This is a genomic window from Geodermatophilus sp. SYSU D00965, from assembly GCF_054050075.1.
Genome location: NZ_JBJGYQ010000001.1, coordinates 115,344 through 170,677, shown reverse-complemented (window position 1 = coordinate 170,677; position 55,334 = coordinate 115,344). Strand labels below are relative to the sequence as shown.

The 55,334-nt window shown below is 75.7% G+C and carries 62 protein-coding genes, 1 tRNA gene and 1 pseudogene (2 of these 64 cut by a window edge); 21 read left to right on the top strand and 43 right to left on the bottom strand.

Translation table 11 applies throughout. The features are described 5' to 3' along the window. Both ACI789_RS00830 and dusB read right to left on the bottom strand, forming a co-directional pair. A protein-coding gene (locus tag ACI789_RS00830) for a hypothetical protein (RefSeq protein ID WP_457006245.1) crosses the window boundary here: on the bottom strand, positions 1–179 show its start. The gene continues 277 nt to the left of window position 1, outside the view; 179 of the gene's 456 nt are visible here — the first part of the coding sequence; its start codon is at positions 177–179; the stop codon falls past the left edge of the window. Beyond that, positions 176–1,348: a tRNA dihydrouridine synthase DusB gene (dusB, locus tag ACI789_RS00825; RefSeq protein ID WP_457006244.1), complete on the bottom strand. Its 1,173-nt coding sequence runs from the start codon at positions 1,346–1,348 to the stop codon at positions 176–178. The genes ACI789_RS00830 and dusB overlap by 4 nt, the downstream gene beginning before the upstream one ends. A gap of 120 nt (positions 1,349–1,468) precedes the next feature. Here dusB and ACI789_RS00820 point away from each other — a divergent pair, with 120 nt between their 5' ends. Beyond that, the gene (locus ACI789_RS00820; protein WP_457006243.1) at positions 1,469–2,041 is read left to right on the top strand and encodes a DinB family protein; all 573 of its coding nucleotides are present in this window, start codon (positions 1,469–1,471) and stop codon (positions 2,039–2,041) included. Between the two features lie 72 nt (positions 2,042–2,113). Here the strand turns inward: ACI789_RS00820 and ACI789_RS00815 are convergent, their stop codons facing one another. The 5 genes from ACI789_RS00815 to era all read right to left on the bottom strand — a co-directional run bounded on the left by ACI789_RS00815 (position 2,114) and on the right by era (position 6,418). Beyond that, entirely contained in the window at positions 2,114–3,517 is a 1,404-nt protein-coding gene (locus ACI789_RS00815) for a glycine--tRNA ligase (protein WP_457006242.1), read from the bottom strand. A gap of 123 nt (positions 3,518–3,640) precedes the next feature. After that, the gene (locus tag ACI789_RS00810; RefSeq protein ID WP_457006241.1) at positions 3,641–3,928 is read right to left on the bottom strand and encodes an antibiotic biosynthesis monooxygenase family protein; all 288 of its coding nucleotides are present in this window, start codon (positions 3,926–3,928) and stop codon (positions 3,641–3,643) included. 17 nt (positions 3,929–3,945) lie between these two features. Next, a complete protein-coding gene (locus tag ACI789_RS00805; RefSeq protein ID WP_457006240.1) occupies positions 3,946–4,725 on the bottom strand; it encodes an isoprenyl transferase in 780 nt (259 codons plus the stop codon). Further along, the gene (gene recO, locus ACI789_RS00800; RefSeq protein WP_457006239.1) at positions 4,722–5,504 is read right to left on the bottom strand and encodes a DNA repair protein RecO; all 783 of its coding nucleotides are present in this window, start codon (positions 5,502–5,504) and stop codon (positions 4,722–4,724) included. The genes ACI789_RS00805 and recO overlap by 4 nt, the downstream gene beginning before the upstream one ends. Further along, positions 5,504–6,418: a GTPase Era gene (gene era, locus ACI789_RS00795; RefSeq protein WP_457006238.1), complete on the bottom strand. Its 915-nt coding sequence runs from the start codon at positions 6,416–6,418 to the stop codon at positions 5,504–5,506. Before era ends, recO begins: the two co-directional genes overlap by 1 nt. Before the next feature lie 117 nt (positions 6,419–6,535). Here era and ACI789_RS00790 point away from each other — a divergent pair, with 117 nt between their 5' ends. Beyond that, positions 6,536–7,090, top strand: a complete 555-nt coding sequence (locus tag ACI789_RS00790; RefSeq protein ID WP_457006237.1) for a hypothetical protein — start codon at positions 6,536–6,538, stop codon at positions 7,088–7,090. A 68-nt stretch (positions 7,091–7,158) separates the two neighbouring features. On the opposite strand, the gene ACI789_RS00785 is transcribed toward ACI789_RS00790, so the two are convergent. The 7 genes from ACI789_RS00785 to ACI789_RS00755 all read right to left on the bottom strand — a co-directional run bounded on the left by ACI789_RS00785 (position 7,159) and on the right by ACI789_RS00755 (position 13,314). Next, positions 7,159–7,503, bottom strand: coding sequence for a cytidine deaminase (locus ACI789_RS00785; RefSeq protein WP_457006236.1), 345 nt, complete (start codon positions 7,501–7,503; stop codon positions 7,159–7,161). Positions 7,504–7,509: 6 nt separating this feature from the next. Beyond that, positions 7,510–8,850: a hemolysin family protein gene (locus ACI789_RS00780; protein ID WP_456919098.1), complete on the bottom strand. Its 1,341-nt coding sequence runs from the start codon at positions 8,848–8,850 to the stop codon at positions 7,510–7,512. Then, complete coding sequence (gene ybeY, locus ACI789_RS00775; RefSeq protein WP_456919097.1) at positions 8,847–9,350, bottom strand: rRNA maturation RNase YbeY; 504 nt, start codon at positions 9,348–9,350, stop codon at positions 8,847–8,849. Before ybeY ends, ACI789_RS00780 begins: the two co-directional genes overlap by 4 nt. A 5-nt stretch (positions 9,351–9,355) precedes the next feature. Then, a complete protein-coding gene (locus ACI789_RS00770; protein WP_457006235.1) occupies positions 9,356–10,516 on the bottom strand; it encodes a PhoH family protein in 1,161 nt (386 codons plus the stop codon). A gap of 91 nt (positions 10,517–10,607) precedes the next feature. Then, the gene (locus ACI789_RS00765; protein WP_457006234.1) at positions 10,608–11,420 is read right to left on the bottom strand and encodes an enoyl-CoA hydratase/isomerase family protein; all 813 of its coding nucleotides are present in this window, start codon (positions 11,418–11,420) and stop codon (positions 10,608–10,610) included. Between the two features lie 85 nt (positions 11,421–11,505). Continuing rightward, the gene (locus ACI789_RS00760; protein ID WP_457006233.1) at positions 11,506–12,882 is read right to left on the bottom strand and encodes a diguanylate cyclase domain-containing protein; all 1,377 of its coding nucleotides are present in this window, start codon (positions 12,880–12,882) and stop codon (positions 11,506–11,508) included. A 75-nt stretch (positions 12,883–12,957) separates the two neighbouring features. Beyond that, positions 12,958–13,314 carry a histidine triad nucleotide-binding protein gene (locus tag ACI789_RS00755; protein ID WP_457006232.1) on the bottom strand — a complete coding sequence of 119 codons (357 nt, stop codon included), beginning with the start codon at positions 13,312–13,314 and terminating at the stop codon, positions 12,958–12,960. Between the two features lie 112 nt (positions 13,315–13,426). Between ACI789_RS00755 and ACI789_RS00750 the strand changes: the two genes are divergently transcribed. From ACI789_RS00750 to ACI789_RS00740, 3 genes are read left to right on the top strand one after another with little or no spacing between them, the layout of a single operon-like run. Continuing rightward, positions 13,427–14,389, top strand: coding sequence for a putative selenate ABC transporter substrate-binding protein (locus ACI789_RS00750; protein WP_457006231.1), 963 nt, complete (start codon positions 13,427–13,429; stop codon positions 14,387–14,389). Continuing rightward, complete coding sequence (locus ACI789_RS00745; RefSeq protein WP_457006404.1) at positions 14,386–15,132, top strand: phosphonate ABC transporter ATP-binding protein; 747 nt, start codon at positions 14,386–14,388, stop codon at positions 15,130–15,132. Before ACI789_RS00750 ends, ACI789_RS00745 begins: the two co-directional genes overlap by 4 nt. Next, on the top strand, positions 15,129–16,742 hold the full coding sequence (locus ACI789_RS00740) for a PhnE/PtxC family ABC transporter permease (RefSeq protein ID WP_457006230.1): 1,614 nt from the start codon (positions 15,129–15,131) through the stop codon (positions 16,740–16,742). Before ACI789_RS00745 ends, ACI789_RS00740 begins: the two co-directional genes overlap by 4 nt. A gap of 135 nt (positions 16,743–16,877) precedes the next feature. Here the strand turns inward: ACI789_RS00740 and ACI789_RS00735 are convergent, their stop codons facing one another. The 3 genes from ACI789_RS00735 to hrcA form a co-directional block, all read right to left on the bottom strand. Continuing rightward, positions 16,878–17,642 (bottom strand): 16S rRNA (uracil(1498)-N(3))-methyltransferase, encoded by a 765-nt coding sequence (locus ACI789_RS00735; RefSeq protein ID WP_457006229.1) that lies wholly within the window; start codon positions 17,640–17,642, stop codon positions 16,878–16,880. Positions 17,643–17,715: 73 nt separating this feature from the next. Further along, entirely contained in the window at positions 17,716–18,852 is a 1,137-nt protein-coding gene (gene dnaJ, locus ACI789_RS00730) for a molecular chaperone DnaJ (protein WP_457006228.1), read from the bottom strand. 15 nt (positions 18,853–18,867) lie between these two features. Beyond that, complete coding sequence (gene hrcA, locus ACI789_RS00725; protein WP_457006227.1) at positions 18,868–19,890, bottom strand: heat-inducible transcriptional repressor HrcA; 1,023 nt, start codon at positions 19,888–19,890, stop codon at positions 18,868–18,870. Positions 19,891–20,110: 220 nt separating this feature from the next. Between hrcA and ACI789_RS00720 the strand changes: the two genes are divergently transcribed. Beyond that, positions 20,111–20,518, top strand: a complete 408-nt coding sequence (locus ACI789_RS00720) for a type II toxin-antitoxin system VapB family antitoxin (RefSeq protein WP_456919090.1) — start codon at positions 20,111–20,113, stop codon at positions 20,516–20,518. A gap of 106 nt (positions 20,519–20,624) precedes the next feature. Here the strand turns inward: ACI789_RS00720 and ACI789_RS00715 are convergent, their stop codons facing one another. The 6 genes from ACI789_RS00715 to hemW form a co-directional block, all read right to left on the bottom strand. After that, a complete protein-coding gene (locus ACI789_RS00715; RefSeq protein WP_457006226.1) occupies positions 20,625–21,230 on the bottom strand; it encodes a response regulator in 606 nt (201 codons plus the stop codon). After that, positions 21,227–22,336, bottom strand: coding sequence for a sensor histidine kinase (locus ACI789_RS00710; protein ID WP_457006225.1), 1,110 nt, complete (start codon positions 22,334–22,336; stop codon positions 21,227–21,229). The genes ACI789_RS00715 and ACI789_RS00710 overlap by 4 nt, the downstream gene beginning before the upstream one ends. 20 nt (positions 22,337–22,356) lie before the next feature. Beyond that, complete coding sequence (locus ACI789_RS00705) at positions 22,357–23,103, bottom strand: ABC transporter permease (RefSeq protein ID WP_457006224.1); 747 nt, start codon at positions 23,101–23,103, stop codon at positions 22,357–22,359. Continuing rightward, positions 23,100–24,005, bottom strand: coding sequence for an ATP-binding cassette domain-containing protein (locus tag ACI789_RS00700; RefSeq protein ID WP_457006223.1), 906 nt, complete (start codon positions 24,003–24,005; stop codon positions 23,100–23,102). Before ACI789_RS00700 ends, ACI789_RS00705 begins: the two co-directional genes overlap by 4 nt. Positions 24,006–24,073: 68 nt before the next feature. After that, positions 24,074–24,403 (bottom strand): TraR/DksA family transcriptional regulator, encoded by a 330-nt coding sequence (locus tag ACI789_RS00695; protein WP_456919085.1) that lies wholly within the window; start codon positions 24,401–24,403, stop codon positions 24,074–24,076. A gap of 95 nt (positions 24,404–24,498) precedes the next feature. Then, entirely contained in the window at positions 24,499–25,719 is a 1,221-nt protein-coding gene (hemW, locus tag ACI789_RS00690; RefSeq protein WP_457006222.1) for a radical SAM family heme chaperone HemW, read from the bottom strand. A 251-nt stretch (positions 25,720–25,970) separates the two neighbouring features. On the opposite strand from hemW, the gene ACI789_RS00685 reads away from it, so the two are divergent. Continuing rightward, complete coding sequence (locus tag ACI789_RS00685; protein ID WP_457006220.1) at positions 25,971–26,120, top strand: hypothetical protein; 150 nt, start codon at positions 25,971–25,973, stop codon at positions 26,118–26,120. Positions 26,121–26,130: 10 nt separating this feature from the next. On the opposite strand, the gene selB is transcribed toward ACI789_RS00685, so the two are convergent. From selB to ACI789_RS00670, 3 genes are all read right to left on the bottom strand, one after another. Further along, positions 26,131–27,888: a selenocysteine-specific translation elongation factor gene (selB, locus tag ACI789_RS00680; protein WP_457006219.1), complete on the bottom strand. Its 1,758-nt coding sequence runs from the start codon at positions 27,886–27,888 to the stop codon at positions 26,131–26,133. Further along, a complete protein-coding gene (gene selA, locus ACI789_RS00675; protein ID WP_457006218.1) occupies positions 27,879–29,189 on the bottom strand; it encodes an L-seryl-tRNA(Sec) selenium transferase in 1,311 nt (436 codons plus the stop codon). The genes selB and selA overlap by 10 nt, the downstream gene beginning before the upstream one ends. Positions 29,190–29,242: 53 nt before the next feature. Then, positions 29,243–29,338: transfer RNA gene (locus ACI789_RS00670), tRNA-OTHER, on the bottom strand. A gap of 72 nt (positions 29,339–29,410) precedes the next feature. Between ACI789_RS00670 and ACI789_RS00665 the strand changes: the two genes are divergently transcribed. The 8 genes from ACI789_RS00665 (at position 29,411) to ACI789_RS00630 (ending at position 34,133) form a co-directional block, all read left to right on the top strand. Beyond that, on the top strand, positions 29,411–29,989 hold the full coding sequence (locus ACI789_RS00665; RefSeq protein ID WP_457006217.1) for a helix-turn-helix transcriptional regulator: 579 nt from the start codon (positions 29,411–29,413) through the stop codon (positions 29,987–29,989). A gap of 10 nt (positions 29,990–29,999) precedes the next feature. Continuing rightward, positions 30,000–31,007, top strand: coding sequence for a selenide, water dikinase SelD (selD, locus tag ACI789_RS00660; RefSeq protein ID WP_457006216.1), 1,008 nt, complete (start codon positions 30,000–30,002; stop codon positions 31,005–31,007). An 85-nt stretch (positions 31,008–31,092) separates the two neighbouring features. Further along, positions 31,093–32,061 carry a zinc-binding dehydrogenase gene (locus ACI789_RS00655; protein ID WP_457006215.1) on the top strand — a complete coding sequence of 323 codons (969 nt, stop codon included), beginning with the start codon at positions 31,093–31,095 and terminating at the stop codon, positions 32,059–32,061. Continuing rightward, a complete protein-coding gene (locus tag ACI789_RS00650) occupies positions 32,058–32,519 on the top strand; it encodes a YbaK/EbsC family protein (protein WP_457006214.1) in 462 nt (153 codons plus the stop codon). The genes ACI789_RS00655 and ACI789_RS00650 overlap by 4 nt, the downstream gene beginning before the upstream one ends. 14 nt (positions 32,520–32,533) lie before the next feature. Next, entirely contained in the window at positions 32,534–32,842 is a 309-nt protein-coding gene (locus ACI789_RS00645) for a hypothetical protein (protein WP_457006213.1), read from the top strand. A gap of 61 nt (positions 32,843–32,903) precedes the next feature. Beyond that, positions 32,904–33,137, top strand: a complete 234-nt coding sequence (locus ACI789_RS00640) for a helix-turn-helix domain-containing protein (protein WP_456909829.1) — start codon at positions 32,904–32,906, stop codon at positions 33,135–33,137. Between the two features lie 2 nt (positions 33,138–33,139). Then, the gene (locus tag ACI789_RS00635; protein ID WP_457006212.1) at positions 33,140–33,682 is read left to right on the top strand and encodes a Clp protease N-terminal domain-containing protein; all 543 of its coding nucleotides are present in this window, start codon (positions 33,140–33,142) and stop codon (positions 33,680–33,682) included. Between the two features lie 40 nt (positions 33,683–33,722). Further along, positions 33,723–34,133 (top strand): VOC family protein, encoded by a 411-nt coding sequence (locus tag ACI789_RS00630; RefSeq protein WP_457006211.1) that lies wholly within the window; start codon positions 33,723–33,725, stop codon positions 34,131–34,133. Positions 34,134–34,145: 12 nt separating this feature from the next. Here the strand turns inward: ACI789_RS00630 and ACI789_RS00625 are convergent, their stop codons facing one another. Both ACI789_RS00625 and lepA read right to left on the bottom strand, forming a co-directional pair. Beyond that, positions 34,146–34,802 (bottom strand): MOSC domain-containing protein, encoded by a 657-nt coding sequence (locus ACI789_RS00625; RefSeq protein WP_457006210.1) that lies wholly within the window; start codon positions 34,800–34,802, stop codon positions 34,146–34,148. Further along, positions 34,799–36,643, bottom strand: a complete 1,845-nt coding sequence (gene lepA, locus ACI789_RS00620; protein ID WP_457006209.1) for a translation elongation factor 4 — start codon at positions 36,641–36,643, stop codon at positions 34,799–34,801. The genes ACI789_RS00625 and lepA overlap by 4 nt, the downstream gene beginning before the upstream one ends. Positions 36,644–36,829: 186 nt before the next feature. Here lepA and rpsT point away from each other — a divergent pair, with 186 nt between their 5' ends. Next, complete coding sequence (gene rpsT / locus ACI789_RS00615) at positions 36,830–37,090, top strand: 30S ribosomal protein S20 (protein ID WP_456909819.1); 261 nt, start codon at positions 36,830–36,832, stop codon at positions 37,088–37,090. A gap of 271 nt (positions 37,091–37,361) precedes the next feature. On the opposite strand, the gene holA is transcribed toward rpsT, so the two are convergent. The 10 genes and pseudogenes from holA to ACI789_RS00565 all read right to left on the bottom strand — a co-directional run bounded on the left by holA (position 37,362) and on the right by ACI789_RS00565 (position 48,646). Beyond that, positions 37,362–38,351 (bottom strand): DNA polymerase III subunit delta, encoded by a 990-nt coding sequence (gene holA, locus ACI789_RS00610; RefSeq protein WP_457006208.1) that lies wholly within the window; start codon positions 38,349–38,351, stop codon positions 37,362–37,364. A 436-nt stretch (positions 38,352–38,787) separates the two neighbouring features. Then, positions 38,788–40,161 (bottom strand): annotated as a pseudogene (locus ACI789_RS00605) (ComEC/Rec2 family competence protein); the annotation flags it as partial. A gap of 689 nt (positions 40,162–40,850) precedes the next feature. Then, positions 40,851–41,711: a helix-hairpin-helix domain-containing protein gene (locus ACI789_RS00600; protein ID WP_457006207.1), complete on the bottom strand. Its 861-nt coding sequence runs from the start codon at positions 41,709–41,711 to the stop codon at positions 40,851–40,853. A 137-nt stretch (positions 41,712–41,848) separates the two neighbouring features. Further along, a complete protein-coding gene (locus ACI789_RS00595) occupies positions 41,849–42,733 on the bottom strand; it encodes a DegV family protein (protein ID WP_457006206.1) in 885 nt (294 codons plus the stop codon). A 71-nt stretch (positions 42,734–42,804) separates the two neighbouring features. Beyond that, the gene (locus ACI789_RS00590) at positions 42,805–43,548 is read right to left on the bottom strand and encodes a histidine phosphatase family protein (RefSeq protein WP_457006205.1); all 744 of its coding nucleotides are present in this window, start codon (positions 43,546–43,548) and stop codon (positions 42,805–42,807) included. Continuing rightward, positions 43,545–44,084: a ribosome silencing factor gene (rsfS, locus tag ACI789_RS00585; protein ID WP_457006204.1), complete on the bottom strand. Its 540-nt coding sequence runs from the start codon at positions 44,082–44,084 to the stop codon at positions 43,545–43,547. Before rsfS ends, ACI789_RS00590 begins: the two co-directional genes overlap by 4 nt. Beyond that, entirely contained in the window at positions 44,081–44,827 is a 747-nt protein-coding gene (gene nadD, locus ACI789_RS00580) for a nicotinate-nucleotide adenylyltransferase (RefSeq protein WP_457006203.1), read from the bottom strand. Before nadD ends, rsfS begins: the two co-directional genes overlap by 4 nt. A 171-nt stretch (positions 44,828–44,998) precedes the next feature. Beyond that, complete coding sequence (locus tag ACI789_RS00575; protein WP_457006202.1) at positions 44,999–46,423, bottom strand: vWA domain-containing protein; 1,425 nt, start codon at positions 46,421–46,423, stop codon at positions 44,999–45,001. 26 nt (positions 46,424–46,449) lie between these two features. Continuing rightward, entirely contained in the window at positions 46,450–47,337 is an 888-nt protein-coding gene (locus ACI789_RS00570; RefSeq protein ID WP_457006201.1) for an AAA family ATPase, read from the bottom strand. Positions 47,338–47,389: 52 nt separating this feature from the next. After that, on the bottom strand, positions 47,390–48,646 hold the full coding sequence (locus ACI789_RS00565) for a glutamate-5-semialdehyde dehydrogenase (protein ID WP_457006200.1): 1,257 nt from the start codon (positions 48,644–48,646) through the stop codon (positions 47,390–47,392). 75 nt (positions 48,647–48,721) lie between these two features. Between ACI789_RS00565 and ACI789_RS00560 the strand changes: the two genes are divergently transcribed. The 4 genes from ACI789_RS00560 to ACI789_RS00545 are packed head-to-tail and all read left to right on the top strand — an operon-like array spanning position 48,722 to position 51,901. After that, entirely contained in the window at positions 48,722–49,675 is a 954-nt protein-coding gene (locus ACI789_RS00560; RefSeq protein ID WP_457006199.1) for a metal ABC transporter substrate-binding protein, read from the top strand. Continuing rightward, positions 49,672–50,457 carry a metal ABC transporter ATP-binding protein gene (locus tag ACI789_RS00555; RefSeq protein WP_457006198.1) on the top strand — a complete coding sequence of 262 codons (786 nt, stop codon included), beginning with the start codon at positions 49,672–49,674 and terminating at the stop codon, positions 50,455–50,457. The genes ACI789_RS00560 and ACI789_RS00555 overlap by 4 nt, the downstream gene beginning before the upstream one ends. Before the next feature lie 2 nt (positions 50,458–50,459). Continuing rightward, positions 50,460–51,473, top strand: coding sequence for a metal ABC transporter permease (locus ACI789_RS00550; protein WP_457006197.1), 1,014 nt, complete (start codon positions 50,460–50,462; stop codon positions 51,471–51,473). Beyond that, positions 51,470–51,901: a Fur family transcriptional regulator gene (locus ACI789_RS00545; protein WP_456919058.1), complete on the top strand. Its 432-nt coding sequence runs from the start codon at positions 51,470–51,472 to the stop codon at positions 51,899–51,901. The genes ACI789_RS00550 and ACI789_RS00545 overlap by 4 nt, the downstream gene beginning before the upstream one ends. Here ACI789_RS00545 and ACI789_RS00540 read toward each other — a convergent pair. Next, the gene (locus tag ACI789_RS00540) at positions 51,876–52,319 is read right to left on the bottom strand and encodes a MarR family winged helix-turn-helix transcriptional regulator (protein WP_457006196.1); all 444 of its coding nucleotides are present in this window, start codon (positions 52,317–52,319) and stop codon (positions 51,876–51,878) included. The two genes, ACI789_RS00545 and ACI789_RS00540, sit on opposite strands and share 26 nt — an antisense overlap. Before the next feature lie 69 nt (positions 52,320–52,388). On the opposite strand from ACI789_RS00540, the gene ACI789_RS00535 reads away from it, so the two are divergent. Continuing rightward, positions 52,389–53,045 (top strand): maleylpyruvate isomerase family mycothiol-dependent enzyme, encoded by a 657-nt coding sequence (locus tag ACI789_RS00535; RefSeq protein ID WP_457006195.1) that lies wholly within the window; start codon positions 52,389–52,391, stop codon positions 53,043–53,045. Positions 53,046–53,056: 11 nt separating this feature from the next. On the opposite strand, the gene ACI789_RS00530 is transcribed toward ACI789_RS00535, so the two are convergent. The 4 genes in view from ACI789_RS00530 to proB are tightly spaced (at most 19 nt apart) and all read right to left on the bottom strand, a layout consistent with a single transcriptional unit that may run on beyond the window. Then, positions 53,057–53,839, bottom strand: coding sequence for an isocitrate lyase/PEP mutase family protein (locus ACI789_RS00530; protein ID WP_457006194.1), 783 nt, complete (start codon positions 53,837–53,839; stop codon positions 53,057–53,059). A 19-nt stretch (positions 53,840–53,858) separates the two neighbouring features. Then, the gene (locus ACI789_RS00525; RefSeq protein ID WP_457006193.1) at positions 53,859–54,461 is read right to left on the bottom strand and encodes a GNAT family N-acetyltransferase; all 603 of its coding nucleotides are present in this window, start codon (positions 54,459–54,461) and stop codon (positions 53,859–53,861) included. Further along, positions 54,458–54,940 (bottom strand): peptide deformylase, encoded by a 483-nt coding sequence (gene def, locus ACI789_RS00520; protein ID WP_457006192.1) that lies wholly within the window; start codon positions 54,938–54,940, stop codon positions 54,458–54,460. The genes ACI789_RS00525 and def overlap by 4 nt, the downstream gene beginning before the upstream one ends. Before the next feature lie 13 nt (positions 54,941–54,953). Further along, positions 54,954–55,334, bottom strand: the 3' end of a protein-coding gene (proB, locus tag ACI789_RS00515) for a glutamate 5-kinase (RefSeq protein WP_457006191.1). The gene runs 741 nt beyond the window's last position; 381 of the gene's 1,122 nt are visible here — the last part of the coding sequence; its start codon lies off the right edge, out of view; its stop codon occupies positions 54,954–54,956.

Below are 55,334 nucleotides of genomic sequence, written 5' to 3'. Positions count from 1 at the left end.
CGCGCCTGCTCCTCCGGGCTGCCCTTGACCAGCGGCAGCCCCAGCGCCATCGCCACCGCGACCAGCACGGTGCCGCCGAGGATCGCCAGGATCAGGCCGCGCGCCGACCGCGGGGTGCCGGTGTGCAGCGGCGCCGGGTCGTCGTCGTACAGGTAGGGGCCCTCTGTCACGGCGCTCACCCGCCGCTCACGCCGAGCTCGGCCCCCGCCGGCGGCCGGGGGTCGTCGCGGTCGTCGAGCCACCCCTGCGGCAGCGCGACCGGACGCGGCGGGCTGGTGCGCCCGCGCGGACCGCCGAGCACCGCCGTCGGGTAGGGCTGGTCGGGGATGCCGGCCAGCAGCCCGCCCAGCTCGTCGAGGGAGCTCACCATCGCCAGCGCCCGGCGGACGTCGGAGCCGACGGAGAAGCCCTTGAGGTACCAGGCGACGTGCTTGCGGAAGTCGGTGCAGCCGTGCAGCTCACCCTGCTCCTCGGACAGCAGCTCGGCGTGCCGGACCATGACCGCGGCGACCTCGCGGAGGGTCGGCAGCGAGCGCCGGGACTGCCCCGCGAAGGCCGCGGCCAGGTCGCCGAACAGCCACGGTCGGCCCAGGCACCCCCGGCCGATGACCACCCCGGCGCACCCGGTCTCGGCGACCATGCGCAGCGCGTCGTCTGCCTCCCAGATGTCGCCGTTGCCGAGCACCGGGATGTCGACGGCCTCGACCAGCCGGGCGATGGGCGCCCAGTCGGCGGTGCCGCTGTAGAGCTGGTCGGCGGTGCGCCCGTGCAGGGTGATCGCCGCGGCGCCCTCGTCCTGGGCGATCCGCCCGGCGTCGAGGTAGGTGACGTGGTCGGCGTCGATGCCGATGCGCGTCTTGACGGTGACCGGCACGTCGCCGGCCGCCCGGACGGCGGCCCGCACGATGTCGCGGAAGAGCACCCGCCGCCACGGCAGCGCCGACCCGCCGCCCTTGCGGGTCACCTTGGGCACCGGGCAGCCGAAGTTGAGGTCGACGTGCGCGGGACGGGTGCCGGCCACGCCCTCGTCGACGAGCATCTCGACCGCGCGGCCGACGGTCGCCGGGTCGACGCCGTAGAGCTGCACGGAGAAGGCGTCCTTCTCGTCGGGAGTCGCCCGGACCATCTGCAGCGTCTTCTCGTTGCGCTCCACCAGCGCCCGCGTCGTGATCATCTCGCAGACGTAGAGCCCGGCCCCGAACTCGCGGCACAGCGTGCGGAACGCCGGGTTGGTGATGCCGGCCATCGGCGCGAGCACGACGGCGGGGTCGACGGTGAGGGTGCCCAGCTGCAGCGGAGCCGGGGCCGTCCCGGTGGACGGACCCCGCTCGAGGACGCTGCTGCTCACCCCACCAGGGTAGGCGGCGACCCGCGTCACCCCGGCGGTCAGCCACTCTGCCGGGGGTTCGGGGCGGCCGGGCCGAGGATGCGGACAGGATCTGACCGCATCCGCCCCTAGCGTGCGGCCATGGACGTGACACGGACGACGGCGGTGGACTGGACGCACGAGCTGCTCGAGCAGCTGGACTGGCACTGGCGCACCCAGCTGCGGCCGCGGCTGGACGGGCTGACCGACGACGAGTACCGCTGGGAGCCGGTCCGGGGCGCGTGGAACGTGCGGCCGCGCGGCACGTCACCCGCGCCGATCGCCGCCGGCCGGGGTGACTTCACCATCGACTTCGCGTTCCCCGAGCCCGACCCTGCCCCGGTCACCACGATCGCGTGGCGGCTCGGGCACGTGGTGGTCGGCGTGCTGGGCATGCGGGCGGCCGCGCACTTCGGCGCGCCGCCGACGGACTACGAGAGCCACGAGTACCCGGGCGACGCGGCCACGGCGCTCGCCCAGTTGGACGCGGCCTACGCCGCGTGGACGACGGGCGTCCGGGAGCTGGGCGAGGAGGGGCTGCACCGGCCGTGCGGACCGGCCGAGGGCCCCTACGCCGACGCGCCGATGGCCACGCTCGTGCTGCACATCAACAGGGAGGTGCTGCACCACGGCGCCGAGATCGCGCTGCTCCGCGACCTGTACCGCTGGCGCTGATCGCGGGCGCCGTGCACCTCCGCGGCCCCTTCCGTCGGTTTCCACGGGGACCGACGGAAGGGGGTGACGGCGTCAGCAGACGGGGAGGCGCTGCTTGAGGTAGCCCTCGACCTGGCCGAGGGGGATCCGCTCCTGGCTCATCGAGTCCCGCTCGCGGACGGTCACTGCGTCGTCCTCGAGGGTGTCGAAGTCGACGGTGAGGCAGAACGGCGTCCCGATCTCGTCCTGCCGGCGGTACCGGCGTCCGATGGCGCCGGCGTCGTCGAAGTCGACGTTCCAGCTCTGCCGGAGCGTGGCCGCCAGGTCCCGCGCCTTCGGCGAGAGGTCGGCGTTGCGCGACAGCGGCAGGACGGCGGCCTTGACCGGCGCCAGCCGCGGGTCCAGCCGCAGCACCGTGCGGGTGTCGACGCCGCCCTTGGCGTTGGGCGCCTCGTCCTCGGTGTAGGCCTCGATGAGGAAGGCCATCAGCGAGCGGGTCAGCCCGGCCGCGGGCTCGATGACGTACGGCGTCCAGCGGGTGTTCGTGCCCTGGTCGAAGTACGTGAGGTCGGCGCCGGAGTGCTCCGAGTGCGTCTTCAGGTCGAAGTCGGTGCGGTTGGCGATGCCCTCCAGCTCACCCCACTCCGAGCCCTGGAAGCCGAAGCGGTACTCGATGTCGACGGTGCGGGTCGAGTAGTGCGACAGCTTCTCCTTCGGGTGCTCGTAGTGCCGCAGGTTGTCGCGGGCGATGCCGAGGTCGGTGTACCAGCGGGTGCGCTCGTCGATCCAGTACTGGTGCCACTGCTCGTCGGTGCCCGGCTCGACGAAGAACTCCATCTCCATCTGCTCGAACTCGCGGGTGCGGAAGATGAAGTTGCCCGGGGTAATCTCGTTGCGGAACGACTTGCCGATCTGGCCGATGCCGAACGGCGGCTTCTTCCGCGCCGCGCCCATCACGTTGGCGAAGTTGACGAAGATGCCCTGCGCGGTCTCCGGGCGCAGGTAGTGCAGGCCGGACTCGTCCTCGACCGGGCCGAGGTAGGTCTTGAGCATCATGTTGAAGTCGCGCGGCTCGGTCCACGCGCCCTTCGTGCCGCAGTTCGGGCAGGTGATGTCGGCCAGGCCGTTCTCCGGCGCCCGGCCCTTGCGCGCCTCGAACTCTTCCTCCAGGTGGTCGGCGCGGAACCGCTTGTGGCAGTTCTGGCACTCGGTCAGCGGGTCGGTGAAGACGCCGACGTGACCGGAGGCGACCCAGGTCTGGCGGGGCAGGATGACCGAGGAGTCCAGGCCGACGATGTCGTCGCGGCTCTGGACGACGGTGCGCCACCACTGCCGCTTGATGTTCTCCTTGAGCTCGACGCCCAGGGGCCCGTAGTCCCAGGCGGAGCGGGTGCCGCCGTAGATCTCACCCGACGGGAAGACGAAGCCCCGTCGCTTGCAGAGGTTCACCACCTTGTCGAGGCGGGCGGGGTCGTGCTTGGCGGTGCTCTCGCTCACGGCGGGGGGCTCCATCCGGCTGGCGGTCGGCGGGTTGACCCGTCCACGGTAGTTGCCGGCTCCGGGCGGTCCGGTGGCGCACCGGCGGCGCCTCCCCACGTGGGGGTGCTCGGGCCGGTCGCCTCAGGCCGGGGAGGCGGCGTCCCCGTCCGGCAGGTAGACCCCGGGCTCGTCGAGGGCGTGCACCCACACCGGGGCACCAGCGATCTTCACCTCGGCCGCCGACAGCGCCCGACGGTAGGAACCGACGCCGTCCCAGCGGGTCACCAGCGCCCACAGCCCCGGGTCGTCGGCGGACCGGCCGAGCTCGCCGTCCCGGAAGCCGGGCCGCGCGGCGAGGGCGGCCAGCAGCACCTCGACGTCGGCGGCCAGGGCGCCGGCATCGCCTCCCGACACCCGCAGGCGGGTCACCGCGAACACGTCGCCGCCTACGCGGACCCGAAGCGGCGCTGCCGCGAGGCGTACTCCTCGCACGCGGCCCACAGGTGCCGGCGATCGAAGTCCGGCCAGAGCGTGTCGAGGAAGACGAACTCGGCGTAGGCCGACTGCCACAGCAGGAAGTTGCTGGTGCGGTTCTCGCCGGAGCTGCGGACGAACAGGTCGACGTCGGGCATGTCGGGCTCGTCGAGGAAGCGGGCGACGGTCGCCTCGTCCACCTTGTCGGGGTCCAGCCGGCCGGCGGCGACCTCGCGGGCGATCGCGGCGGCCGCGTCGGCGATCTCGGCGCGGCCTCCGTAGTTGACGCACATGGTGAGCGTGAGGACGTCGTTGTCCTTCGTCAGCTCCTCGGCGACCTCCAGCTCCTTGATGACGCTGCGCCACAGCCGCGGACGGCGGCCGGCCCAGCGCACCCGGACGCCCAGCTCGTGCATCTCGTCGCGGCGGCGGCGGATGACGTCGCGGTTGAAGCCCATCAGGAAGCGGACCTCGTCGGGGCTGCGCCGCCAGTTCTCCGTGGAGAAGGCGTAGGCGCTGATCGCGCCGATGCCCAGCTCGATGGCGCCCTCGACGCAGTCGAACAGCGAGGACTCCCCCGCCTCGTGGCCGGCGGTGCGCGGCAGCCCGCGCTGCTTGGCCCAGCGGCCGTTGCCGTCCATCACGATCGCGACGTGCCGGGGCACCTTGTCGGCCGGCAGCTCCGGCGGGCGGGCCCCGGACGGGTGCGGGTTCGGGGCCTTGACCTCACGACGCACGACCTCACGCCTCACAGCCCCAGGCTCACTTCCCGGCGGGGCGCCGACTCGCTCCGGTCCACCAGCGGCAGCGAGCGCAGCCCGCGCTCGAGGTGCCACTGCAGCAGCGCGGCGACCAGGCCGCTGCCCTCGCGGCGGTTGGTGCCCTGGCTGGCCTCGGCGGTCGTCCAGTCCCCGGTCAGCAGGGCGTCGAGCAGCTCGATGGTCGCCGCGTTCGGCATCGCCGACCCCGCGGGCCGGCAGGGCGGGCAGACCATGCCCCCGGCGGGCACCGAGAAGTGCCGGTGCGGGCCCTCCTCGCCGCAGCGGGCGCAGCCGTCCAGCGCCGGCTCCCAGCCGGCCACGGACATGGCGCGCAGCAGGAAGGCGTCGAGCACCAGCCCGGCGGGGTGGGCGCGCTCGGCCAGGGACCGCAGTGCGCCGATGACCAGCAGGAACAGCCGCAGCGAGGGCTCCTTCTCCTCGGCGGTGAGCCGGTCGGCGGTCTCCAGCACCGCAGTGCCGGCGGTGTACGCGGGGTAGTCGCCGGCGATCGGCTGGCCGTAGGAGCGGATCGTCTCGGCCTGGCTGACGATGTCGAGGTTCCGCCCGGTGTAGAGCTGCAGGTCCACGTGGGTGAACGGCTCCAGCCGGGCACCGAACTTGCTCTTGGTGCGGCGCACGCCCTTGGCCACCGCCCGCACCTTGCCGTGCCGGCGGGTGAGCACCGTGACGATCCGGTCGGCCTCGCCCAGCTTCTGGGTGCGCAGGACGACGCCCTCGTCGCGGTAGAGCGCCTTGGGGGTGGTGGACATCAGTAGCCCAACCGGTTGAGCTTCTTCGGGTCGTCCTGCCACTCGCCGAGCACGGTCACGTGCAGGTCGAGGTGCACCCGGGCTCCGAGCAGCGTCTCGATCCCGTGCCGCGCCTCGGTGCCGATCGCCTTGATGACCTCCCCGCCGCGGCCGAGCAGCATCGGCTTCTGGCTGGGCCGCTCGCAGTGCAGCAGCGCGTGCACCTCGACCAGCTCGCCGTCCTGGCGCTTGGGATCGGGCCGGCGGGTCATCTCCTCCACCGTGACGGCGAGGGAGTGCGGCACCTCCTGGAAGACCTTCTCCAGCGCGGCCTCGCGGACCAGCTCGGCGATCTGCCGCTCGACGTTCTCGTCGGTGGTCTGCTCCTCCGGGTAGAGCGGCGGGCCCTCGGGCAGCAGGCCGACCAGCAGGTCCTCCAGCAGCTCGACCTGGTCGCCCGCGACCGCGCTGACCGGGACGACCTCGGCGGCGTCGACGAGCGCGCTGGCGGCCACCAGCTGCTCGGCGACCTGCTTCTTCGAGGCGGCGTCGGTCTTGGTGACCACCACGACGACCGGGGCCGCCACCTCGCGCAGCTGCCGGGCGATGAACCGGTCCCCGTTGCCGACGGGCTGGTCGGCCGGCACGCAGAAGACCACGACGTCGACCTCGGACAGCGTGTCGCGGACGACGTCGTTGAGCCGGCGGCCGAGCAGGCTCTTGGGCTTGTGCAGGCCGGGGGTGTCGACCAACACGAGCTGCCCGCCCGGCCGGTGGACGACGCCGCGGATGGCGTGCCGCGTGGTCTGCGGGCGGTTGCTGACGATGCCGACCTTCTCGCCGACCAGCGCGTTGGTGAGCGTGGTCTTGCCGGCGTTGGGGCGGCCCACCAGGCAGGCGAAGCCGCTGCGGTACGGCTGGTCCGGCGAGGTCACCCGTCCAGTCTCCCACCGCCGGACGACAGCCCCGGCCTGGCGTGGCCGACCTCGCGCGCCTGGGAGGATGCCCGTGTGGCGGGTCGGCGGAGACGGGAGCAGGACGAGCCGCCGGCGGTGCGGATCGGTCGGGAGCGCCAGCGGCACGCGTCGCAGGTCGCCGCGTACGGCTTCTTCCCCGGGCGTGGCGCGCGCCGCTCGGCCACGGTCGTCCCGGCGCCGCTGCGCTACTGGCAGTACTCCCCGGCCCGGCTGTGGCTCGTGGGAGCGGTGGTCCTCGGGCTGGGCCTCTGGCTGGGGCTCGCCGCGTGGAGCGGTGGCGCCGCGGCGCTCGCCGGCGAGGTGCCGCTGGCCGTCGTCCTGGGGCTGGCCGTGCTGGTGCTGTCCACGACCCGGCTGACCGTCTCCGACGCCGGGCTCTCCTCCGACGTCGCGGGGCTGCGAGCCACGTCGGTCCTGCACGTGGTCGCCCGCAGCGCCGTGCGGGAGGCCCGCCGCGGCGCCCCGCCGGCCGGCTGGCCCCGGGCGAAGCGCCGGGGCGGCTGGTGGCCGGGGCGCACGCGGGTCGCCGTCCGGCACCTCGCGGCCGACGGCGCGACGGAGCAGGCCTTCACCGTGTGGGTGCGCGACCCCGAGGCGTTCGCCGCGGCCCTGGACGTGCCGCTGCGCTAGACCGTGGTGCGGAGCTGGACCGTGGTGCGGAGCTGGACCGTGGTGCGGAGCTGGACGGGGGTGCGCAGCTAGACCGTGGTGCGGACCGCGCCGTCCGGGCCGGCGAGGAACACCGGGGCCGACGGCGTGAGGTCGTGGACGGCGGCCAGCCCGGCGGACTCGACGGCATCGGCAGCCGAGACGACCGCCGCGGCCTCGAGCCCCTCGACCCCGCTGGAGACGGCGGCGGCGACGGCGGCCTGCAGTGCGGAGAGCTCGAGCGACGGGAGCGCGACGCTGGCCGCGACGTAGGTGCGCCCGTCGGTGTCGCGCACGGCCGCGCCCTCGGCGGCACCGGTGCGGCCCCGGGCGGAGCGGGCGAGGGTGACGAGCTTGGCGTCCTCGGGCTGCAGGGGTGCGGAGGGCTGACTCACGAGGGGTCAGCTTTCCACGGCCGCCGGCACGTCCGCCCGGGTGGCCCCCGACTCCTCGGTCTCCTCGGCCTCCGGCTCGGGCGCGCGGCAGACCAGGATCGTGTCGATCCGGTTGCGCCGTCCGCCGGTGCTCTCGGCCACCAGCCGCAGCCCGGCGACCTCCGCCTCCGAGCCCTCGATCGGCACCCGGCCGAGCTCGCGGGCGAGCAGGCCGCCGACGGTCTCCACGTCGTCGTCCCGGGGCAGCTCGACGTGGAACAGCTCGGCGAGGTCCTCGACCGGCAGCCGCGCGGTGATCCGCACCGCCCCGTCGTCGAGCTGCTCGACCGGCGGCCGCTGGAACGCGTCGTGCTCGTCGGCGATCTCGCCGACGATCTCCTCCAGGATGTCCTCGATCGTGACCAGGCCGGCGAAGCCGCCGTACTCGTCGACGACGATCGCGATGTGGATGCGCTGGGCCTGCATGTCCCGCAGCAGCTCGTCCACCGGCTTGGACTCGGGCACGAACGTCGGCGGCCGCATGATCTCGTCGACCCGCGTGCCGTTCTTCGGGTCGTGGTGGCCCTGCGTCCGGCGGATGAGGTCCTTGAGGTAGACGACGCCGACGACGTCATCGACGTTCTCGCCGATGACCGGCAGGCGGCTGAAGCCGCTGCGCATGGCCAGCGCGAGCGCCTGCCGGACGGTCTTGGTGCGCTCGATCCAGACCACGTCGGTGCGCGGCACCATGACCTCGCGGGCGATGGTGTCGCCCAGCTCGAACACCGAGTGGATCATGTTGCGCTCGCCGGACTCCACGACGCCGCGCTCCTCGGCCATGTCGACCAGTTCGCGCAGCTCGACCTCGGAGGAGAACGGCCCGTCCCGGTAGCCGCGGCCGGGGGTGATCATGTTGCCGACGAGGATCAGCAGGGTCGCCACCGGCCCGAGCACCCGGCCCAGCAGCCGGACGACCCCGGCGCTGGCCAGGGCGACGCCGTAGGCGTGCTGGCGGCCGAGGGTGCGCGGCCCGACGCCGACGAGCACGTAGCTGACGACGGTCATGACGCCGGCCGCGGTGAGCACCGTCTGCCAGCCGCCGCCCCACAGCCGGTACAGCACGACGGTGCCCAGCACCGCGGCGACCATCTCGCAGGCGATCCGCAGCAGGAGCAGCAGCGCCACGTGGCGGGCCCGCTCGTCGACGACGTCGGCCAGCACCGCGGCCCGCTTGACGCCGTCGCGCCGCATCTCGTCGACGCGCGCCTTGGAGACCCGCTGCAGGGCGGCGTCGAGCGCGCCGAAGGTGCCCGCGAGCGGGATCAGGCAGACGGCGATCACCAGGAGGGTGATCTCGCCGGAGGTCATCGCTGGTCCGGCCCCCGGTCGACCGGGTCCCCGGTCACGGGCTCCCGGGGCGCGGAGCGCCAGCCCTCCAGCAGCTTGGACTGCAGGCCGAACATCTCCTTCTCCTCCTCGGGCTCCATGTGGTCGTAGCCCAGGATGTGGAGCACGCCGTGGGTGGCCAGCAGGATCAACTCGTCGTCCATCGTGTGGCCGGCGGCGCGGGCCTGACGGACGGCGACCTCGGGGCAGAGCACGACGTCCCCGAGCAGCGCCGGGCCCGGCTCGGGCTCGTCGGGACGGCCGGTGTCGAGCTCGTCCATGGGGAAGGCGAGGACGTCGGTCGGCCCCTTCTCCCCCATCCAGCGCTCGTGCAGCGTGCTCATGTAGTCGGTGTCGACGCACAGCACCGACAGCTCGGCCATGGGGTTGACCCCCATCTCGGCGAGCACGTAGGTGCAGATCGCGGCCAGCGAGGACTCGTCGACGGCGATCTCGGACTCGTTGGCGACCTCGACGGGCATGCCGGTCAGCTCCCCTGCCGGCGCGGCCGCGACGGGCGCACCGCCGGCTGCCCCGGGCCGGCCGGCGCGCTGCGCTTCTGGGCGGCGTCCCAGCGCTCGTAGGCGTCGACGATGTCGCCCACCAGCCGGTGCCGGACGACGTCGGAGCTGGTCAGGTTGGCGAAGTGGACGTCCTCGATGTTGTCGAGGATCTCCCGCACGATCTTCAGCCCGCTGGGCGCGCCGCCGGGGAGGTCGATCTGGGTGATGTCCCCGGTGACGACGATCTTGGAGCCGAAGCCGAGCCGGGTGAGGAACATCTTCATCTGCTCGGCGGTGGTGTTCTGCGCCTCGTCGAGGATGACGAACGCGTCGTTGAGCGTGCGGCCGCGCATGTAGGCCAGCGGCGCCACCTCGATGGTGCCCGACTGCATCAGCCGCGGGATCGACTCGGGGTCGACCATGTCGTGCAGCGCGTCGTACAGCGGCCGCAGGTACGGGTCGATCTTCTCGCTCAGCGTGCCGGGCAGGTAGCCCAGCCGCTCGCCGGCCTCGACCGCCGGGCGGGTGAGGATGATCCGGTTGACCTGCTTGGTCTGCAGCGCCTGCACCGCCTTGGCCATCGCCAGGTACGTCTTGCCGGTACCGGCCGGGCCGATGCCGAAGACGATGGTGTGCGCGTCGATGGCGTCGACGTAGCGCTTCTGGTTCAGCGTCTTGGGCCGGATCGTGCGGCCCCGCCGGCTGATGATGTCGAGGCTGAGGACGTCGGCCGGCCGCTCGGACCCCCCGGCGCGGAGCATGCCGATGACCCGGCGCACCGAGTCCGGGCGCAGCGCCTGGCCGGTGCCGATCAGGGCGATGAGCTCGTCGAAGACGGCGACGGCGAAGGCGTTGTCGGCCGGCTGCCCGGTGACGGCGATCTCGTTGCCGCGCACGTGGACGTCGGTGTCGACCTCGTTCTCGACCAGCCGGAGCAGCTCGTCGCCGGTGCCGAGGAGGGCGACCATGGGGACCGAGTCGGGGACGGTGATGGTGGTCCGGACCGCGGCCGGGACGACGTCCTCCAGGCCGGGAACGGACGGGGCGGGCGAGCCGAGGTGGCCGTCCGCCGCTGCGGCCTGCGCCGATGCCTCACGGGACGTGGGTGCACCCGGCACGGGGACGTTCGGGGAGGAGTCGGGCAAGAACCCTCGACCCTGCCTTCCTGCTACGGCGATGCGGACCTCCCGAGTCTACCCGCGCGCCGACCCCCGGAACCCCGCGTCGAGCAGCCGGTCACCGTCCGGAGTACGTCGCCTTCCCCGGGCCCTCGGCGAGGAAGGACGCGACGGCGCCGCGCAGGTCCTCGGTGCCGAACAGCGCGCCGGAGACCTCCGGGACCAGGTCGTCGGCGGCCCGCGCGCCCTGACGGACGGCGGTGGTCACGAGCGTCTTCGTGGCCGCGTGCGCGACGGTCGGCCCGGCGGCGACGCGGCGGGCGTAGCCGCGGGCGGCCTCGGCGAAGCCGTCGTCGGGCAGGACGCGGTTGACCACGTCCCACCGCTCGAGCACCGCGGCCGGGTATCGCTCGCCGGTGAAGACCAGTTCCTTGGCGCGCGCCGGGCCGGCCCGCTCGGCCAGCCGCTGCGGACCGCCCATCGACGGGGTCAGGCCGACGACGATCTCGACCAGCCCGAAGCTCGCGCTCTCCGCCGCGAGCAGCACGTCGCAGGCCAGCGCCAGCTCGAAGGCGGCGGTGAGGGTCAGCCCGTGCGCGGCGAAGACGGTGGGCACCGGCAGGTCCTCGAACGCCTGGGCGACGCGCAGCAGCCGCCGCCACAGCCGGGCTCCTTCCCCGGTGGGGTCGGGGCCCTCGGCGATGTCGCGGAAGAAGGTGACGTCGACCCCGCCGGAGACGACCTTGCCCCGGGCCTCGACCAGCACCGCGCGGGCGCGGCCGGCGTCGGCCGGGTCGGTGATCGCCCCCAGATCGTCGGCGACCCGCTCGATCACGTCGAACACCGGGGCGTCGAAGAGGTTCAGCGGCGGGTTGTCCAGGACGACGACGGCGACGTCGCCGTCCCGCTCGATGCGCACGGGCTCGGTCATGCGAGGAGCCTGGCAGCTCGGGGGGCGGACGGCGGGGTGAGCGGGACCAGGCCGCTCCGGGAGGCGAGGGCGGTCGGCGGGCGCGTCAGCCGACGTGGGCGTGGTGGTCGCGCTTCACCCGGTACATGGCGACGTCCGCGCGCGTCAGCAGGGTCTCGGGGGCGTCCCCGGGGCGGGACAGCGCGGCGCCGACACTGACCCCGACGGCCACCTGCACCTCTCCCGCGGGGCCGCGGTCCACCGTCAGCGGGGCGGTGACCGCTCGCTCGACGCGCTCGACCACCACGGCGGCGGCCTCGGCGGTCGGCACGTCGGGGCAGACGACGACGAACTCGTCACCGCCCAGCCGGCCCACCGTGTCGCCGGGACGGAGCACCGTGTGCAGCCGCCGGGCGGTCTCTCGCAGGACCGCGTCACCGGCCGCGTGACCCCACGCGTCGTTGACCGCCTTGAAGCCGTCGAGGTCGCAGAAGAGGACGGCGACCGGGACGCCGGACCGCGCCGAACCCTGCAGGGCGTGACGGACCCGGTCGACCAGCAGTCCCCGGTGCGGCAGGCCGGTCAGCGTGTCGTGCAGCGCCTCCGCCCGGAGCTGGTCCTCCAACTCCCGCTGGCGGGTGACGTCGGCCATCGCAATGACGCCGCCGAGCGGCTGGCCGTGCGGGCCGTGGATGGGGGCACCCGTCACCGAGAGGCGGCGGGCGGCCCCGCTCCCCGCCGCGACGACGACCTCCACGTCGCGGACCGCCTCCCCCCGCAGCACCTTGGACAGCGGCAGGTCCTCGTCCGGCAGCGGGGTCGTCGCGTCGGGCCCGTACAGGCCGAGCTCCCGGGCCAGATCCGAACCCAGGACGGCGTCGGGCCCCAGGTCGCCGAGCCATGCCCGGCCGACGCCGTTGAACACCTGCACCCGCCCCTCGGCGTCGGCCGCCACCACCCCGACCGGGAGGGCGTCCAGCAGCGCCCGGTCGAACGCCCGCGCGCGGGTCAGCTCGGCCGCCAGCTCACCGACCAGCCGGCTCTGCCGGCACCGTTCCAGCAGGGCCACGACGACGTCGGCGAGGTCGGCCAGCCGCTGCCGGTCCGGCTCGGTGAACTCGTGCGGCTCGGGGTCGAAGACGCACAGCGTGCCGATCACGACGCCGTCCAGCCGCAGCGGCGCGCTCGCGTACCCGCGGACGCGTCCGTACCGCCCGTCCACCCACGGGCTGTCCGCGAAGCGCGGGTCGGTGCGCAGGTCCGCGCTGGCGAAGACGCCGTCGGTGAGCGCACGGGTCCGGTGGCAGAGAGACTCCGTGCGCGGCGAGGTGCCGCCGGGAAAGCCGTGCGTGGCGAGCTGGCGCTGGTGCTCGGCCTCGAGGATGTTGACCGTCGCGCAGGGAGTTCCCAGCAGTGCCGCGGCCAGCCGCACGATCGTGCGCAGCTCGGCGTCCGCCAGGAGCCCCGGGTCGTCATGGGTCACAGCAGGGGCATCGGAACGCACCTGTCCGGGGTCCAGCCGCCGCCCGCCGCCGTCCCCCGCACGGGTGACCGGCTCTCAGCCCGGCGGCCAGTTCAGGTGCCGGCCGCCCAGGACGTGCAGGTGCACGTGGTGCACCGTCTGCCCGGCCGCCGGACCGGTGTTGGTCACCACCCGGTAGCCGGGCTCGACGTCGTACTCCGTCGCCAGCCCCTCCTGCACCGCCACCTCGTGCGCCGCGCGGACGACGGTGGCGAGCAGGTCGGGGTCGGCGGCGGCGAGCGAGGCCACCGTGGGGTGGTGGTCCTTCGGGACCACCAGCACGTGCGTCGGGGCCTGCGGGTTGATGTCCCGGAAGGCGAGCGTGCGGTCGGTCTCGTGCACCACGGTGGCCGGGACCTCGCCGGCGACCATGCGGCAGAAGAGGCATTCCACGTCCCGGACGATAGGGGGCAGGTCACACCGGCGTGGACCAGGATGGCCGGGACCCGTCCCCTCTCCGCCGGAGGTGTCCCGTGCCCGCCCTCTCCCCCCGCTCGAGGACGTAGTGAGCACCCGTCGCGTCGCCCGGTCGGGTGGCCCCGGAAGCCCGCTCCCCCCGCTGTCCCGCCGCACCCTGCTGGCCGGCGCCGGCGTCGCCCTCGCCGCCGCGGTCACCGGCTGCGGCCGCTCCTCCCCCGTCTCCTCCTCGGCCTCCGGCCCGTCGGGCCCGCTGCGCATCGGCGCCATCCCCGACCAGGACCCCGAGGTCCTCCAGCGCCTCTACGGCACCGTCGCCGACTCGATGGCGACCGCGCTCGACCTGGAGGTGGAGTACCGCCCGGTCACCGACTACGGCGCCGCGGTCTCCCTCTTCCGCACCGGCGACCTCGACCTCGTCTGGTTCGGCGGGCTCACCGGCGTCCAGGCCCGCCTGCAGACCCCCGGCGCCGAGCCGGTCGCCCAGCGCGACATCGACGAGCGGTTCACCTCGGTGTTCGTCGTCAACGCCGGCACCGGCCTGGCGCCGGCCGACGACCTGACCGCCCTGGCGCCGCTGCGGTTCACCTACGGCAGCGAGACGTCGACCTCCGGGCGGCTCATGCCGGCGTACTTCCTCCGCGAGGCCGGCGTCGACCCGCAGGGGTTCCCCGGCGGGCCGGGCTTCTCCGGCTCCCACGACGCCACGCTCGCGCTGGTCGCGTCGAGCAGCTACCAGGCCGGCGTGCTCAACAGCCAGGTCTGGACGTCGCGGTCGGCGGAGGGCGCGATCGACCCGGCCGTCGTCCGGTACGCCGAGACGCCGACCTACCACGACTACCACTGGCTGCTCGGCCCGCGGGCCGCCGAGCGGCTCGGGGTCGACGACCTGCCCGCCCGGCTGCGCGGCTACTTCACCGGTCTGTCGGCCGACGACCCGGACGACGCCGAGGTCCTCGACCTGTTCGGCGCCGGCTCCTTCATCCCGACCGAGGTCGCCAACTACGGCCAGATCGAGCAGATCGGCCGCGACCTGGGGCTGGTCAGCTGACCCCCGTCCTGCGGCTCTCCGGCGTCGAGGTCCGGTTCGGCGGGACGACGGCGCTGGCCGGGGTCGACCTCGCGGTCGGCCCCGGCGAGCGGGTCGCCCTCGTCGGGGCCTCCGGCGCGGGGAAGTCGACGCTGCTCGGCCTGGCCAACGGGTCGGTGACACCCACGGCCGGGTCGGTCCGCGTGCTGGACACCGACCCGGCTGCGCTGCGCGGTCGCGCGCTGCGCCGGCTGCGCGCCCGGGTGGGCACGGTGCACCAGCACCTGGAGCTGGTCGGCCCGCTGCGCGTGGTGCACAACGTCAACGCCGGCCGGCTGGCGGGCTGGCCGGCCGCGCGGGCGGCGTGGTCGCTGCTGCGGCCGCAGGGCGTGCCCGACGTGGTGGCCGCGCTCGACCGGGTGGCCCTCGCCGACCGGGCGTTCGAGCGCACCGAGCGGCTCTCCGGCGGCCAGCGCCAGCGGGTGGCGATCGCCCGGCTGCTGGTCCAGCGCCCGGAGCTCGTGCTCGCCGACGAGCCGGCCTCCGCGCTGGACCCGGCCCTGGCCGACCGCGCCCTGGACCTGCTCGGCGAGCTCGCCGCGGCGCGCGGCGGGGCGCTGGTCGCCGCGCTGCACGACCCCGGGCTGGTGCTGCGGCACTGCGACCGGGTGGTCGGGCTCGCCGACGGCCGCGTGGTGCTCGACTCCCCGGTCGCCGCGCTGTCGGCCGCGGACCTGGCGGCGTTCTACGGGGCGCCGGCGTGACCGCGGTGCTCCAGCGGCCGGTGGCCCGGCCGTCGCCCCGTCTGCGGCGGGACCGCCGGCGCTGGGCCTGGGGACTCGGCGCGGCCGGCGTCCTGCTGTGGTCGCTGGCCGGGACGGGCCTGTTCACCGGCGCGGTGGTCAACCCCGGCGGGACGGCGCAGTTCGGCCGGTTCGCCGCGGCCGCCCTGTCGCCGGCCCGGGACCCGGACTTCCTCGGCGTCCTGGCCGGCTCGGCCCTGGTCACGGTCGCCTACGCCGCGCTCGGCACCGCGCTCGCGCTCGTCCTCGGCGCGCTCGGGGCGGTGCTGGTCTCCCGGACCACCTGGGGACGGCGCCGGCTCGGCTGGCTCACCGCGCGGGGGGTGCTCGCCGTCCCGCGGGGGCTGCACGAGGCGGTGTGGGGGCTGCTGCTGGTCAACGTGCTGGGCCTGGACCCGTGGGTGGGCGTGCTGGCCATCGGGCTGCCCTACGGCGCGGTCACCGCCAAGGTCTTCGCCGACCTCGTCGACGAGGTGCCCCGCGGCGGGTACGAGGCGCTGCTGGCGGCCGGCGCCGGGCGCACCGGCGCGGCGCTCTACGGGCTGCTGCCACCGGCCGCGGGCGGGCTGCTCTCGTACTCGTTCTACCGGCTGGAGTGCGCGGTCCGGTCGGCCGTCGTCCTCGGGATGGTCGGCGCCGGCGGCCTGGGCTACCAGCTGTCGCTGTCGTTCGCCTCGCTGCGGTGGGACCAGGTGTGGAGCGCGGTCTACGCGCTGGCGCTGCTCTGCCTGCTCGCCGACGTCGCGGGGCGGGCGGTGCGCCGGCGGCTGGCCACCTCGCCGGCCGGGCTGCGGCGGGACCGGGTGCTGACCGCGGCGGGAGCCGGCACCGTCGTCCTCGTCGCCTGGTCGTGGTGGTACCTGGCGATCACGCCGGCGACGCTGGCGTCCGGCCGGGTCCGCGAGCAGCTGGCGTACGTCCTCGGGGCGGCCTGGCCGCCCTCCACCGACGGCGACCTGCTGCGCTCGATCGCGTCGCTGGCGGTGGACACCGTGCAGATGTCGGTCGTCGCGATCGCCGTCGCCACGCTGGGCGCGGTGCTGGTGGCCGGCGTCGCGGCCCGCCCGGCGCGGCGGCCGGGGCCGGGACGGCGGGCGGCCGGCGTCCTGGTGCGCACCGGGCTGCTCCTGCTCCGCGCGGTGCCGCCGCCGGTGTGGGCCCTCGTGCTGCTGTTCGTGCTCCTGCCGGGGGTGCTGCCCGGCGCGCTCGCACTCGGCGTCTACACGCTGGGGGTGCTGGGCCGGCTGGCCGCGGAGGTGACCGAGGAGCTCGACCCGCGCCCGTCGGCGGCGCTGGCCGCGCTGGGCGCCCGCCCGGCGGGTGCCTGGCTGTACGGCGTGCTACCGCGGGCGGTGGGGCCGGTGCTGGCCTACGCGCTCTACCGGTGGGAGGTCGTCGTCCGCGACACGGTGCTGGTCGGGCTGCTCGGCGCGGGCGGGCTGGGCGCGCTGCTGGCGACGGAGATGGCCGCGTTCGACTGGGCGTCGGTCACCACGGTGCTGGCCGCGGTCGTCGTCCTCACGCTGGCGGTCGACCTGGTCAGCGACCGCGCCCGCGCCGTCCTGCGGTGAGGAGTGGGGGCGATGACACTGCGGTCCTCCGGCCCGCACCACGGCCAGGTGCCGTCCCCCGGCCGCCCTGAGTGCATCCGCGAACCGTGCCGGGAGGCCTCCGGCCCCCACGTCACGGCCCGCACGCGGTCCGTCCTATCCCCAGCGGGTGCGGACCGACAGGGCGGCCAGGGCCGCGGCGCCCGCGGTGGAGGTGCGCAGCACCTCGGGGCCCAGCCGCACCGGGCGGGCACCCGCGGCGGCCAGGGCGACGACCTCGCCGTCCGAGAGCCCGCCCTCGGGGCCGACGACCACCGCGACGGTGCCCTCCGACGGCAGCTCCAGCCGGGCCAACGGGTGGCGGGCCTGCTCGTGCAGCACGATCGCCAGGTCGACGTCGGCGAGCACCCCGCACACCTGCCGGGTGGTCATCAGGTCGGTGACCTCGGGCACCCGCGGACGGCGGGACTGCTTGCTGGCCGCACGCGCGGCGGCCCGCCACTTGGCCACGCCCTTGGCGGCGCGGTCCTCGCGCCAGCGGGTGACGCAGCGCGACGCCGCCCACGGCACGATCCGGTCGACGCCGAGCTCGGTGGCCAGCTCCACGGCCAGCGGGCCGCGCTCGCCCTTGGGCAGCGCCTGCACCAGGACCAGCTCCAGCGCCGGTGGGGGCACCTCGTGCCGCGTGGAGACCGCCACCCGCAGCCCCTCGGGCCCTGCGGAGAGCACCGCCCCCTCGGCGACGGTCCCCCGGCCGTCCCCGACGCGCACCTTCTCCCCGGGGGTGAGCCGCAGGACGTCGACGGCGTGCCGGCCCTCGGCGCCGTCGACGAGCAGCTCCTCGGCGTCGGGCAGCTCGTCGAGCAGGAACAGCGGCGCCCCGTCCAGCTCGGGCACGCGGTCGTCGGTCACGACGGTCACGCGGCCTCCTCGCCGGCGCTCGTCGGCCGCGGTCCCGGCGGTGCCGTGTCCACCGGTGTGCTCGCGAGCCCGCTCACTTGAACGCGTCCCGCACGCGGGAGAACAGCCCACCCTGCGCCCCGGAGGGGGACGCCGCCGGGTGGTCCTCGCCGCGCAGGGCGGCGAGCTCGCGCAGCAGCTTCTCCTGCTCGGCGTCCAGGCGGGTGGGCGTCTCGACCTCGACGTGCACGTACAGGTTGCCGCGCCCGGTGGCCCGCAGCCGCGGCGCGCCCTTGGCACGCAGGGTCAGCACGCTGGCCGGTTGCGTGCCCGGCCGGATGTCGACCTCCTCCTCCCCGTCGAGCGTCTCGAGGGTGAGGGTGGTGCCCAGCGCGGCGGCGGTCATCGGCAGGGTGACCCGGCAGTGCAGGTCCTCGCCGTCGCGGGTGAAGACCGGGTGCGGCAGCTCGTTGATCTCGACGTAGAGGTCGCCGGCCGGGCCGCCGCCGGGGCCGACCTCGCCGTGGCCGGTCAGCCGGATGCGCATGCCGTCCTCGACGCCGGCGGGCACCTTGACCGGGATGGTGCGCCGGGCACGGACCCGCCCGTCGCCGCCGCACTTGGGGCACGGCTCGGGGATGACCTGGCCGGTGCCGGCGCAGGTCGGGCAGGCGCGGGAGGAGACCACCTGGCCGAGGAAGGAGCGCTGCACGCTCTGCACCTCGCCGCGGCCGGCGCAGGTGGTGCAGGTGGTCGGGTGGGTGCCGGGCGCGGTGCCGGCGCCGGTGCACGCGTCGCAGAGGACCGCGGTGTCGACCGTGATCTCCCGCGTCGTGCCGAAGACCGTCTCGTCGAGGTCGAGGTCGATCCGGATGAGCGCGTCACCGCCGGCCCGGACGCGGCTGCGCGGGCCGCGCGTGGTGGCCCCACCGCCGAAGAAGGCGTCCATGATGTCGCCGAGGCCACCGAACCCGGCACCCGCGAACGGCCCGCCCGCACCCGCGCCGGCGCCGTTGTCGAACGGGTCGCCACCGAGGTCGACGATCCGGCGCTTGTCCGGGTCGGTCAGCGCCTGGTAGGCCCGGCTGACCTCCTGGAAGCGCTCCTTGGCCCCCGGGTCGGGGTTGACGTCGGGGTGCAGGTCCCGCGCCAGCCGCCGGTAGGCCTTCTTGATCTCGGCGTCGGTGGCGCCGCGGGACAGCCCGAGCACGCCGTAGTAGTCGGTTGCCATCGAGAAGTCTCAGCCTCAGCTCTCGGCCAGGATCTGGCCGACGTAGCGGGCCACGGCGCGGACCGCGGCCATGTTCATCGGGTAGTCCATGCGGGTGGGGCCGACGATGCCCAGGCCCCCGAGCGCGCGGTCCCCGGAGCCGTAGCCCACGGACACCACCGACGCACCAGTGAGCGCCTCGTGCGCGTTCTCCTCGCCGATGCGGACGAGCACCGCGCCGCCGGTGTCCACCTCGCTGATCAACCGCAGGACCACCACCTGTTCTTCCAGCGCCTCCAGCAACAGCCGCAGACTGCCGGGGAAGTCCCGCGCCTCGCGGGCCAGGTTCGCCGTCCCGCCGACGACCAGCCGGTCCTCCCGGGGCTCGACGAGGGTCTCGATCAGCGCGGCGCCGACCGTGGCGACCAGCGGGCGCAGGTGCGGCGGAGCGGTCTCCAGCAGGTCGGGCACCTTGCCCCCGGCGTCGACCAGCTTCGCCCCGCTGAACGCCGTGTTGAGCAGGTTGCGCAGCTCGGCGACGTCGTCCCGGTCGACGTCGACCGGACACTCGACGACGCGCTGCTCGACCCGGCCGGTGTCGGTGATCAGCACCAGCAGCAGCCGGGAGCTGGCCACCTGCACCACCTCGAGGTGGCGCACCGCGCTGCGCGACAGCGTCGGGTACTGGACGACGGCGACCTGGTGGGTCAGCTGCGCGAGGAGGCGGACCGTCCGGTTGAGGACGTCGTGCAGGTCCAGCGCGCCGTCGAGGAAGCGCTCGATGGCCTTGCGCTCGGCGGCCGAGAGGGGCTTGAGCCCGGAGAGCCGGTCGACGAAGAGCCGGTAGCCCTTGTCGGTGGGCACCCGGCCGGCGCTCGTGTGCGGCTGGGTGATGTAGCCCTGCTCCTCGAGCACGGCCATGTCGTTGCGGATGGTGGCGGGCGAGACGCCGAGGTCGTGCCGCTCGGCGAGGGCCTTGCTGCCCACCGGGTCGTTGGTGGACACGAAGTCCTGGACGATCGCCCGCAGGACCTGCAGGCGGCGCTCGTCGTGCGCCACGGTGACACCTCCCCGTACCGGTCGACGCGTCGTGCGACCCCGTCGCGGAGGCGCCCGGGCGCTCCCGGCACCGGCCGCTCGGACGGCTGGCACTCGCACGGACAGAGTGCCAGAACAGCATACGTGAAGGACCCCGTCCCCCTCACCGCTCGCAAGCGCGCGGCGAGCCTCCGGACGGGGCCGTCCGCGAGGCGGCCGATAGGCTCGCGCCGTCGGTCCGGTGCCCACGCGGGCCCGCAGAGCGGAGGTCGGTGCCCTGATCTTCAAAGCGGTCCGCAACGGCCGGCCCTATCCCGAACACGGCCTCTCCACGCGGGACTGGGCCATGATCCCGCCTCGGCAGATCCGGCTCGACACCCTGGTCACGACCAAGAGCGAGCTGGCGCTGGACACCCTCCTCGCCGACGACTCCACCTTCTACGGCGACCTGTTCCCGCACGCGGTGCAGTGGCACGGCGACCTCTACCTGGAGGACGGGCTGCACCGGGCCCTGCGGGCGGCGCTGCAGCAGCGCAACGTCATCCACGTCCGGGTGCTCGACCTCGACGCCCTGATGCCGGCCGAGGCCGCCGGCCCGACCACAGCGGCCATCCCCGCCCAGCCCCCGGTCCCCGGCCGCCGGGACTGAAGGCCCCTGGGGGCCCCGCCGCCGGCCTCCCTGCAGGGCCCCGCCGTGAGCCTGCGAGCGGAGGAGGGCAGGGAGGTCCTCCTCCGGTGGGGGCGAGGGGGTCCGTCTACAGCCAGCCCTTCTCCTCGGCCACCCGGGCGGCCTCCACGCGGGTGCGGGCGCCGGTCTTGCCGATCGCCGAGCTCAGGTAGTTGCGCACCGTCCCCTCGGACAGGAACAGCCGCCGGGCGATGTCGGCGACGGTGGCGCCGTCCGCGGCCTCCCGGAGGACGTCGGCCTCCCGCGTCGACAGGGGCGTCGCGCCCAGGGCGAGCGCCGCCGCGGCCAGGTCGCGGTCGATGACCCGCTCCCCCGCCACCACGGCGCGGATGGCGCGGGCCAGGTCGGCGACCGGCGCGTCCTTGACCAGGAACCCGGCGGCGCCGACCTCCATGGCGCGGCGGAGGAACCCCGGCCGGCCGAAGGTGGTGAGGACCACCGCCCGGCAGGCGGGCACCACCTCCGCCAGCTCCCGCGCCGCCTCGATGCCGTCCCCGCCGGGCATCTCGATGTCGAGCAGGGCGACGTCGGGCCGGTGCTCCCGCGCCGCGGCGACCACCTGGTCCCCGCGCCCGACCTCGGCGACGACGTCGATGTCCTCCTCCAGCTCGAGCAGGGCGCGCAGCGCCCCGCGGACCATCGTCTGGTCCTCGGCGATCAGCACCCGGATCACGGCGCCCCCACCCGGGCCGCGAACGGCACCTCCGCGGCGACGCGGAACCCGCCGCCGGGCGCCTCGCCGGCCTCGAGCCGGCCGTCGAGCACGGCCAGCCGCTCCTCCAGCCCGGACAGGCCCGCGCCCTCGCCGCGGGCCGCCTCCGCGCAGCCGCGGCCGTCGTCGGTCATGGTCAGCGCCGCCCGGCCGTCGGTCACCGCGACGTCCACGGTGACCGTGCGGGCACCGCTGTGCCGCAGCACGTTCGTCGTCCCCTCGCGGACCACCCAGCCGAGGACGGCGTCCACCGGGCCCGGCAGCGGCGGCACGCTCCGCGGCGCCCGCAGCGTGACGCCGGCGGCCGACAGCGCGGCGCGGGCCTCGGCGAGGGCGAGCGTGACGCCGATCTGCCGGTAGCCGCTCACCGCCTCCCGCACCTCGGCCAGGGCCCGGCGGGCCGCGGCCTCGACGTCGGCCATCTCCGCCCGCGCCCGCGCCGGGTCCCGCTCGGCCAGCCGGCCGGCGAGCTCGCTCTTCAGCGCGATGAGCGACAGGCTGTGGCCCAGCAGGTCGTGCAGGTCGCGGGCGAAGCGCAGCCGCTCCTCGGCGACCGCCGCGCGCGCCTGCTCCTCCCGGGCCTCCACCAGCTCGGCGTTGACCGAGACGAGGTAGCGGGTGCCGCGCAGAGCGAAGCCGGTGAGCACGCAGATCACCGGGAGGATGAACAGGTCCGGGAACATGCCGTGCGCGGCGATGACCGACGCGCAGACCGCCGCCGCGCCGCCGACGGCCGGCCAGACCCACCGCTCGGGCAGGCCGCCCGACGACGCCGCGGCCACGTAGATCATCAGGCCGGCCCAGGACGGGCCCAGCCAGATGGACAGCGAGACCCCGAGCACCGCCACGACGAGCAGCGCGCGCCACGGCCAGGCGCTCCCGCGGCGGCCGAACAGGCTGCCGAACACGACCAGGTAGGCGGCGGTGAAGACCAGCAGCCCGGCCAGCGCCACCACCCGGACCCAGGTCGGCCGCGGCGTGGTGACCAGGTCGGCCAGCGGGAAGACCTGGAACAGCAGCCACGGCACGGCCCAGCCGAGCCGGTGCCAGCGAGTGCGCGGGTCCACGGCGCGGAACGCTAACCCGCTCACCCCGCCACGGCGTGCAGCGGACGCCGCCGCGCCACCGCCGTGGCCAGGACGCCGAAGGCCGCGGCGAACCCGGCCACGGCCAGGACCGTCAGCGCGGCCGGCGCGCCGTCGGCGACCACGTCCCGGCCCAGCTCGGCGTACCAGTACGAGGGCAGCGTGTGCGCCAGCGCCCGCAGCGCCTCGGGGAAGACCTGCACCGGGACCCACAGCCCGCCCAGCGCGGCCAGGACGACGCCGAGGATGCCGATGGCCCCGCCGGCGGCCTTCTCCTCGAGGGCGAACCCGACCAGCAGGCCGAGCGCGACGAACGCCGCCGACCCGATCCAGAGGACCGCCACCAGCCCGGCCCACGTCCCCAGCCCGAGCTGCACGCCGTTGACCACCCGGCCGACCAGGGCGACGACCAGGAGGCTGGGCAGGGTCAGCAGCATGCCGACCAGCACGTCGACAGCGACGACCGAGGAGGTCGGCACCGGGGTGATCCGCAGCTGGCGCAGCCACCCCGAGGCCCGGTCGAACGAGATCCGGATGGTCGCGCCGAGGGCGGCGCCCAGGGCGCCGTAGGCCATCATCGAGACCATCGAGGTGGTCGCGTACGCCTGGTACTGCGCACCGCTGCCTGCCTGCGCCCCGAAGACCTTCGTGAAGAAGACCGTGAACAGCGCCGGCAGCAGCACGGTGAAGAACAGGTACTGCCGGTTGCGGGCGACCCGGCGCAGCTGGAAGGCGAACAGCGTGCTCATCGGTCGGCTCCGATCGGGGTCGCGGTGCGGGCGGTGAGGGACAGGACGGCGTCCTCCAGGCTGGCGCCGCGGACCTGCAGGTCGGGCAGCCGGCCGCCGTCGGCCAGCAGGGCGAGCAGGGTGGCCTCGACGTCGTCGGTGGCGAGGCTGACCCGCTCGCCCAGCCGCTCGACGGCCGTGACGCCGGGCAGCCCGTCCAGCCGGGTCCCCGCAGCGGCGGTGAAGCGCACCGTGCGGCCGGAGATCCCGGCCTTGACCTGCGCGGCGGTGCCGTCGGCGACGATCCGCCCGCCGGCGACGACGACCACGCGGTCGGCGACGGCGTCGGCCTCGTCGAGGTGGTGGGTGGCGAAGACGACGGTCGTGCCGCGGGCGGCCAGCGCGCGCATCGTCGTCCAGAAGGCCCGGCGGCCCTCGACGTCCATGGCCGAGGTGGGCTCGTCGAGGAGCAGCAGCGGGGGCTCGCCGGCCAGGGCGAGGGCGAGCAGGACCCGCTGGCGCTGGCCGCCGGAGAGCGCGTCGACCGGGCGGGCCAGCAGCCCCTCGATGCCGGCGGTCGCCGCGAGGTCGTCGAGCGGCCAGGCTCGCGGGTAGCTGCGCCGGACCAGCTCGAGGACCTCGCCCACCCGGCTCTCCCCCGGCAGCCCGCCGTGCTGGAGCATCGCGCCGACGCAGCCGGCCCGCACCGCTGCCGCCGGCGTCCGGCCGAGCACGTGGACGGTCCCGGACGAGGGCACCAGGCCCAGCACGGCGTTGACGATCGTCGACTTGCCGGCGCCGTTCGGGCCGAGCAGCGCGACGGTCTCACCGGTGCGCAGCTGCAGGTCGAGGCCGTGCACGGCGACGGTGTCGCCGTAGCGGACGGTCAGGTTCTGGACGTCGAGGGCGGTCTCCCGGGGCACCCGACCAGCCTGCGGACACCGGCCGCCCGCCAGTAGTGCGGGACGTCGGGAGTCCGGTCTGACATCCGTCAGGTGCGCTGGGAGCAGGCCACGCAGCTGGTCGCGAAGGGGCGCAGCTCCAGCCGCTCCTCGGGGATCTCGGTGCCGCAGCCGGTGCACCGGCCGTAGGTCCCGGCGGCGATGCGGCCCAGCGCCGCGTCGATGTCCTCGATGGTGCGCCGCAGGCTCGCCACCCGGGTCACCGCGACGTCGTCGGGCAGGGACTGCACGGTCTCGGCGAGGGCCAGCTCGCGCTCGTGCACCAGCTCGGCGCGCTGGCTCTCCAGCCGGAGGCGGAAGTGGTCCCAGCGGGAGTCGCCGGTGTCGGCGGGACTGCTCGGGATGCTGCTGGTGGTCACAGCGGGCCCCCTTCCTGCCCTGGCTGGCTCGCCCGGGAAGCCGGACGATAGCCCGCCCGAGGGAGTTGTGGAACGGGTCCGTCGGCCCTGCCGGGTCAGTCGGTCAGCTCCCGGACGAGGGCGTCGGCGAGCAGCCGCCCCCGGTCGGTGAGGACGGCGCGGCCGGCCTCGTGCGCGGCCGGCTCCAGCAGGCCGCGCACCACGGCGCCCTCGGCGCGGGCCCGTCCCGCCGGCGACAGCGCGGTCAGCGGCAGGCCCTCCCGCAGCCGGAGGCCGAGCATGACGGTCTCCAGGGCGCGGTCGGCGTCGTCGAGCAGTTCGGAGTCCTGCGCGGGGCTCTCCCCGCGCAGCAGCCGGCCGGCGTAGGCCGCCGGGTGCTTGACGTTCCACCAGCGCAGCCCGCCCACGTGGCTGTGCGCGCCCGGACCGATCCCCCACCAGTTCGCGTTGGCCCAGTACAACTCGTTGTGCCGGCAGCGGGCGGCGTCTCCCCGGGCCCAGTTGGACACCTCGTACCAGTCGAAGCCGGCTCCGCGCAGCGTCGCGTCGGCCTGCTCGTAGCGGTCGGCGAGGACGTCGTCGTCGGGCATCGGCAGCTCTCCGCGGCCGATCCGGCGGGCCAGCCGCGTGCCCTCCTCGACGATGAGGGCGTAGGCGCTGACGTGGTCGACCGGCGCAGCGAGGACGGCGTCCAGCGAGGCAGCCCAGTCGGCGTCGGTCTCCCCGGGCGTGCCGTAGATGAGGTCGAGGTTGACGTGCTCGAAGCCGGCCGCCCGCGCCTCCCGCGCCGCCTCGACCGCCCGGCCGGGGGTGTGCCGCCGGTCGAGCACCGCGAGCACGTGCTCGGCGGCGGACTGCATGCCCAGGCTGACCCGGGTGAAGCCGGCCTCGCGCAGCCGGGCGAGGCTCGCCGGCGTCACCGTCTCCGGGTTGGCCTCGGTGGTGACCTCGACGTCGTCGGCGACCGGGAACAGCTCGCGGACGGCGGCCAGGACGGCGGCCAGGTCGTCGGCGGGCAGCAGGGTGGGCGTCCCGCCGCCGACGAAGACCGTCTCGACGGTCGGTCGGTCCGGGCCCAGGACCTCGGCCGCCCGGCGCAGCTCGGTGATCGCGGTGCCGGCGTACTCGGTGCGGCTGGCGCCGGGCCCCAGTTCCTCGGCGGTGTAGGTGTTGAAGTCGCAGTAGCCGCAGCGGGTCGCGCAGAACGGCACGTGCACGTAGAGCCCGAAGGGCGTGGCGGTCAGCCCCTCGCGGGCGCTGTCGGGCAGCTGCCAGGAGACCGGCGGGGTCGGCAGCAGGGGCAGGACGGCGTTCATCTGCTCCCAGTGTGCCGCGCCGGCGGGTGGGCGCGACGGGGTGCGCGGCGTGACCTGCGCCCGGCCCCCGGCGGTCGCACCCCGGCCCCGGGCGCCGCCGCCCGTCGCCACGCGGGCGCGACCACCTGTTCCCCGCGTGCTCGTGCTCTGGGTGCGCTGGGCATGCAGAGCACGAGCTCCGGCGGAACACCTGTACGCCGCCGGCCCGTGGTGCCCTTGCCCGGCACCGCCCCGCGGAGCACGCTGCGGCCATGACCGACCCGGACGACCGCGAGCCCTACCGCCGGCTGCCCGACCCGGTCCCGCTCGAGGACGTCGTCGAGACCGTCGACACCTCCTCCGCGCCCGCCCGGGACGCCGCCGACGAGCGGGAGGTGTTCCTGCGCGAGGCGGGCGGCTGACCGCCCGGGTCTACCGCAGCCGGCGGGTGTTGTCGGGCAGCCGCTCGGTCACCCCGCGCGCGTCCAGCCACTCCATCAGCGGGACGGCGACCCGGCGGGTCGTCCCCCACGCCGACCGCGCCTGGCTCAGCGTGAACGGCGCCGGCACGCCGGCGAGCCGCTCCCGCGCCGCCCGCTCCACGCCCGGTGCCAGGTAGACGCCGTCGGCGATCCTGACCAGCTGCCCGTCGCGCACCGCGGCCGCCAGCTCCCGGGGACCCAGCCCCGCCGCGGTCAGGTCCCCGGCCTCGGGGGCGGCGAACGGGTCGGCGGCCAGCCGGGTGCGCAGCGCGTCGACGGCCTGCTGCACCCGCGGCGGCAGCCCGGCGGCCGCGACCGCCACCCGTCCCTCGCGCAGCGCCAGCGGCGGGCGCACGAGGGCCGGCACCAGCTCGTCGTCGGGGAGCTCCAGGGCCCGCCGGACGACGGCGATCGGCGGCCCGGCCTCCAGGGGACGCAGCTGCCGGTAGCGGCCGACCACCCCGGGCAGGGCCGCGGCCAGCTCGTCGACCAGGCCGGGAGCCAACAGCCACGGCCCCACCTGCGTCGTCCCCTCGGGCACCGGCCAGCCCATCGCGGTGAAGTCCGCAGTCCGGACGACGCGGCGGCGGGCCAGGTCGGCGGCGGCGCCCGCGGCACCGGCGGGCTGCTCGGCCAGCTCCGCGGCCCGCGCCCGGGCGGCGCCCCGGCGGCGCAGCTCGGGCGGGTCGACGTCGCGGACGTCGGCGCCCAGCACCCGGCGGGCGCCCGGGTCGCGCAGCAGCAGCCGGTCGCCGACCCGCAGCGGCAGCGGGGCGGCCAGCCGCAGCCGCACCGCCGTCCCGTCCAGGGGCCGCAGGCGGGCGCCGACCGCCGCGGAGCCCACGTGCACCACGGCCTCGGCCGGCAGCCGCTCGGGCACGGCGGCGAGGGTCACGTCGACGTCCTGGGTGGAGCGGAACGCGCCCGGGGTGAGCAGCGCGGCCCCGCGGGCGAGCTCCTCGACGGCGATGCCGCGCAGGTTGAGCGCCACCCGGGCGGTCGCGTCCGCCCGCTCCACCGGCTCCCCGAGCGAGTGCACCCCGCGGACGCCGACCTCCCGGTCCCCGATGCGCAGCCGGTCGCCGGCGGCCACGCTGCCGGCGGCGAGGGTGCCGGTGACCACCGTGCCCGCCCCCTTGATCGGGAAGGCCCGGTCGATCCACAGCCGCACCGGCGCGGTCCGGTCGGGCGCGGGCAGCCCGCCGAGCAGGATCTCCAGCGCGGCGGCGACGTCCGGCACCCCGGCGCCGGTGGCCGCGCTGACCGCCACCCCGGGCACCTCCCCCATCGACGTCCCGGCCAGCCGCTCGCGCGCGTCGGCGAGCACCGGGGCGGGGTCGGCGAGGTCGGCCTTGGTGACGGCGAGCAGCGCGTGCCGCACCCCGAGGGCGTCGAGGACGGCGACGTGCTCGGCGGTCTGCGCCGACCAGCCGTCGTCGGCCGCGACCACCACCAGCGCCGCGGGCACCGAGCCGACGCCGGCGAGCATGTTGCCGATGAACCGCTCGTGCCCCGGGACGTCGACGACCGCCAGCCGGCGCCCCGAGGGCAGCGTCGTCCAGGCGAAGCCGAGGTCGATGGTCAGGCCGCGGCGGCGCTCCTCCTCCCACCGGTCGGGTTCCATGCCGGTCAGGGCGCGGACCAGCGTCGACTTGCCGTGGTCGACGTGCCCGGCGGTCGCGATCACGTCCATGCTGCTCACCGGCACCGCGCCGCCACCTCCAGCACCGCGCCGGCCAGGGCGTCGTCGGCCGAGGGCGGCAGGCTGCGCAGGTCGAGCAGGGTCCGGTCGTCGGCCACGTAGCCGACGACCGGCGGCGTGCCGGCGCGCAGCGGCTCGGCGAACCCCGCGGGCAGCGAGACGGCGGCGCTGGGCAGCGGGTGCTCCGGCGCCCCTCCCCCGCCGACCCTCGCCTGCGAGTCGACCGCGACCGCGTCGACGCCCGCGGCGGTGAGCCGGCCGGCCAGGGCCTCGGCCCGGCGGCGCAGGCCCGCTACGTCGGCGGCGAGCATCCGCTGCACCGGCGGCAGCGGGCCGCGCAGCGTCGCCTCCAGGGCGGCCAGCGTGGTCTTGTCCACCCGCAGCGCCCGGTAGAGCGGGTGCCGGCGCAGCCGCTTGACCAGGTCGGCCCGGCCCAGCACCAGCCCGGCCTGCGGACCGCCGAGCAGCTTGTCCCCGCTGGCCAGCACCAGGTGGGCGCCGTCGGCGAGGGTGGTCTGCAGGTCCGGCTCGTCGGGCAGCGCCGGGTGCGGGCGCAGCAGCCCCGAGCCGACGTCGGCCACCAGCGGCACCCCGCTGTTGCCCAGTCCCGCCGCGAGCTCGGCGACCGACACCGACCGGGTGAAGCCCCGGACGACGAAGTTCGACGGGTGGACCTTGAGCACCGCGCCGGTCTCCTCGTGGAGGGCGTCGCGGTAGTCGTCGAGGGTCACCCGGTTCGTCGTCCCCACCTCGCGCAGCCGTGCGCCGGTGGCGGCCAGCAGCTCGGGGATGCGGAACCCGTCGCCGATCTCGACCAGCTCGCCGCGGGCGATGACCAGCTCCCCGCCGAGGGCGGTGGCGACGAGGGCCAGTGCGGCGGCGCAGTTGTTGACGACCAGTGCGGCCTCGGCGGCCGGGACGGCGGCGAGCAGCGCCGCCAGCGCCGCCTCCCCGCGCGGACCCCGGCGGCCGGTGGTCAGGTCCAGCTCGACGTCGGTGGTGCCGCTCGCGGCGGCGACCGCCTCCACCGCGGCCGGCGACAGCGGCGACCGGCCCAGGTTGGTGTGCACGAGTACCCCGGTCGCGTTGAGCACCGGGCGCAGGCTGCTCGCCGTCGCGGGCAGGGTCGCCAGGACCGCGGCGACGGCGCCGTCGGGGGGCACGACTCCCTCGCGGACCCGCTGCTGCACCTCCTGGACGGCGGCTTTGACCAGCTCGCGCCCCAGCCGCTCGGCGGCGGCGGCCAGTTGCGGGTCGGCGAGCAGCGTGTCGGTGCGCGGCACCTGCCGCCGCGGGTCGGCGCTCATCGACTGCGGAGCGTATGCGCAGGGTGGGTGGGTTGACGGGACAGCAGGGACGTTGGCGGAGGCGGACGGGAATCGAACCCGCCTGACCGAGGTGCTCGGCCACGTCGGCTTTAGAGGCCGCGGGGGCCACCAGGCGCCCTGACGCCTCCGCCGGGCAGCTTACGTGCCCGCCCGCCGCGGCGATCCCGGAACTGTCGGTGGCCCTTGCCAGCATCCCGGTCGTGAAGCGCACCCAACCCCGCGCCACCCCGCTGCCGCCGGTCACCCTCACCCCGGAGGAGGCGGCGGCCGTCGCGGCCGCGCTCGCCGCCCGCCCCGACGGCCCGTTCGCCGCCGCCGGGCGGACGGCCCTGGAGAAGGTCCTCGACGCCCTCGAGCCCGATCCGCGCCGGCGTGCCCGGCTGGCCGCGTCCACGCGGTGGGTGAGCGACGACGCCCGGCGCGCCGCCGAGCTCCGGTCGGCCCTCGAGCAGGCGGTGACCCGGCGGCGGGTGCTGGTCCTGCGGTACCGCGACGGCGAGGGGGTCGTCTCCCGGCGCGCGGTGGAGCCGCAGCTGCTCGCCCGCAGCGGCCGGCACTGGTTCCTCGTGGCGTGGTGCCGGGAGCGGCAGGCGCTGCGCTGGTTCCGGGAGGACCACATCGAGGGTGCCGAGCCCACGGAGGAGACCGCCGCCCGGCGCGACCTGACCGGCCTGGGCGCCCCGCCGGCCGACACCCACCCGGCGGGCCGGCGGCTGGGCGGTGCCCCGGCGGCGCCGGCAGCACCCCGGCTCCGGGTGCTCCCCGGCGGCCGGGCCTAGATTCGCACGCGTGACCACCGCTCCCGTCCGCGTCCGGCTCACCCAGTACGCCCACGGGGGCGGCTGCGCCTGCAAGATCCCGCCCGGCGAGCTCGAGGCCGTCGTCGCGGGCCTCACCGCCGCCGGGCCGCTCGACCCGGCCGCCGAGCTCGTGGTCGGCCTGGACGACGGCGACGACGCGGCCGTGGTCCGCATCGCCGGGGGCCAGGGGCTGGTCCTCACCACCGACTTCTTCACCCCCGTCGTCGACGACGCACACACCTTCGGCCGGATCGCGGCGGCCAACGCGCTCTCCGACGTCTACGCGATGGGCGGCACCCCGGTCGTCGCGGTCAACCTGCTCGGCTGGCCGCGCGACGTGCTGCCCGCCGAGCTCGCCGCCGAGGTGCTGCGCGGCGGGCTCGAGGTCGCCCAGGAGGCCGGTTGCCACGTCGGCGGGGGGCACTCCATCGACGACCCCGAGCCGAAGTACGGCATGGCGGTCACCGGTGTCGTCGACGTCGACCGGCTGATCACCAACTCCGCCGCCGTCGCGGGGACGCCGCTGTCGTTGACCAAGCCGCTGGGCGTCGGAGTGCTCAACAGCCGGATGAAGGCGACCGGCGAGGTGTCGGAGGAGGCGGTCGCCTCGATGACGACGCTCAACCGCGACGCCGGGCGGGCCGCGGTGGCGGCGGGCATCCGGGCCGGCACCGACGTCACCGGCTTCGGCCTGCTGGGCCACCTGTACAAGATGGCCCGCGCCAGTGGCGTGACCGCGGTGGTCGACGCGGCCGCCGTCCCGTACCTGGCCGGGGCGCGGGAGGCGCTGGCAGACGGCTTCGTCTCCGGCGGCACGCGGCGCAACCTCGACTGGGTGCGCCCGCACACCGACCTGTCGGCGGTCTCCGAGGAGGACGCGCTGCTGCTGGCCGACGCGCAGACCTCCGGCGGGCTGCTGCTGGCCGGCGAGGTGCCGGGCGCCCCGGTGATCGGCGAGTTCGTGCCGCGGCAGGAGTACGTCGTCGTCGTCCGCTGACCACCCCGTCGGTTCCCGCGGAAACCGACGCGGTGGTCGGAAGGCCCCGTCGCAGCCGGTGGGTGACCTCCGTTACGGTCCGGGCATGCTGGCTGCCTTCGTCTCCACGCCCGCCCCGAAGGACCCGCTCTCCGTGCTGGAGATCGGCGAGCGCCCCGAGCCGGAGGCGCCCGACGGCTGGACGACGGTGCAGGTGAAGGCGGCGTCGCTCAACCACCACGACCTGTTCAGCCTGCGCGGGGTCGGGCTGCCGCAGGAGCGGATGCCGATGATCCTCGGCACCGACGCGGCCGGCCTCGATAAGGACGGCAACGAGGTGATCGTGCACGGCGTCGTGGCCAGCCCCGGCTGGACCGGCGACGAGACCCTCGACCCCAAGCGGAGCCTGTTCTCCGAGCTGCACCAGGGCACGATGGCCGAGCGGGTCGCCGTCCCCCGGCGCAACCTGGTCCCCAAGCCCGCCGAGCTCTCCTTCGCCGAGGCCGCTTGTCTGCCCACCGCGTGGCTGACCGCCTACCGGATGCTGTTCGTCAAGTCCGGCCTGCGTCCCGGCGCCACCGTGCTGGTGCAGGGCGCCAGCGGCGGGGTGGCCACGGCCCTGGTCGCCCTCGGCCGCGCCGCCGGCTACCGGATGTGGGTCACCGCCCGCAGCGAGGACAAGCGCCAGGCCGCGCTGGCCCTCGGCGCCGACCAGGCCTTCGAGACCGGCGCGCGGCTGCCGGAGCGGGTCGACGGGGTCATGGAGAGCGTCGGCGAAGCGACCTGGAGCCACAGCGTCAAGTCGCTGCGGCCGGGCGGGGTCATCGTGACCTGTGGGGCGACCACCGGCTTCAACCCCGGCGCCGAGCTCAACCGGGTCTTCTTCACCCAGCTGTCGGTGATCGGCTCGACGATGGGCACCCGCGACGAGCTGGAGTCGCTGGTGCGGATGTGCGCGGTGACCGGCGTCCGCCCGGTGATCGACGTCGAGCTCCCCCTCGACAAGGCGCGCGAGGGCTTCGAGCGGATGGAGCAGGGCCGCACCGCCGGCAAGATCGTCTTCACGCTCCCGTGAGCCCGGTCGACCGGGTGGTCGCCGCGCTGCACGCGGCCGGCGTCGAGGCCGACGTGCGCCGGTTCGACGTCCCGGTGCCCACGGCGGCGGCCGCGGCCGAGGCGCTCGGCTGCCCGGTCGGGGCCATCGCCAACAGCCTGGTCTTCGACGCCGACGGCGCTCCGCTGCTCGTGCTCGCCAGCGGCGCGCACCGGGTGGACACCGCCAAGGTGGCGGCGCTGGTGGGCGCGGCCCGCGTGCGCCGGGCGAGCCCGGAGTTCGTCACCGCGGCGACCGGCCAGGAAGTGGGCGGGGTCGCCCCGACCGGGCACACGGCGCCGGTGCGGACCGTCGTGGACGTCGACCTCGCCGCGTACCCGTTGCTCTGGGCCGGCGGCGGCGACCACCACACGATGTTCTCCGTGCCCTACGCCGACCTGCTGCGGCTGACCGGTGGCGAGGAGGCCGCCGTCGCCTGAGGGGAGCAACTCCGGTGATCGCCCGCATCTGGCGGGGCTGGGTCCGCACCGAGGACCGCGACGCCTACGCCGCCTACATCGACGAGACCGGCATCGCCCACTACCGGCGGACGCCGGGCAACGAGGGCGCGCACATGCTGCTGCGCGACCTCGACGACGGCCGGACCGAGGTCGTCACGCTGAGCTTCTGGACGTCCTACGACGCCGTCCGCGCGTTCGCCGGGGACGACGTGAGCGCCGCGGTCTTCTACCCCGAGGACGACCGCTTCCTGGTCGACCGTGAGGTCACCGTCACCCACTACGAGGTCCACGAGACCCGCTGACGGCGCCGACGCCTGTCAAAGTGGGTTGACACAGCCGTCGAAGTCAACCAAAGTTGACGGCATGGCCGACACGACACAGGTGGCGTCCGCCGCCAGCAGCCGCGACCCCGCCGTCGGGCTGAAGGCGGTGCGCGCGCTCCGTGCACTGGTGGAGCGACTCGAGGCCCTCCAGGTGGACAACGCCCGCGACCAGGGCTGGACGTGGGAGCAGATCGCCCAGCTGCTCGGCGTCACGCGCCAGGCGGTGCACAAGAAGTACGCAGGCGGCCGCGGGCCGCTCCGACGGAAGGACTGACCGTGTTCGAACGCTTCACCACCGACGCCCGCGAGACCGTCGTCCGCGCCCAGCACGAGGCCCGGGAGCTCCGGCACGGCACGATCGGCACCGAGCACCTGCTGCTCGCCCTCATCGACCTGCCGTGGACGCCGACGGCGCAGGTCCTCGGCCGGCACGGGCTGACCCGCGACCAGGTCGTCGCAACCGTCACCGCGCTGGTCAGCCGCGACGACCTGGACGCCGACGCGCTGCGCGCGGTGGGCATCGACCTGGACGCCGTGCGCGACCGGGTCGAGGCGACCTTCGGGCCGGGGGCGCTCGACGAGCCCCGGGGCGGCCGGCCCAAGGGCGGCCACATCCCGTTCTCGCCGCGCGCCAAGAAGGTGCTGGAGCTGTCGCTGCGCGAGGCGGTCGCCCAGCGGTCGCGGACGATCCGCGAGGGGCACATCGCCCTCGGCCTGCTCCGCGAGGGACAGGGACTGGCGGTGCAGGTGCTGCACGACCGCGGGGTCGACCTGGCCGCGCTGCGAAGGGACCTCGAGGCGACCCTGGCCGCCGCCTGACCGGTCCCGACCTGTCACCCTCGGGTGGCACGGTGCCGGCATGGAGATCCTCTTCGTCGCCAGTGTCGGCGTCATCGCCCCCGACCCGGTCGAGAGCCGTCGCCTCTACGTGGACGCCCTGGGGCTGCCCCTCGAGCGCCTCGACGGCGAGTACTTCGCCAGCGAGCACATCCCCGGCAGCAGGCACTTCGGGGTGTGGCCGCTCGCCCAGGCCGCAACGGCCTGTTTCGGTGCACCCGACTGGCCGGCCGACCACCCGGTCCCGCAGGCCAGCATCGAGTTCGAGCTGGCCGACGAGGCCGCGGTGACCAGCGGCGCGGCGGAGCTGGAGGCCGCCGGCCACCGGCTCCTGCACGGGGCGCGAACGGAGCCGTGGGGGCAGACGGTCGCCCGGCTGCAATCCCCCGAGGGGCTGGTCGTCGGGCTGTCCTTCGCGCCGTGGATGCACTGAGGCCCGGCGCGGTCAGACCCCGGCGCCGGTTCGTGCGGCGATCTTGGCCGCGATCTTGTCCCGGGTGCGCTCGGGCAGGTAGCGGACGGCGGGGCCCAGCTCGGGCAGCCGGTGCTTCTGCGTGGTGTAGGCGCGGAACGCCAGCCCGGTGGTGACCCCGTGGTCGGGGCGGTGGACGACGTCGACGCGGTCGCCGGCGCCGACCTCCCCGGCCTCGAGCACCCGCAGGTAGGCCCCGCTCGCGCCGCGCGCGGTGAACCGCTTGACCAGCTGCGGCACGCCCCAGAAACGCTCGAAGTTGGCGCACGGGATCCGCGGGTCGGTCACCTCGAGCAGCGCCGTCCCGACCCGCCACTGCTCGCCGAGCAGCGCGCCGGTGAGGTCGAGCCCCGCCGTCCGCAGGTTCTCGCCGAACCGGCCGGGCGGCAGGTCGCGACCGAGCTCGGCGGCCCACCAGTCGGCGTCCTCCTGCGCGTAGGCGTAGACCGCCTGGCCCTCGCCGCCGTGGTAGCGGCGATTGACCTGGACGTCGCCGTCCAGGCCGAGCCGCTCGACGGCGACCCGGCCGGCGACCGGCCGCTTGTCGATCCCGCTGCGGTTGGGACGCCGGTCGGGCAGCGGCAGCAGGTCGGGACCGGAGACGCAGACGGCCTCGAGCCGCCCGCTCACTTCTTGGAGGCGGTGGACTCGTTGGTGGACAGCGCGGCGACGAACGCCTCCTGGGGGACCTCGACGCGGCCCACCATCTTCATCCGCTTCTTGCCCTCCTTCTGCTTCTCCAGCAGCTTGCGCTTGCGGGTGATGTCACCGCCGTAGCACTTGGCCAGGACGTCCTTGCGGATGGCGCGGACCGTCTCGCGGGCGATCACCCGGGAGCCGACGGCGGCCTGGATCGGCACCTCGAACTGCTGCCGCGGGATGAGCTCGCGCAGCTTGCCGGCCATCATCACGCCGTAGCTGTAGGCCTTGTCCTTGTGCACGATCGCGCTGAACGCGTCGACGGCCTCGCCCTGGAGCAGGATGTCCACCTTCACCAGCGAGGACTCCTGCTCGCCGGCCTCGGCGTAGTCGAGCGAGGCGTAGCCGCGGGTGCGGGACTTCAGCGCGTCGAAGAAGTCGAAGATGATCTCGCCGAGCGGCAGCGTGTAGCGCAGCTCGACCCGCGACTCGGACAGGTAGTCCATCCCACCGAGCTGGCCGCGCCGGCTCTGGCACAGCTCCATGATCGCGCCGGTGTAGTCACTGGGGGCGATGATCGTGGCGCTGACGACCGGCTCGAAGACCTTGTCGATCTTGCCCTCGGGCCAGTCGCTGGGGTTGGTCACGGTGATCTCCGAGCCGTCCTCCATCACCACCCGGTAGACGACGTTCGGCGCGGTGGAGATCAGGCTGATGCCGGCCTCGCGCTCCAGCCGCTCGCGGACGATCTCCAGGTGCAGCAGGCCGAGGAAGCCGACGCGGAAGCCGAAGCCCAGGGCCGCCGAGGTCTCCGGCTCGTAGGTCAGCGCGGCGTCGTTCAGGAGCAGCTTGTCCAGCGCCTCGCGCAGCAGCGGGTACTCGCTGCCATCGATCGGGTAGAGCCCGGAGTAGACCATCGGCTTGGGGTCGCGGTACCCGCCGAGGGACTCGGTGGCCGGCTTGTGCTGCAGGGTGACGGTGTCGCCGACGCGGGACTGGCGGACGTCCTTCACCCCGGTGATGAAGTAGCCGACCTCGCCGACGCCGAGGCTCTCGACCGGCTTGGGCTCCGGGGAGATCACCCCGATCTCCAGCAGCTCGTGGGTCGCGCCGGTCGACATCATCTTGATCCGGTCGCGGGCGGCGATCCGGCCGTCGACGACGCGGACGTAGGTGATGACGCCGCGGTAGATGTCGTAGACGGAGTCGAAGATCATGGCGCGGGCCGGGGCGTCGGCGTCGCCCTCCGGGGCGGGGATCTGGTCGACGATCGCGTCGAGCAGCGCGGGGACGCCCTCGCCGGTCTTGCCGCTGACGCGCAGGACGTCGTCCGGGTCGCAGCCGATGATGTGCGCGAGCTCGGCCGCGTACTTCTCCGGCTGGGCGGCCGGGAGGTCGATCTTGTTGAGCACCGGGATGATCGTGAGGTCGTTCTCCATGGCCAGGTACAGGTTGGCCAGGGTCTGGGCCTCGATGCCCTGGGCGGCGTCGACCAGCAGCACCGCGCCCTCGCAGGCGGCCAGTGAGCGGGACACCTCGTAGGTGAAGTCGACGTGGCCGGGGGTGTCGATCATGTGCAGCACGTGGGCGGCGCCCGCGTGGTCACCGGCGTTCGGCGTCCACGGCAGGCGCACGTTCTGCGCCTTGATGGTGATGCCGCGCTCGCGCTCGATGTCCATGCGGTCGAGGTACTGAGCACGCATCTGCCGCGCCTCGATGATCCCGGTGACCTCGAGCATCCGGTCGGCCAGCGTCGACTTGCCGTGGTCGATGTGGGCGATGATGCAGAAGTTCCGGATGCGGGCCGGGTCGGTGTAGGCGGGAGTCGTCACAGTGCTCCCATCGTCCCACGGCTCGGTGCCTCGTCCAGCGATCGGCCGGTCCGGGCCGGTCTACCCGCGGGTTGGGGTCGTACGCCCGACGCTGGTATCTTGGCAGACCGGTCCGCCGACGCACGCCGTCGCGACGGACGCACTGTCAGAAGTACTCCCTCCCGAGAGACAACCCGAGGCTCACGCGTGGCGAACATCAAGTCCCAGATGAAGCGGATCAAGACCAACGAGAAGGCGCGCCAGCGCAACGTTGCCGTCAAGTCCGCCCTGAAGACGGCCGTCCGGCGCGTCCGGACCGCGGCCGCGTCCGGGGACGCCGCCGCCGCGCAGGAGGCCCTGAAGACCGCCAGCAAGGCGCTCGACAAGGCTGCCAGCAAGGGCATCATCCACAAGAACCAGGCCGCCAACCGCAAGTCGGGTCTGGCCAAGCAGGTCGCCGGCCTCTGAGCCGGCGCACCGCGCACCCGCGCGGTCCGCGACGAGCCCCCTCCCCCACCGGGACGGGGGCTCTCGTCGTCTTCGGCGACGTCTGCGCCCGCCGGGGCCCTCGTCGCCTTCGGGGAGGTCTGCGCCCGCCAGGGTCCCGGCGTCCTGGGGCCCGCATCGCCTGCGGGGCTCGCGTCCCCTGCGGGGCTCGCCCTGTCCCGCGGACCGGTCGCGGGCTCGGTGACCCGCCGGGCAGGACCCGGCGCGCCCGGTCAGACGCGGCCGGGGCTGGTCAGACCCGGCCGCGGCCGGTCTCCCGGCGGATGGCGACGATCCGGCGCACGGCGCGCTCCAGCGCGTAGTCGGCGCTGGCCGCCACGCCCTTGACGTCGGCGTTCAGCTCCGCGGCGACGCCGACCGCCTGCTGCAGGCCCTCGATGCTCCAGCCCCGCGCCTGGGCCTGCGCCTTCTTCACCTTCCACGGCGGCATCTTCAACGTGCGCGCCAGCTCCCCGGGGTTGGTGCTGCGCAGTGCGCTCACCCGCGCCGCGGTGCGCACGCCGTCGGCGATGGCGTCGGCGATGAGGACGTGGGCGACGCCGCGCTGCAGCGCCCAGCGCAGCATCTCCAGCGACCCCTGCCGGTCGCCGACGAGCACGCGCTCCGCGACGGTGAAGCCGCTGACCTCGGCCTGCCCCCGGTGGAAGCGGGCGACCGCGTCGGCGTCGACGGTGCCACCGAAGTCGGAGACGAGCTGGCCGGCGGCCGCCGACAGCTGGCGCAGGTCGGCGCCGATCGCCTCCACCAGGGCGCTGGCCGCGTCGGGGGTGATCCGCCCACCCGCCGTCCGGACCTCGTTGCGCACGAACGCGATGCGGTCCCCCACCGAGCTGACCTTCGGGCAGTCGTCGAACGCGGCGCCGGCGGCCTTGAAGGTCTTGAGCAGCGCCTCGTTGCGCTTGCCGCCGTGGTGCACGACCACCAGCGTGAGGTCGGGGTCCGGGTCCTTCGTGTAGGCGGTCAGCGCATCGGCGAGCGCGCCGGCGGCCTCGTGGACCCCGGTGACCACCACGAGCCGGTGCCCGCCGAACAGCGAGGGCGCGAGCACGTCGGCCAGCTGACCCACCGGCAGGCCCGCGGCGGGCAGCTCGTGCACCTCGGCCTCGGGGTGGCGCTCGAGCACGGCGGCCCGGACGGCGGAGACCGCGCGGGATCGCAGCAACTCCTCCTCGCCCACCACGGCGCGCAGTCGGGAGGTCGGCGCGGGAGGTGCGGCAGCCACACCGGCATGCTCCCACGCGGCAGTGACGGTCCCGGCGAGCCGCGACCCGTGCCACTGGGCCGACGCGCGGTCCGGCCGGGCCGCGGACGAGGCAACCCCGGCCGCGGCGTGGTGGCGCCCCGGCCGCCACCGGCGGCACCCCATGCGCAGAGGTCGCCGGCGCGGCCACGGACTGCCCCGGCTCACGACCGCGGGCGGCCACCCCCCACGCGTCGGCGTCACCGGCGACGGCGAGGTCCCCCTCCCGGTCGGTGCGGTGCACCCGCATGCCGTCCTGCGTGAGCCACGACAGCACGCGCGCGGTGGGGTGCCCGTAGGTGTTGTCGGCCCCGACCGAGACCAGTGCCACCCGGGCACCGGTCGCGGCGAGGAAGCCACGGTCTGCGTCCGCGCTGCCGTGGTGCGGCACCTTGAGCACGTCCGCGCGCAGGTCCACGCCACGAGCGACGATGCGCGCCTGCGCCTCGCCGCCGAGGTCGCCGGTCAGCAACACCCGCACGCCGTGGCGGGTGACCCGCACGACGAGGGACAGGTCGTTGGGCTCGGCCGCGGCCGTGGCCAGCTCCGGCGGCGGGGCCAGCACCTCGATCACAGCGTCCCCCACGGTGCGGCGCTCGCCGGGCACGAGGAGCACCCGCTCCGCCCCGGCCTCGCGCGTGGCGTCGGCCAGCGGGCCGGCGCGCTCGTCGGCCGGGGAGAGCGTCCCCGTGGCGACCACACCGACCGACCGCCCCGAAAGCGCGCCGGCGAGACCACCGGCGTGGTCGGCGTCCAGGTGGCTGAGCAGGACCATCGGCAGGCGGTCGATGCCCAGCCGGTCGAGGCAGCGGTCGACCGGCCCCACCTCCGGCCCGGCGTCGACGAGCACCCCCTCCCCCGGCCCGGTCGGCACCACGAGCGCGTCGCCCTGGCCGACGTCACAGGCGACCACGACCGTGCTGTCCGGCGGCCACCCCCGGGTCAGCTGGCGGACCGGCCAGCCCAGCACCACCGCACCGACGAGGGCGGCCAGCGCCAGCGGCCGCGACCGGGGGAACCGCCAGAGCAGCCAGGCGCACGCGAACAGCAGCAGCGTCAGCAGGACGGCGCCCCTCGTGCCGACCGGCCAGCCCAGCGCGCCGTCGGGCAGCGCCGCCGCCCGCTCGGCCACGAGGACCAGCCAGCGGACCGGCCACCCGGCCACCCAGACCAGCACGTCGCCCAGCGGCGGGACCACGACCGCGGCCGGCGCCGCCAGCAACCCCAGCACGGTGGCCACGGGCACCGCCGGTGCGGCGAGCAGGTTCGCCGGCAGGGAGACCGGGCTGACCACGCCGGACAGTGCTGCGACCAGGGGCGCGGTGGCCAGCCCGGCGGCTGCCGCGACGGCCACCGCGTCGGCGACCGAGCGCGGCCAGCCGCGGTCGCGGAGCCGCCGCGCCCAGGTCCGCGCGAGCAGGACGATGGCGGCCGTCGCCGCGACCGACAGGGCGAAGCCGGCATCGCGGGCGAGGCCGGGGTCGACCAGCAGGAGCACGACCGCGGCCCCGAGGAGCGCCGGCAGGGCCACCCGCGAGCGACCGCTCGCCAGCGCCAGAAGAGTCACCGCGCCCATCGCCGCCGCCCGCACCACGCTGGCGCTGGGACGGGCCAGCAGGACGAAGCCGACCAGGGCCGCCGCGGCCACGAGGGCCTGCACCCGCCGGTCGACGCCGCGCCGGCGCAGCGGGGCCAGCACGCCGGTGAGCACGATGGCGACGTTCGCGCCGGAGACGGCGGTGAGGTGCGCGAGGCCGGCGCGGCGGAAGTCCTCGACGAGCACCGGGTCCATGGCGCGGGTGTCGCCGACGACCAGGCCGGGAAGCAGGCCACCCGGCCGCGGGTCGAGGACGCGGAGCGAGCTCTCGGCGAGGCCGTCGCGCAGGGCTCCGGCGGCCTGCTGCTCCCACGGCGGGGCGCCGAGCACCGCCGGTGGCCCCCGCGCCGACAGGAGGGCCACCAGCCCCTCCGCGGCGTCGGCCGGCGTCACGGTCGCCCGCACCCGCACGGACTGGCCGGGGAGCAGCCCGAGCCACTCCTCCGCGGGGGCGAAGAGGACGACGTCGTCCGCCAGGCCGATCGGGGTGCCGCCGTCCACCAGCCGCGTGACGGTCGCCTCGGTGACCGCCCGGGCCGGCCCGACGCCGCGCACCGGCCGGGGGTCGCCGGTCAGCACGAGGTCGACCAGCACGGTCCGCCGTCCCTCGGCGACCGCGGCCAGCGGGGAGGCGTCCCGGGCGGCCGCACGGACGGCGGCGGTCGTGGCGGTGACGGCCACGGCCGCGAGCACGCCGAGCAGCACCACCGCCCACGTCGTGCGGCACCGCCGCGCGAGCAGGGCAGCGACCGCCGTGGCGACCAGCGCCGCAGCGGCCAGGCCGGCGGCGCTCGTCGCCGGAGCCAGCAGCGTGGTGAGCCAGACCGCCGCGGCGACCGGCGCCAGCCGCAGGTCGATCCACGTCCACCGCGCGGAGGGCGCGCTCACACGGTCACCAGCTCGGCCAGCTCCGCGTAGGTCGACGGGCCGATCCCCGGGACGTCGTCGAGCTGCTCGACGCTGGCGAACCGGCCCTGCTGCTCGCGGTGGTCGACGATGCGCTGGGCCAGCACCGGCCCGATGCCCGGCAGCGCGTCGAGGTCCGCGACGGTCGCCCTGTTGAGGTCCACCAGTCCGGTCCCGGAGGTCCCTGCCGCGGCCAGGCCGGCGGGCGCCGCGCCGGGCACCCCCACGGCGACCTGCTGGCCGTCGCTCACCACCGCGGCGAGGTTGACCGAGGCGGGGTCGGCCTCCGGCAGCAGGCCGCCGGCGGCGGTGACCGCGTCGGCGACGCGTGCCCCCGCGGGGAGGGTGACCAGCCCGGGCCGGGAGACCAGGCCCACCACCGAGACCACGACCGTCGGGGACGCGTCGGCCGCCATCCCGACCGAGGGCGTGGCAGGGGCCGTGGACGACGTGGACGGCGCCGGCGCCACGGACGTGGGCGTGGGAGCCGGTTCCACCCGCGGACGGTCCACCCAGGTCCCCGCCGCCACGGCGAGCGCCGCGAGCACCCCGGCCACCCACAGCGCCCACACGCCGCGCCGTCCCGGACCGAGCCGGACGGCGGTGCCCGGGGCGCGGTGCCGGCCGATGCCGTCGGGCAGTCCCGGGTCCGGTTCCTCCTCGGGCCGGCCCGGTTCGGGGAGCTCGAGGCCGTCCGCGCCGTCGGGGTCGTCGTCGACGTGGTCGTCGGGCTCGTCGTCGGGGACCCAGCCCCGCGCGCGCCCACCCTCGTCGAGGAGGACACGCAGGCGCGCGCGGATCAGATCGGCGTCGTCGCTGCGGCGGAGAGGGAGGTGCACCGGCCGGACGCTAGGCAGCGTGGCCGCGGTGCGGCCGGGTCGCGGGGCGACTGTGGACGGAGGCCGCGCCTGTGGACGGACCGGCCACCGGCGGAACGGGTCGGGTGCAGGCTGCGCGGGTGCTCCTGCTCCGCGTCTCAGTCCGCCGGCTGCTCGCCCTCCTGCAGGAGCGGCACCGACGCCGGCGCCACGACCAGTCCGACGGCCCCCGGCCCGACGTGCGCACCGATCGCCGCGCCGAGCTCGCTGACGTACAGCTCCCGCAGCCCGGGCAGCCGGTCCCGCAGCTCGCGGGCCAGCCGCTCGGCGCGGTCGGGTGCGGCCAGGTGGTGGACGGCGACCGACACCGGTGCCCCGTCCGCGGCCTCCACGCCGCGCTGGACCAGACGCGTCAGCGCCCGGGCCGTCGTGCGGACCTTCTCGAGGGGGACCACCCGCCCCTCCGCGACGTGCAGCACCGGCTTGACCGCCAGCGCGGTCCCGATCATCGAGGCCGCGGCCCCGATGCGGCCGCCGCGCCGCAGGTGCTCGAGGGTGTCGACCACGAAGAGGGTGCGCGTCGCGGCGGCCGTCTCCTGCGCCGTGGCCGCGACGGTCGCCGCGTCCTCGCCGGCCGCGGCCGCCCGGGCGGCGGCGACGACCGCGAACCCGCTGCCCATGGCGGCCGACCGGGAGTCGACCACGGTGACGATGTGCTCGCCGACCTGCGCGGCGGCCAGGCGCGCCGCGTCGACGGTGCCCGACAGCTCGGCCGACAGGTGCACCGAGACGATCCGCTCGGCTCCCTCTGCCAGTCGCCGGCGGTAGACACCGACGAAGTCCCCGGGGGTGGGCCTGGAGGTGGAGACGGTCTGCCCGCGGACGCCGAGGGCACGGGCCACGTCGGCCGGGCCGATCTCCGCCCCCTCCCGGCCCGAGTGGCCGGCCATGACCACGTAGAGCGGGACGACCTCGACCGAGTACTGCTCGACCAACCGCGCAGGCAGGTAGGCCGTGGAGTCGGTGACCACGGCGACGGACACCCGGCGAGGCTAGCTGGCCGCCGACGCCCACCGGCGGGGGTCGGTCCCGGCGACGCCGCGCCGACCGACCGTCAGAGGGCGGCGTCGGCGTCCTGCGCCGGAGGTGCGGCCCCCTCCTCGGGGCTGGCACCGGCCTCCAGCGGTCCCGTCTCCGGGCGGGAGGGGGGCCGCGGCTCGGCCGGCAGCCGCGGCGCGGAATTGTTGTGCCGCAGCAACCGCCAGCGGTCGCTCTGCACCGCCAGTTCGCTCCACGCGCAGTTGCCCAGGGGCCCGAACACGCGGCGGTGCTCGGGCCCGAGCCCGAGCAGGGTCTCCATCAGCCGGGCGGCGGTGCCGCCGTGGGTGACCACCACCGCCGCCGGCGCCTCGGGCAGGTCACCGAGCGCGGCGAGCGCCCGGCGCGGGACGTCGGCCGGGTCCTCTCCGCCGCGGCCGTGGACGGGCCGGCCGGCGAGCCAGTCGGCGTACTGCTCGGGATGCCGCTCGGCGACCTCCTCGCGCGTGAGGCCCTCCCAGGACCCGAGGCCGAACTCGCGCAGCCGCGGGTCCAGCCGCAGCGGGACCCCGAGGACGGCAGCGAGCGTCCTCGCGGTCTCGGCGGCCCGGCTCAGGTCGCTCGAGACGACGACGGTCCCCTCGGGGAGCGGGCCGCTGGCGGCCAGGTGGGGAGCCGTCTCGGTGGCCTGCCGCCGCCCCTCGGCGTCCAGTGGGGGGTCCAGCTGGCCCTGGAACCGCCCGGTGGCGTTCCACTCGGTCCGCCCGTGCCGCCAGACGACCAGCCGGGGCACGGGCAGCCGGGGAGCGCCGTCGGTCACCGTCCGGTCGCCTCCGGGGAGGAGTCCTCCGTGGCGGGGTCGTCCTCGACCGGCTCGGGCGGCAGCGGCCTGGGGTCGGCGCTCATCGGGTCGACGTCGTCGGCCGAGAGGGTCTGCCGGCTCGCCGGGACCGGGGCGTCGGCGCCGGCGGCGGCGGCCTGGCCGTCGGACGGGGCGGCCCGGTCGCTGAAGGGGATGGTCGGGCAGTCCTTCCAGAGCCGCTCGAGGGCGTAGTAGGCGCGCTCCTCGGCGTGCTGGACGTGCACGACGACGTCGACGAAGTCCAGCAGCACCCACCGGGCCTCGGCGACGCCCTCCCGCCGCACCGGCTTGAGACCGTGCTGCCGCAGCCGCTCCTCGACCTCGTCGACGATCGCCTGCACCTGGCGCTCGTTGGGCGCCGAGGCGAGCACGAAGGCGTCGGTGATCGCCAGCCGGTCGCTGACGTCCACGATCGAGACGTCGGTGGCCAGCTTGTCAGCGGCGGCCTGCGCCGCCAGCAGTGCGGTCTCCCGCGCCTCGGACGAGGCGGTCATCGGGGTACCTCCTGGAGATGGGGGGACGGTGGTTCGGGAGGCGGCCCGTCCGGTCCGGCGGGGGGCGGCGGCCGGTCGTAGGTGGGGTGGCCGGCCTCGGCGACCGCGCCCCCGCCGCGGGTGACGCTCTCGCGCGGCGCCGGCCGGACCGGGCTCCGCGAGTGGTAGAGCTGCCGCTTCTCGATGTACTGGACGACGCCGTCGGGGACGAGGTACCAGACCGGCATGCCGCGGCCGACCCGCTCCCGGCAGTCGCTGGAGCTGATCGCCAGCGCCGGCACCTCGACCAGGCTGACCGCGCCCTGGGGCAGGTGCGCGGCGCCCAGGTCGAAGCCGGGCCGCGTGACGCCGATGAAGTGCGCCAGCTCGAAGCACCGGTCGCTGTCCCGCCAGCTGAGGATCTGGGAGAGCGCGTCGGCCCCGGTGATGAAGAACAGCTCGTCGTCGGGCCGTTGCCGCTGCAGGTCGCTGAGGGTGTCGATGGTGTACGTGGGCCCGCCGCGGTCGATGTCGACGCGGCTCACCGAGAACCGGGGGTTGGAGGCGGTGGCGATGACCGTCATGAGGTAGCGGTCCTCGGCGGGGGCGACCTCACGGTCGCTCTTCTGCCACGGCTGACCGGTCGGCACGAAGACGACCTCGTCCAGCCCGAAGAGGACGGCGACCTCACTCGCCGCCACGAGGTGCCCGTGGTGGATGGGATCGAACGTCCCACCCATCACCCCGACCCGCCGACCAGCCACCGATCGAGCCTATCCGGGCCGCCGCCGGAGCGGCCCGCGAGGACCGGTCCCGGCCTGGGTCGACGAGCGACGAGTCGACAGGTCGGCTCGTCGACAACTCGCCCGGTCGACACGTCGCCCGACGCGCAGACGCCGCACCCGCCCACGCCCGGACCGCCCGGCGCTGTCGGCTCAGAGCGTGGTCACGAAGTCGGCGAGCTGGGCGGCGGTGCGGCACTCGACCATGTCGATGACCTCGGCGTACCGGTTCGCCGCCGAGTCGCCGCTGCCCCACAGCCGCCGCGGCTCGGGGTTGAGCCAGTGCGCCGAGCGGCACCGGCGGACCAGGTCGGCCAGCACCGGCACGCCGGGCTGGCGGTAGTTGGTGCGGCCGTCACCGAGCACGAGCAGCGAGGTCTTCGGGCCCACGGCGCCGGGCCACCGGTCGGCGAACACCTCGAAGGCGGTGCCGTAGTCGCTGTGCCCGTCGAAGCCCACGACGTCGGCCTCCCGGCCGATCCGGGCGACCGCGTCGGTCACGTCCGCGCCCGGCCGGAAGAACCGGGTGACCTCGTCGGTGGAGTCCACGAACGCGAAGGCCCGCACGCCGGAGAAGTGCTCGCGCAGCGCCTGCGTGAGCATCAGCGTGAAGTGGCTGAAGCCGGCCACCGAGCCGCTGACGTCGCAGAGCACCACCAGTTCGGGCTTGTGCACCTTCCGCGGCCGGTGGTGGGTCACCACGGGCACCCCGCCGGTCCCCAGCGAGGCCCGCACCGTCTTGCGGAAGTCCAGCCGGCCCTCCCGCCCGTGCCGGCGCCGGGCGGACAACCGCACCGCCAGGCGCCGGGCCAGCGGAGCCACCGCCCGGCGCAGCTCGGCGAGGTCGGCGGCCTGGGCGCGCAGGAACTCGACCTGGTCGGCCAGCGGCCGCACGGCGCTCTTCGCGACCTTGTCCCGGCCGCGCTCGGCCGCCGTCCGCCGCCGGACCTCGGCCTCCACCGCCGCCCGGAAGGCCGCCAGCCGCTCGCGGACGGTCTGCCGGGCCACCTGCTCGGCCAGCCCGCCGCGCTCGCCGTCGCCGAGCAGGCCGGCCAGCAGCTGGGCGACCAGCGTGTCCGGCGACAGCGCCCGCATCACCCGGTAGCTGAAGAACGACTGGCCCGACGGCGACGGCGTGGTCCGCCCCAGCCGGTCGACGGCCTCGCGGGCGAAGCGGCGCAGCGCCTCCTCGTCCCCGTCGAGCAGCAGCTGCGCCAGCCGGTCGCGGAGCAGCCCGGCGAGGTCCACGCCGTCGGGCAGGTCGAGGGTCGACTCGGGGACCTCCCCCGCGTCGCCGTCCCCCTCGACGTCGTCGGCCACCACCGGCCGGTCCCCCAGCGGCCACCACAGGTCGAACAGCACGTCGTAGGCCGGCCGCTGCGCCGCCCGCTGCAGCAGCACGGCAGCCAGCCCGTGCCGCAGCTGCTCGCGGTCGAGCAGGTCGACGACGGTGGGGATCTCGGCGGCGTCCACGGCCTGGCTGATCCCGACCGGGATACCGGCCTCGCGCACCGCCCGGACGAAACCGTCCAGGTGCCCGGCCAGCCCGCCAGGCCCGGCCCGTGAGGTCGCGGGCACCGGGGACGACGGCACCGGCGCGGCCATCAGTTCAGCCGCAGCTCGGCCGAGGCCCGCTCCTGGTCGCTGGCGTGCTTGAGCACCACGCCCAGCGTCGACCGCACCGCCGTCTCGTCGAGGGTGTCCAGCCCGAGCTCGAGCAGGGTCTGCGCCCAGTCGAGGGTCTCCGAGATCGACGGGGACTTCTTCAGCTCCAGCGCGCGCAGCGCCCGGATGGTGCGCACCAGCTGCTCGGCCAGCCCGGGCGCCAGGTCGGGCACGCGGGAGAGCACGATCTCCCGCTCCCGCTCGGCCGACGGGTAGTCCAGCGCCAGGTACAGGCAGCGTCGCTTGAGCGCCTCGGACAGCTCGCGGGTGGCGTTGGAGGTCAGCACCACCATCGGCCGGCGCACCGCGGTCACCGTGCCCAGCTCGGGGATGGTGACCTGGAAGTCGCTGAGCACCTCCAGCAGCAGGCCCTCCACCTCGACGTCGGCCTTGTCGGTCTCGTCGACCAGCAGCACGGTCGGCTCGGTGCGCCGGATCGCGGTGAGCAGCGGCCGGGAGAGGAGGAACTCCTCGCCGAAGATGTCGTCGTGGACGGTGCCCCAGTCGGCGCCGTCGGTGCCCTGGGCGGCCTGGATGCGCAGCAGCTGCTTCTTGTAGTTCCACTCGTACAGCGCCCGCGCCTCGTCGAGGCCCTCGTAGCACTGCAGCCGGATCAGTTCCGACCCGGTCGCCGCGGCCAGCGCCTTGGCCAGCTCGGTCTTGCCGGTCCCGGCCGGCCCCTCGACCAGCAGCGGCTTGCCCAGCCGGTCGGCGAGGAACACCGTCGTCGCGATCTGCGCGTCGGGCAGGTAGCCGGCGGTGGCCAGCCGCTTGCCGACGTCCGCGACCGACGAGAACTGCGGGGACTGCGACGGCGGGCGGGGCATGCGGCTCCTCGGTCGGGGTGGCGGGGGCGGGCCGGACGACGGCGAGGGGCGGTCAGCGGCGGGTGTGGCCGTTCCCGGTGACGACGTAGGTGGTGGAGGTCAGCTCGGGCAGACCCAGCGGGCCGCGGGCGTGCAGCTTCTGCGTCGAGATGCCGATCTCCGCGCCGAAGCCGAACTCCCCGCCGTCGGTGAACCGGGTGGAGGCGTTGACCAGCACCGCGGCGGCGTCCACGCCGGCGGTGAACTCGGCGATGGCGCGCGCGGAGTCGGCCACGATCGCCTCGCTGTGCCCGCTCCCCCACCGCTCGATGTGGTCCAGCGCCGCGGTCAGGTCGTCGACGACGCGGACGGCCATGTCCATCGACAGGTACTCGGTGGCCCAGTCCTCGTCGGTCGCCGGGACGACGGCGTCGTGCGCCGCCTGCGCCGCGGCGTCCCCGTGCAGGGTGACGCCGGCGTCGGCCAGCGCGGACAGCAGCCGCGGCAGGAACGGCACGTCGCGGTGCACCAGCAGCGTCTCCGCGGAGTTGCAGACGCTCACCCGGTGGGTCTTGGCGTTGAGCACGATCGCCTCGGCGATCGCCGGGTCGGCCGACGGGTCGACGTAGACGTGGCAGTTGCCCTCGCCGGTCTCGATCACCGGCACCCGCGCCTCGCGCACCACCCGCTGGATGAGCGAGGCCCCGCCGCGCGGGATCACCACGTCGACGTGGCCGCGGGCGTTCAGCAGCTCGCCCACGGAGGCGCGGTCGGCGGGCAGCAGCTCGACCGCCCCCTCGGGCAGCCCGGCCTTGGCCCCGGCCTCGGTGAGGACGGCGACCAGCGCGGTGTTGGTGCGGAAGGCCGACGCCGACCCGCGCAGCAGCGCCGCGTTGCCGCTCTTCAGGCACAGCCCGGCGGCGTCCACGGTCACGTTCGGCCGGGCCTCGTAGACGATCCCGACCACGCCGAGGGGTACCCGCACCTGCCGCAGCTGCAGCCCGTTGGGCAGGGTCGAGCCGCGGACCACGTCGCCGACCGGGTCGGGCAGGGCGACGAGCTGGCGCAGGGCGTCGGCCACCCCGGCGATCCGCCCGGTGTCCAGCCGGAGCCGGTCGAGGATCGCCGCGGGGGTGCCGTCGGCCGCGGCCGCCTCGACGTCGGCGGCGTTGGCGGCGAGCACCTCGTCGGCGCGCTCCACCAGCGCGTCGGCCATCGCCAGCAGCGCGGCGTCCTTGGTGTCGGTCGGGAGGGTGCGCAGCACGCGGGCGGCGGCGCGGGCACGCAGCGCCGCGGCGCCGATCAGCGGCAGGCCGGAGACGTCGGACACGCACGGAAGGGTACGCGTGCGGCCGCGCGCCCCGGCCGGTCCGACGACCCACCGACATATGCGAGAATGATTCTCATGAACAAGAAGACGGTCGTCGCCGCCGCTGCCACCACCCTGCTGCTCGCCGGCTGCGGCGACTCCGGCAGTGAGGGCGGTGGCGGCTCGGGTGGGCTGACCGTCGTGGCCGGCTTCTACCCGCTGGAGTGGGCCACCGAGCGGGTCGGCGGGGACCGGGTCGACGTCTCGTCGCTGACCCCGCCGGGAGCCGAGGCGCACGACCTCGAGCTCACCCCGCAGGACGTCGCCGCGGTGGCCGGGGCCGACCTGCTGGTCTACCTGGACGGCTTCCAGCCGGCGCTGGACGAGGCCGCCGAGACCGAGGCCGCCGACACCGCCTGGGACGCCGGCCAGGCCGCGGACCTCTCCCTGTCCAGCGAGGAGCACTCCCACGAGGGCGAGGAGGCCCACGCCGAGGAGGAGGAGCACGCCGCGGAGGGGGGCGAGGAGCCGGTCGACCCGCACTTCTGGCTCGACCCGCTCCGGCTGGCCGCGGTCGGCGACGCCCTCGCCGACCGCCTCGCCGAGCTCGACCCGGACGGTGCGGCGGCCTTCGAGCAGAACGCCGCCGCCCTGCGCGCCGACCTGGAGGGCCTCGACGGCGAGATGCAGGCCGGCCTGGCGAACTGCGCGGTGGACACCCTGGTCACCAGCCACGACGCCTTCGGCTACCTGGCCGACCGCTACGGTCTGCAGGTGGTCGGCATCAGCGGGCTGAGCCCGTCGCAGGAGCCGAGCCCCGCCCAGCTCGCCGAGATCTCGACGCTGGTGCGCGAGCGCGGGATCACCACCGTCTACACCGAGACCCTCGTCGACCCCGCCGTCGCCGAGACCGTGGCGGCGGAGGCCGGCGTCCGCACCGCCGTCCTGGACCCGCTCGAGGGGCTGACCGACGACTCGGCCGGCGCGGACTACCTCTCGGTGATGCGCACCAACCTGACCACCCTCCAGGAGGGGCAGTCCTGCTCATGACGCCCGCCATCGGCCTCCGCGGGGCCAGCGTCGGCTACGGCGACGTGCCGATCGTCCGCGGCGTCGACCTCACCGTGCAGCACGGGGAGGCGGTCGCCGTCCTCGGCTCCAACGGGTCGGGGAAGACGACGCTCGCCCGCGGCCTGCTGGGCCTGGCCCCCGTGCTCGACGGCGAGGTCGAGGTGCTCGGCGCCCCGGTCGGCCGGCTGCGGGAGCGCGGCCGGGTCGGCTACGTGCCACAGCGGCACACCGTGACCGGCGCGGTCCCCGCCACCGTCCGCGAGGTCGTCGGCGTCGGCCGGCTGGCCCGGCTGGGCCTGTTCCGGCGGCTGCGCCCGGCCGACCGGGCCGCGGTGGCCGACGCGGTCGCCGCGGTCGGGCTCGCCGACCGGATGGGCGACCCGGTCGCCTCCCTGTCCGGAGGGCAGCAGCGCCGGGTGCTCGTCGCCCGGGCCCTGGCCGCACAGCCGGAGCTGCTGGTCATGGACGAGCCGACCGCCGGCGTGGACGCCGCCAGCCAGGAGGCGCTCGCCGCCGTCCTCGCGGGCGTCGCGGCGAGCGGGACGACACTGGTGGTCGTGACCCACGAGACCGGCCCGCTGGCGGGGGTGCTGACCCGTGCGGTCGTCGTCGACCACGGCCGGATCAGCTACGACGGTCCGCTGGCCGGGGCCGAGCCGCACGCCGACGGCGGCCACCACCACGCCGAGGACGCCGGGCAGCCGCCGCGGCCCGGCTACCGGATCGACCAGCCGCGGGTGACCGCCGAGGGGGGCCGCTGACCGTGGAGGTCCTCGAGTTCGCCTTCATGCAGCGGGCCCTGCTCGCCTCGCTCATGGTCGGGCTGGTCGCGCCGGCGGTCGGCGTCTTCCTCGTGCAGCGCCGCCTGTCCCTGCTCGGCGACGGGCTCGGCCACGTGGCGCTCACCGGCGTGGCGATCGGCGTCCTGACCTCGACCGCACCGGTGGGGACGGCGCTGGTCGCCGCGGTCCTGGGCGCGGTGCTCATCGAGCTGGTCCGTGCCCGCGGCCGCACCAGCGGGGACGTCGCGCTGGCCGTCCTGTTCTACGGGGGCATCGCCGGCGGCGTGGTGCTGCTGTCACTGGCGCCGCGTGGCCAGGCGACCAACCTCGAGTCCTACCTGTTCGGCGCGATCACCACCACGAGCACCGCGGACGTCGTCGTCTTCGCCGTCATCACGGTGGTCGTGCTGGGCGTCGTCTGGCTGCTGGGCCAGCGGCTGTACGCGGTGAGCGACGACGAGGAGTACGCGCGGGCCGTCGGGCTGCCGGTGCTGGCGCTCAACGTCGTGCTCGCCGCGCTGGTCGCCTCGACGGTGGTGCTGTCCATGCGCGTGGTGGGCCTGCTGCTGATCAGCGCGCTGATGATCATCCCGAGCGCGATCGCCCAGCTGCTCGCGCGCAGCTTCCGCCAGACGGTGTACCTGGCCTGCGCCATCGGCCTGGTGGTCAGCGTCGCCGGGACGACGACCTCCTACTACACCGGGACGCCCTCGGGCGGGACGATCGTGCTGCTGGCGATCGCCCTGTTCCTGCTGGTCACCGCCGCGGCCGCGGTCCGCGGGGCCACCGCCCGGCGCCGCCACCAGCGCCGCGCCGAGGTCCACGCGGCCCACCCGCACGAGCACGGCGAGGGCTGCGGGCACACGCCGGTGCCGCACGGCGACCACGTGGACTACGACCACGACGGGCACCTGCACGCGCCGCACCGCACCGGCACCGGGGTGCACTACGACGAGCACGGCGAGCACGCCGCCCCGTCGGGGGGCCGGTCGTGACGCGCTCCGAGCCGGCGGAGGTCCCCGGACGCCGCCAGACGCGGCAGCGCAGCGCGGTGCTCGCGCTGCTCGACGACCTCGACGGCTTCCGCACCGCGCAGGACCTGCACGCCCTGCTGCGCGAGCGCGGCGACCCCGTCGGGCTGGCCACGGTCTACCGCGCGCTGCAGGCCCTGGTGGACGACGGCCTGGTCGACGTGCTGCGCAGCAGCGACGGAGAGGCCGCCTACCGGCGCTGCTCGCCGGTGCACCACCACCACCTGGTGTGCCGATCCTGCGGGCGGACGGTGGAGGTCGCCGACCCGCCGGTGGAGCGCTGGGCCGCCCGCATCGCCGCCGAGCACGGGTTCGCCGACGTCCAGCACCAGCTCGAGGTCTTCGGCACCTGCTCGGCCTGCACGGCTACGGCCGGCGGTACGGGTCGGTGACCTCGCGGAGCCGGGTGAGCGCCTCGCGCAACTGCTCCGCGACCTCCTCCCCCAGGTAGGCCGTCCACTCGGTCTCCACCTCGGCCTCCACCCGCCGGGCGAGGGCCACGACCCGGTGGCCGCGTTCGGCCATCTGCACCAGCCGGGCGCGGGCGTCGGTCGGGTCGGGCACCCGGCGGACGTACCCGGCCCGTTCCAGCTGGTCGACGAGGTGACCCGCCGTCTGCTTGGTCACCAGCGCCTGCTCGGCCAGGTCGGTGAGCCGGGTGCCGTTCGGACCGATCCGGGCGGCGACCCGGCCCTGCGCCGCCGTGATGTCGTCGAACCCGGCCGCGGCCAGGGCGGCGAGGATCCGGGCCTCCATCGCCCGGTACGGGTAGAAGCACAGCAGTCCCAGGTTCTGCCGGTCCTCGGTCACGTGCCCCCTTGACGATGGTCAGATCTTCTGACGGAATGGTCAGGAGATCGTACCGATCCGGGAGGCGTCATGGACCTCGACGACGTGTGGCGCACCATCGACGCGGAGCGGTCGAGCCTGGCCGACCTGTTCGAGGAGCTCTCGCCCGCCGAGTGGGAGGCGGCGTCCCTCTGCGACGCCTGGCGCGTCCGCGACGTCGCGGCCCATCTCACGCTCGCCCACATGGGTCCGCGGGAGGCCCTCGTCGGCGCGATCCGGGCGCGCGGCAGCTTCGACCGGATGATCCGGGACACGGCCCTGCGCGCGGCGCACCTGCCCGTCGAGGAGTACCCCCGGCGGTTGCGGGCGATGGTCGGTTCCCGGCGACGCGCACCGCTGGTGACCCCGCTCGAGCCGCTCACCGACGTGCTGGTGCACGGCCAGGACGTCGCCGTCCCCCTGGGCCGGGAGCGGCCCGTGCCGCCGGCCGCCGCGGCCGCCGCGGCCACCCGCGTGTGGGAGACGGGCTTCCCGTTCCGGGCCCGGCGACGACTGGGCGGCGTGCGGCTGACCGCGACCGACGTCGGGTGGTCCGTCGGGCAGGGCCCGGTCGTGGAGGGCCCGATCGCGGCGCTCCTGCTGCTGCTCACCGGGCGGGAGGAGGCGGCGCTGCGCCGGCTGGGCGGGGACGGCGCCCAGCACCTCGCCGAGCGTCGGCACCGGTCGGCCGCGGACCGGCCCCGCTGACCGGCCGGCGCTCAGTTCAGGTTGCGGGTCCCGGCCGGCAGCGTGCCGCCGCGGGTGACCTCCGCGGCCGCGTCCTGCAGCGCGGTCAGCGCGACCCGCTGGGTGAACGGGCCGGTGGAGACGCGGGCGACGCCGAGCTCCTGCATCTCCCGGGCGGGCAGCGACGCGCCGGGCACGCTGATCAGCGTCAGCTTGTTGCGGCCCAGACCCTCGGCCACCGCGGCGATCTCCTCGCGGTCGACCAGGCGCGGCACGAAGACCACCGGCGCGCCCGCCTCGAGGAAGGCCCGGCCGCGGCGGATCGTCTCGGCGACCAGCTCGGCGCGGTCGGCGTCCGAGGGCGCCAGGAGGAAGCTGTCGGTGCGGGCGTTGAGCACGAAGTCGATCCCGGCGTCCCGCCCGGCGCGCAGCACCGCCTCGACGGCGGCGACCGCGTCGTCCAGCGGCTTCATCTGGTCCTCGAGGTTGCCGCCGACGACGCCGGCCTCGATCGCCCGCCGGGCGGTCTCCCCCGGGTCCCCGTAGCCGGCCTCCATGTCCATCGTCACGGGCAGGTCCACCGCGGCGACGATGCGGGCGACCATGTCGAGGTGCAGGTCCAGCGGGATGTTCTCGCCGTCCTCGTAGCCGAAGGTGGCGGCGATGGAGTGGCTGGCGGTGGCCAGGGCCCGCACGCCGTCGGTGCCGGCGACGACCCGGGCGGAGACGACGTCCCACACGTTGGCGAGGACGAGGATGTCCGGCGCGGTGTGCAGGTCGAGGAGGGTGCGGGCGCGGGTGGCGAGATCGGTCACCCGCGCACCGTACGGCCGCTCAGCCGGTGCGCGGCGCCAGTCGCTGCCGCAGTCCGTTGCGGACCGCGGGCCACTCCGCGTCGGTGATGGAGAAGACGACGGTGTCCCGGAGCGACCCGTCGGGCAGCCGCCGGTGGTTGCGCAGCACGCCGTCCTGCTTGGCGCCCAGACGCGCGATCGCCGTCCGGGACTGCACGTTGTGCCAGTGCGTGCGGAACTCGACGGCCAGGCAGCCGAGCACCTCGAAGGCGTGGGTCAGCAGCAGCAGCTTGCTCTCGGCGTTGACCCCGGTGCGCTGCGCCGACGCGGCGGTCCAGGTCGCGCCGATCTCCAGCCGGGGCACGTCGGGCTCGGCGTTGAGGAAGCTGGTCATGCCGACGACCGCGCCGTCCGCCCTGCGCCGCACGGTGAACGGCACCATCTCCCCCGCGGCCTGGCGGGCCAGGCGGGCGTCGATCTCGGCGGCCATGCCTGCGGGGTCGGGGACGGAGGTGTACCAGAGCTCCCACAGCCGGCCGTCCGAGGCGGCGCTCACCAGCTCGTCGTGGTGGTCGCGGTGCAGCGGCTCCAGGGCGACCAGGTCACCGGTCAGCGTCCCCGGGTGCGGAAAGGCCCCCGTCACCGGTCGCGGAGCGCCCGCAGGGCGTTCTTGCGAGCCTCGCCGGTGAGCCGGTCGAGGAAGACCTTGCCGTCGAGGTGGTCGACCTCGTGCTGCAGCGCCCGCGCCATCAGACCGGTGCCCTCCAGGCGCACCGGCTCGCCGTTCACGTCGAAGCCCTCGACGACGGCGTGCATCGCCCGCACCGTCGGCGCCCAGATGCCGGGGATGGACAGGCACCCCTCGTCGCCGTCCTGGGTCTCGTCGGACAGCTCCACGATCCGCGGGTTGACCAGGTGGCCGATGACGCCGTCCACGTTGTAGGAGAACGCCCGCAGGCCCACCCCGATCTGCGGCGCGGCCACGCCGGCGCGGCCGGGGTCGGCGACGGTGTCCTCGAGGTCGCGGATGAGGGCGGCCAGCTCCTTGTCGAAGGAGCGGATCTCGTCGGCGGGGGTGCGCAGGACCGGGTCTCCGAGCTCGCGGATCGGGCGGATCGTCACGCCGCGCAGTCTCTCAGCCGAGGGAGGGACGCCGGACGAGCACCAGTTCGTCGCGGTGCACGATCTCCCGTTGGTACTCCGGGTCGAGCTCGCTGGTCTTGCGGCCGAGCAGCGGCGGCAGCTCCCGCGCGTCGTAGGCGACCAGGCCCCGCGCGACCACGACGCCGTCCGGGCCGACCAGCTCGACGGGGTCGTCGGCGAGGAAGTCCCCCACCACGTCGGTGATCCCGGCGGGCAGCAGCGAGGCGTGCCGCTCCCGCACCGCCCGCACCGCGCCGGCGTCGAGCACCAGCCGGCCCCGCGGCCGGGTGGCGAACCGCAGCCAGAACTGGCGGGCCCGCGGCCGCGGCCCCATGACCGTGAAGTACGTGCCGGCGGGCTCGCCGGCCAGCGC

Excerpts from the sequence above, each read along its gene's own strand:
- rsfS (WP_457006204.1), bottom strand. The coding sequence starts at position 44,084 with ATGACCGCCTCGTCCGAGGCGCGGGAGACCGCACTGCTGGCGGCGCAG.
- ACI789_RS00570 (WP_457006201.1), bottom strand. The coding sequence starts at position 47,337 with ATGCCCCGCCCGCCGTCGCAGTCCCCGCAGTTCTCGTCGGTCGCGGAC.
- ybeY (WP_456919097.1), bottom strand. The coding sequence starts at position 9,350 with ATGCCCGTCGAGGTCGCCAACGAGTCCGAGATCGCCGTCGACGAGTCC.
- ACI789_RS00560 (WP_457006199.1), top strand. The coding sequence starts at position 48,722 with ATGAACAAGAAGACGGTCGTCGCCGCCGCTGCCACCACCCTGCTGCTC.
- ACI789_RS00685 (WP_457006220.1), top strand. The coding sequence starts at position 25,971 with ATGACCGACCCGGACGACCGCGAGCCCTACCGCCGGCTGCCCGACCCG.
- ACI789_RS00765 (WP_457006234.1), bottom strand. The coding sequence starts at position 11,420 with ATGACCGAGCCCGTGCGCATCGAGCGGGACGGCGACGTCGCCGTCGTC.
- ACI789_RS00655 (WP_457006215.1), top strand. The coding sequence starts at position 31,093 with ATGCTGGCTGCCTTCGTCTCCACGCCCGCCCCGAAGGACCCGCTCTCC.
- ACI789_RS00640 (WP_456909829.1), top strand. The coding sequence starts at position 32,904 with ATGGCCGACACGACACAGGTGGCGTCCGCCGCCAGCAGCCGCGACCCC.
- recO (WP_457006239.1), bottom strand. The coding sequence starts at position 5,504 with ATGTCCACCACCCCCAAGGCGCTCTACCGCGACGAGGGCGTCGTCCTG.
- ACI789_RS00630 (WP_457006211.1), top strand. The coding sequence starts at position 33,723 with ATGGAGATCCTCTTCGTCGCCAGTGTCGGCGTCATCGCCCCCGACCCG.
- ACI789_RS00820 (WP_457006243.1), top strand. The coding sequence starts at position 1,469 with ATGGACGTGACACGGACGACGGCGGTGGACTGGACGCACGAGCTGCTC.
- ACI789_RS00705 (WP_457006224.1), bottom strand. The coding sequence starts at position 23,103 with ATGAGCACGCTGTTCGCCTTCCAGCTGCGCCGGGTCGCCCGCAACCGG.
- selA (WP_457006218.1), bottom strand. The coding sequence starts at position 29,189 with ATGAGCGCCGACCCGCGGCGGCAGGTGCCGCGCACCGACACGCTGCTC.
- hemW (WP_457006222.1), bottom strand. The coding sequence starts at position 25,719 with ATGAACGCCGTCCTGCCCCTGCTGCCGACCCCGCCGGTCTCCTGGCAG.
- ACI789_RS00555 (WP_457006198.1), top strand. The coding sequence starts at position 49,672 with ATGACGCCCGCCATCGGCCTCCGCGGGGCCAGCGTCGGCTACGGCGAC.
- ACI789_RS00780 (WP_456919098.1), bottom strand. The coding sequence starts at position 8,850 with ATGACCTCCGGCGAGATCACCCTCCTGGTGATCGCCGTCTGCCTGATC.
- dnaJ (WP_457006228.1), bottom strand. The coding sequence starts at position 18,852 with ATGGCAACCGACTACTACGGCGTGCTCGGGCTGTCCCGCGGCGCCACC.
- ACI789_RS00535 (WP_457006195.1), top strand. The coding sequence starts at position 52,389 with ATGGACCTCGACGACGTGTGGCGCACCATCGACGCGGAGCGGTCGAGC.